Raw genomic sequence first — 55,887 nt, 5'->3', positions numbered from 1 at the left:
ATCTGGACCCGATGCGGCCCGTGCCGCGGGCGCTCGTCACCCACGGCCATTCCGACCACGCGCGCTCGGGCCACGACGCCGTGATGGCCACCGCGCAGACGCTCGACATCATGGCGCTGCGCTACGGCGAGGACTTCACGCTGTCCCGGCAGATGGCGCCGCTCGGCGAGTGGACGCGCGTCGGCGACGTGCGGGTGCGCTTCCACCCCGCCGGCCACGTGCTGGGCTCGGCGCAGATCGAGATCGAGCAGAACGGCTTCAACGTCGTCGTGTCGGGCGACTACAAGCGCGCCCTCGACCCCACCTGCCTGCCCTTCGAGCCCGTGCGCTGCCGCGCCTTCATCACGGAGGCGACCTTCGGCCTCCCCGTGTTCCGCCACCCCGACGCGGCGGACGAGATCGCCAAGCTCCTGGCCTCGCGCGCGCTGTTCCCGGAGCGCACCCACATCCTCGGCGCCTACGCGCTCGGCAAGGCGCAGCGGCTGATGGCGCTGCTGCGGCGCGCCGGCTACGAGCGCCCCATCTACGTCCACGGGGCGCTGGAGAAACTCACCGCCTATTACGGCCGGCAGGGCGTCGTGCTCGGCGAAGTCGTCAAGGTCGTCGCGGCGGAGCGGCCGAAGCTCGGCGGCGAGATCGTGATCTGCCCGCCCTCGGCCATCAAGGACCTGTGGGCCCGAAAGTTCCCCGACCCCGTCACGGCCGCGGCCTCGGGCTGGATGCGGGTGCGCGCCCGCGCCCGGCTGAAGGGCGTCGAGCTGCCGCTGATCGTGTCCGACCACGCCGACTGGGAGGCGCTCTGCACCACCGTGGTCGAGACGGGATGCGAGGAGCTGTGGGTCACCCACGGCGAGGCCGACGCGCTGGTGCACTGGGCGGGGGGGCAGGGCATCGCGGCCCGGCCGCTGCACCTCATCGGCTACGGCGAGGACCAGGAGGACGAGGTGCTGGAAGCGGCATGAGGGACTTCGCGCAGCTCCTCGACCGCCTCGCCTTCGAGCCCGGCCGCAACGGCAAGATCCGCATGCTGTCGGCCTATTTCGCCGCGACCCCGGACCCCGAGCGCGGCTACGCGCTGGCGGCCCTCACCGACTCGCTGGTGTTCCCGGACGCCAAGCCGGCGATGCTGCACGCGCTGGCGGCGGAGCGCACCGACCCGGTGCTGTTCCAGATGTCCTACCACTACGTCGGCGACCTCAGCGAGACGGTCGCCCTGATGTGGCCGGCGCGGGCGTCGGACCGCGCGCCGCCGCCGCTCTCGGAGGTCGTCACCACGCTCGCCACCACGGGCAAGGCCTCGCTGCCCGCCGTCATCGCGGGCTGGCTCGACAGCCTCGACGAGGTCGGCCGCTGGGCGCTCTTGAAGCTCATCACCGGGTCCCTGCGCATCGGCGTCTCGGCCCGCCTCGCCAAGACCGCGGTGGCGGCGCTCGGGCCCCACGCGCCCGACGACGTCGAGGAGGTGTGGCACGGGCTGCGCCCGCCCTACGTCGAGCTCTTCGCCTACGCGGCGGGGCAGGGCCCCAAGCCCGACGGGGTCGACCCGACGCCCTTCCGCACCCCCATGCTGGCTCACCCGATCGACGAGGCCAAGGACTTCGCGGCGCTCGACCCCGCCGCCTATTCGGCCGAATGGAAGTGGGACGGCATCCGCGTCCAGGCCGTGACGGGCTTCGAGCGCGACGGCCGCCACGCCGGGCGGCTCTATTCGCGCAGCGGCGACGACATCTCGAAGGCCTTCCCGGACCTCCTGGAAAGCCTCGGCTCGGAGCGCTGGGGCGCCGCGGCGGTCGACGGCGAGCTGCTGGTGGTGATCGACGGGCGCGTGCAGCCCTTCTCCAGCCTGCAGCAGCGGCTGAACCGCAAGACCGTCTCTGCGAAGACGATCCAGCAGTACCCGATCCACTGCCGCGCCTACGACATCCTGCTCGACGGGGGCGAGGACCTGCGAGCGCTGCCCTTCGCGGAGCGGCGGCGGCGGCTCGAGGCCTTCGTGGAGCGCGTCGACGACCCGCGCTTCGACCTGTCGCCCATCGTGCCCTTCGCGGACTGGGAGCAGCTCGGAGCGGTGCGCGCCGACCCCGCGGCGCACGGCGGGGGCGAGGACGCCGAGGCCATCGAGGGCCTGATGCTGAAGCGGCGCGACAGCGCCTACGTGCCGGGCCGGCCGCGCGGGCCCTGGTTCAAGTGGAAGCGCCAGCCGTTCAACATCGACGCCGTGATGATGTACGCCCAGCGCGGCTCGGGCAAGCGCGCCTCCTTCTACTCGGACTACACGTTCGGGGTGTGGAAGGACGGGCCGGACGGCGATGTGCTGGTGCCGGTCGGCAAGGCCTATTCGGGCTTCACCGACCAGGAGCTCGCCAAGCTCGACCGCTTCGTGCGCAACAACACGGTGAAGCGCTTCGGCCCCGTGCGCGAGGTGGTGCACAGCCGCGACGAGGGGCTGGTGCTGGAGATCTTGTTCGAGGGCCTGAACCGCTCGACGCGCCACAAGTCCGGCGTGGCGATGCGCTTCCCCCGCGTGGCGCGCATCCGCTGGGACAAGCCGACGGTCGAGGCGGACCGCTTCGACGTGCTGGAGCGGATGCTGGCCGCGGAGGGGTGAAAGATCGTTCCCCGGTTCCCCGAGGCCTTCCCTCCCCTGACAGGAGAGTAGGGCGTCGGTCCGTCGCGCGTCACCCCACCGCCGACACGAACCAGCACTGCGCGCCGAGCCGCACGCCCTCCGGCCCGTCCGCCTCCCTGAGCCGCGCCCGCACGGCGTCGAGCGCCGCGGCGCGCTGCTCCTCCGTGCCCGTCGCCAGCGCCCGCGCCACGGGGCCGACCTGCACGAGGAATTCCAGCGCGTCCTCGACTGCGCCGCTCGGCGCGAAGGTGAGCGTCGCGTCGAAGGGCTCGACCGCGACCTCGCCGAAGCCCGCGACGCCGAGGATGCGGCGCACCCGCTCGGGGTCGGCGAAGGCGAAGGGGCCGGGCGCCTCGGGGTCCACCTTGTCCTGCTCGGGCAGATGCGGCACCGCCGCCTTGTAGGGCGCGTGGAACCACGGGTTGCCCTTGAACGGCCGCCAGCAGGCGAAGAACAGACGGCCGCCCGGCTTCAGCGCGCGGCGGATGTTGATGAAGGCCTCCGTCGGCGCGTCGAAGAACATCACGCCGAAGCGCGAGAAGGCGAGGTCGACCGAGCCGGGCGCGAAGGGCTCCGTCGCGGCGTCGGCGCGCAGCACGGCGGCCTGGGTCAGCTCGCGCGCGGCGATGCGGTGCCCCGCCACGGCCAGCATGGGCGCCGAGATGTCGACGCCCGTGACGGCGCCGAGCGGGCCCACCGCCTCGGCCAGCGCCAGCACGGTGTCGCCGCAGCCGCAGCCGACGTCGAGCGCGTGGTCGCCGCGCCGCGCCGCCGCCGCCGCGATGGCGGCCGCGGTGATGGGCGCGAACAGCGCGTCGAGCCGCGCCTGCAGGCGAGCCCACTTGTCGCCGTTCTCGCCGTTCCAGTAGGCGACCTGGTCGGCGTTGGGGGCGGCTGCATTCTCATCGACCATCGAGGGACTCCGCGTCGGACTTCGGCCGGCCATCTATGGACCATGGGAGGCGATCGTGCCGCACCCTCTTTCGCGCCCCCGTTCGCCGACCCTCTCGACCGTCGCTGGACCCTGGCCCTCGGCGCCCCCCTGCGGGTCATCCCAAAATGGTTTCAGGGAAGCCGCTTCTCACGGTTCACGACGGCCCCCGAGGAGGACGGCCCGGCCGCGGCCGGCGGCACCGGTCGCGCCCCGGCCGGATCGATCACCCCCCGATCATCAGCTTCACGACCTCGTCGTGCGTGGTGTCCTCGATCCTCCGCTCGCCCGCGAGGGACCCGCGCCGCAGCACGACGATCCTGTCCGAGACCGCGAAAATGTCCTGGAGGTTGTGGGAGATGAAGATCACGCCGCGGCCCTGCGACTTCAGCATGCGGATCAGCGCCATGACCTTGCGCTGCTCCGGCACGCCGAGCGCGGCCGTGGGCTCGTCCATGAGGATCACGCGGGCGTTCCAGTAGGTCGCCCGGCCGATCGCGACCGCCTGGCGCTGGCCGCCGGAGAAGCGGCCGACAGGAGCGTCGAGTCGGTCGACGTGGAAGTCGAGCTCGGCCATCGTGGCCTTGGCGGCGGCCGCCATCTTCGGGCGGTCCAGCACCGGGAGGATGCCGAACAGGCGCCGCATCGGCTCGCGGCCGAGGAAGATGTTGGCGCCGATCGACAGGTTGTCGGCCAGGGCGAGGTCCTGGTAGATCGTCTCGATGCCCGCGGCGCGCGCGGCCTCGGGCGTCGCGAAGTCGACCGGCGCGCCGTCGAGGCGGATCTCCCCGCCGTCGGCGCGGTAGACCCCCGAGATCATCTTGGTGAGCGTGGATTTGCCCGCGCCGTTGTCGCCGGCGAGCGCCACGACCTCGCCGGGGCGTAGCACGAGCGAGACGCCCTTGAGGGCCTCGACCCCGCCGAACCGCTTGTAGACGTCGCGGATCTCGAGGATCGGCTTCGTGGTCACCGCGGCCTCCATCAGCGTTCTCCACCGAGCTTGCGCTGGGTCTGGTCGACCAGCACCGAGATGATGATGACGACGCCCACCGCGACGAACTGCCAGAAGGGCTCGACGTCGACGAAGACGAGGCCGTACTGGATGACCGCGATCACCAACGAGCCGGCGACCGTGCCGAGGATGGTGCCGGAGCCGCCGAACAGGCTCGCCCCGCCGATGACCACGGCCGCGATGGAGTCGAGCAGCAGGGGCTCGCCTGCCTGCGCGGCCCCGGCGGTGAACCGCGCCGCGTAGAGCACGCCGCCGATGCCGGCGCACAGCGCCGACAGGAGGTAGAGCCGCCGCGTCAGGCGGCCGACGCCGATGCCGGCCCTGAGCGCCGCCTGCTCGCTCGCACCGACCGCGTAGGTGTGCTGACCGAAGCGCGACTGGCTGAGCAGGTAGTGCATCACGAGCAGGAACAGCACGGTGACGATCACGACCGACGGCACCCCGAACAGGCGCCCGTTGCCCAGGGCCGCGAACCAGTCGTTGGAGACCGGCACGGTGGTGCCCTTCGCCAGGAGGAACGCCGCGCCGCGCGCGACGCCGAACATGCCGAGCGTGCCGATGAAGGGCGGCACCTTGAGCTTGGAGATGAGCCAGCCGTTGATGGCGCCCGGCACCAGCGAGACCAGCACGCCCGCCGCCACGCCGACCAGCATGGCCGGGAAGGACGGGAGCACGCCGCCCGCGCCGTTGGCCGCGTGGGCCGCCACGACCGCCGACAGGCCCATCACGAAGCCGACCGACAGGTCGATGCCGCCCGCGATGATGACGAAAGTCTCGCCGAGGGCGAGCAGCAGCGGCGCCACGGCGAAGATCGCGACGGACTGGAGGTTGTAGGTCGAGAGGACGAAGCTCGTGCCGTAGCTCAGGCGCGCCCAGGTCTCGAACACGACGAGCAGCAGGGCCAGGAACAGCCAGGCCCGCAGGGCGGCGAGCCGGACGAGCCAGGGATGCGGCATCTTCGCGTGGCGACGCGCGCGGAGCATCGGGGTGGTTTGAGCGGACATGCGCCGTTCCGGAAGGTGAGAAGGGGCTGGTTCGGGGCGGGGGCCGGCCACGGCGGGACTGCGCCCGCCGGCGGCCCCGACCGGAGGCCGGCTTCGCGCGGGCGCCGCGCGGGCGCCCGCTGCCGCGATGCGGCTCGCTGGCCGGATGTCCGCGTCAGTCCTTGTAGATGAACTTGGCGACGTTCGGATCGTCGATGTTGGCCTTGTCCATCACGGTGAAGCCGGTGCCGATCTTGGTCGGGATCGACTGCCCCGTCAGGTGCGCGTAGGCGCAGATGACGCCGAAGTAGCCGATCTCGGCCGGATGCTGGGCGATGACCGCGTCGATGGTGCCCGACTTGATGTCCGCCACGACCGAGGTCGGCGCGTCGAAGCCGATGACCTTGACCTTGCCCCCCTGGCCGGCCTGCTTGACGCCGTTGGCCGAGCCGAGCGCCGAGAACAGGTTGGCGCCGAACACGCCGGCGAGGTCCGGGTTGCGGGCGTAGACGGACTGGAGCTGGGACGCGGCCTTGTTGGCGTCGTCGTCGTTGAACTGCGTCGTCAGGACGGTGATCCCGGGATGGGACTTCATCTCCTCCTTGAAGCCTTCCTCGCGCTGGTCGGTCGTGGAGATGCCGGGCTTGACGTTGGACACGTAGACCTTGCCCTTGTCGCCGATCGCCTTGGCCAGCGTGCGGGCCGCGATCTTGCCGCCGAGCAGGTTGTCGGAGGCGATGTAGGAGAGCGGGAAGTCGGCCTCGCCCTTGCCGGTCCCGTAGTCGCCGGTGCCGATGAACGTGTCGACCGTGATGACCGGGATGCCCGCGTCGGCGGCCTTCTTCAGCGGCTGCACCATCTGGGCCTTGTCGGTCGGCGCGATCAGGATCGCGTCGGGATGGCGCGAGATCACCGCGTCGAGCACCGGGCTCTGCGTGACGGGGTTGAAGTCCGGCGCGCCCTGGAACGTCAGGTCGGCGCCGACCGCCTTGGCGGCCGCCTCCGCGCCCTTGCGCATCGTGATGTAGAAGGCATCCGTCGTGAGGCCCGGGACTAGCGCGATGGTGAGCGCCTTCGTCTGCGCCTCGGCGTTGCCGATCAGCGCCCCCATGCCGACGGCGGCGGCAGCCAGAATCGTGAGCGTCTTCCGCAATTCATCCTCCCCGAGCCTGCTGACCGGCCGTCCCTGCTTGCGGGGACCTCGTCGCCGATCCGGCGCCGCGTCCCGGCGCGAGGGCGATCCTAGATGGAAGCGCCGCGGATGCAATAAATTTCTGCACGGAATTGCCAAGCGCGCGGCGCGGGCGCTAGATCGCCCTCGGGCGCGGGGTGAGGGCCGGACAGGGGCGCCGGCCGTCCGTCACCACGGCGATCCGCCCGGAGGATCCATCATGTTCGGTTTGGACGGCAAAACGGTGCTGGTGACCGGCGCCAGCGGCGGCATCGGCGGGGCCACGGTCCGGCAACTCGTGGCGGCGGGGGCCGACGTCGTCGCCGGCGGCCGCTCGGTGGACGCGCTCGCGGCGCTCGCGGCCTCCACGGGCTGCCGGACGCTGCCCTTCGACCTCGAATCGGAGGACAGCATCCGCGGCGCGGTGGGCGACCTCGACCTCTACGGCCTCGTCAACTGCGGCGGCTTCGGCGGCGAGATCGCGACCCCGATGGAGACCGACATCTCCGTCTTCGACAAGGTGATCGCGGTCAACGCGCGCGGCGCGTTGCTCGTCACCAAATACGCGTCGCGCTCGATGATCCGGCTCGGCCGGGGCGGCTCCATCGTCAACGTGTCGAGCCAGGCCTCGCTGGTGGCCCTGTCCGGCCACATCTCCTACGGCTCCTCGAAGGCCGCGCTCGACAACATCACCCGCGTCTCGGCGCTGGAGCTCGGCCGCTACGACATCCGGGTCAACAGCGTGAACCCGACCGTGATCATGACACCCATGTCGGCCTGGTACTGGGGCAGGCCCGAGGTCGGCGACCCGCTGCTGTCGGCCATGCCGCTCGGGCGCTGGGCCACCGAGGACGAGATCGCCGCGCCGATCGTGTTCCTGCTCGGCGACGGCGCTTCCATGATCACGGGCGTGTCCCTGCCGATCGACGGCGGCTTCACGGCCTGCTGAGGGCCCCGCCGGATCGGGCCGGCGGGGGCACATCGAGGGCCCGCGCCACTAAATCCGCAGCCTCGTCGAGGCGGAAGGGTTCCGTGGTGTCGATGGCCAGGAGCGGGCCGCGCCCGATGGGCGCCGCGCGGGCGCTGAGCGCGACGAGTTCGGGCGCGTATTCGGGCCCCGGATGCCCCGGGGAGCGGGCGCCCGTCCGGGACAGGTAGCGCTCGGCCAGCACGGGGCCGGGGGCCGTGCACCAGAGCTCGACGGTGCGGCCGATGCCGGCCGTGAGCAGGTGGCGCTCCAGCACCTCCGGAGGCTGGAACCCGAACCAGGCGTCGACCACGACCAGCGCGTCGTCGGGCCATTCGCCGACGGCGGCGAAGATGATCTCGTAGCTGGCCCGCCCGAGCTTGCGGTTGTGCTCGCGGTCGCCGATGCCGACGTGGTGGAACAGCGGCTCCTTGACGGTGTCGAGCGTCATCAGGGGCGCGCCGAACCGCCGCGCGAGGGCGCGCGCCACCGTGCTCTTCCCGCTCGCCGGCACGCCGTTGACCAGGATGGCCTTCTTCATCGCCGTCCGTCTCCCCCCGTCCGGCCGCCGGCCGCGAGCCCCGCTCCGATGACCCCGGCCTCGTCGCCGAGGAGCGCCGCCCGGACCGCGCACTGGTACCAGGGCGACGCCGCGGGAGCCCGGACGAGCGCGGCGGCGGCGGCGGCGCCGAGCCCGCCCCCGAGCAGCACGAGGTCGGGGCAGACCGCCGCCACCATGCTGTCGATGGCCGATCGCAGCGGGGCGATCCAGCCGGAGAGGACCGCCTCCGCCCGCGCGTCGCCGCGGGCCGCGGCCGCCTCGAGGTCGTCGAGGCGGGTTTCCGGGGAAAACCCCGCCTCCGCGACGCGCCGGCCCAGCGCGGAGCCGGAACTCAGGGTCTCCACGCAGCCGCGACGGCCGCAGTTGCAGGGCGGCCCGTCCGCCTCCACCGTGAGGTGGCCGAGCTGCCCGGCGGTGCCCGCCCCGCGCGTGACGACGCCGTCGAGCGCGACCGCGCCGCCGATGCCCGTCCCGATCGTGAACATGACGACGTCGCGGGCGCCCCGCGCGGCGCCGACCGCCATCTCGGCCACGAGCGCCATGTTGCAGTCGTTGTCGATCGAGACCGGCACCCCGACCGCGTCCTCGATCCGCTCGACGAGCCGGGACGCCGCGAAGTCGATGTAGCCGCCGGACAGGACGCGCCGGCGGCGGCCGTCGACCCGGCCCGGGATGCCGATGCCGATGCCGGCGACGGGGGAGGAGCCCAGATCCCGGCACAGGTCCCGGATGCGCGACACCGCGGCGTCCGGGTCCCGGCTGATGCGCTCGGAGCGCCTGTCGTCGAGCGCGCCGTCCCGCCCCACGCGGGCGGCCCGCAGGTTGCTGCCGCCGACGTCGACGCCGATCGTCCAATCGCCGCTGGACATGGGCGGCTCAGGCGGCCCGCGTCGCGGCGCCCCGGTGCCGCGCGACGATCTCCTGGATCTGGCGCAGGCGCGGGACGGCGACGGAGGTCAGCCGCAGGCGCGTCACGTCGCGGTCGAGCGAGATGCAGTCCTTCCACAGGGCGCGCCCGGCGATGACGCCCGAAGCCCCGTTGGCCATCGCGGTCTCGACCTGGCCCAGGAAGGTCTCGTGGTCGACGCCCGCGGACAGCACCGCCCAGGGGATGTCGCCGCACAGCGCCGTCACGCGCGCGCAGGCCTCGGCGCTGCCCGGATAGGGCAGTTTCAGCACCTTGGAGCCGAGCTCCACGCAGATGCGCGTGCCCTCCTCGATGAGGCCGGGGAAGGCCGCCTGATAGTCCTCCCTGCTCTCGTCGGGCAGCCGGTAGGTCAGGAACTCGACGACGAGCAGCAGGTCCTCGCGGGCGAAGTCCTCGATGCAGCGGCGCAGGATCTCGACGTTGGCCGTGTTGGCCTCCGGACGGTCGGCCCGGAGGTAGACCATGATCTTGCCGCCGGTGCCGCCGAGCGCCCGCACCCTGCGGGCGTCCACCCCCGGCACGAGCCTCGACAGCTGGTAGCCTTCCGCCGTGACGTCGAAGCCCGACGCGTCGAGGCCGATCAGCAGCGCCGTGTCGCGCGCCAGGACCTTGCCGTCGACGATGCCGGGCACGGCGCAGACAGGGTCGAGCAGGATGCAGCCGGCCGCGCTCGCGAGATGCGTGGCGATGTCGGCCTTGGTTTCGCCGAGCATGGCCTCGGTGATGGCCGCCTCCTCCGAGGGCTGCGCGGCCATGATCTTCCGCATGCCGCCGCGCTGGTCCGCGGCGATGACCATCATGGCCCCGTCGCGCCCGCAGATCTGCTGGTACCCGCGGCTCTCGGCCGTCGTCATGGCTGGCATCGTCGTTGGTCCTGCTCTGGATCCGGTCGGGAAATCGCTGCCGCAGGCCCGGAGATGTCCTACACTGGACTCCGCGGCGGCCGCGCGCCGCGGAGGACCGGGGCATGGAACCCCTTCCCTCTCGGCCGCGGGTTCTGTAACATGTTGCAGGAAGGAATTTCAAGCTGTCCGTCGACGTGCCCCAGGACCTCGCCTCCCGTACGACTCTCCACACCGTGGCAAAGCTGCACTACGAGGCCGACCTGTCGCAGGTCGAGATCGCGCGGCGGCTGAACGTGTCGACCGCCACGGTGTCCCGCCTGCTGCGCCGCGCGCGGAGCGAGGGGATCGTGCACATCGAGGTGCGCGAGCTCGAGACGCCGAACGAGGTCAACGCCAAGCTCACGTCGCGGCTCGGGCTCAAGCGGGCCGCCGTGGTCGACGGCACCGACGCGGGCGGCCTCGCGGCCCTGGCCGGGCCCGTCGGCTCGTTCCTGAAGGACGCGTCGCTGTCGGCGGGGTCCGTCGTGGCGGTGGGGTGGGGGCGGGCGGTGCGCGAGATCATCGCGACCGGCCTGCCGCGCATGCCGGGCGTCGTCACGGTGCCGGCGACGGGCGGCATGCAGCAGCCCGCCCCGCACTTCCAGATCGGCGAGTTCGTGCGCCTCGCGGCCGAGCAGATGGGCGGCACCCCCCGCTTCATCCACGCGCCCTACCTGCCCTCGCTCGACGCCCGGGAGGTGCTGCTGAGCGACGCCGTCATCGCGGAACACGTCGCGCTGTGGGACCGGGTGGACGCGGCGATCGTGGGCATCGGCGTGCCGCACGCGGTCGACCCCGGACAGGGGCGCCTGCAGATCACGCGCGACGAGCAGGCGCTCGTCCACGCCGTGGGGGACGTGATCCGGCATTATTTCGACGCGCGGGGCGAGCTCATCCCGTGGGAGGGCGAGCGCCGGCTGATCGCCATGTCGCCCGCCCAGATCCGCTCCGTCCCGCTCGTCGTGGGCGTCGCCTCGTCGCCCGCCAAGGCCATGGCGATCAGGGCCGCCGTGCGGGCCAAGCTGGTCAACGCCCTCGTCACCGACGTCGCGACGGCGCGGGCGATCCTCGCCCTGCCGGACGACTGACGCGACCGCCGCGCGATCCCGTCACCTCCGTGGACGCCGCGGGGGACCGGATCCGGCGGGCCGCCCCTCAGCTTCGGAGCAGGCCGGCGTAATCGGAGACCAGCAGGCGGAACGGCGCCTCGTCCTCCTCGATGGAGGCGAAGCGCCCGACCGGTTCGAGGAACACGTTGTCCGCGACGTCGTCGTTGACGGTGGAGACCTCGCCGACCAGCACGTCGCCGTCCTCGCCCCAGAAGGCGTGCCAGTGGAGGCGCGGGAGCAGGGTCACGCTCTCGCCCGGCCGCAACCGCAGCACGTCGCCTCCCCGGAGCACGCGCGTCACGCCGTCCGTCATGACCTCGACGGCTCCCTCCTGGTCGACCGAGCCGTCCGGCCCGGCCCCGAACAGCCGCAGCGCGAGCACGCCCCCGCCGCGGTTGATGATGTCCTCGGCCTTGCGCTCGTGCCGGTGCGTGGGGGTGAACTGCCCCTCGCGGACGACCATGATCTTCTCGGCGTAGACGAGCCCTCGAGCCGCCGACCCGGCCGCGACCCCGTTGCGAGCGGTGAACAGCAGGAGCCCGGTGCGCGCGAAGTCGCCGCTCCCGAAGTCGGTCACGTCCCAGCCGAGCCCGCGGTCGATGACCGTGCCCAGCGCGTCGCGGCGGGCGCCCATGTCGTCCGGGGACAGGCCGGCGAAGGGGGGTAGGGCGTATCCGAAGGAGCGGATGAACTCTTCGCCGCGGCGAAGCACGCCGTTGATCTCGGATCGCCTCATGACTCTCGTCCTCCGCTCGGGCCCGTCGAGCCGGCCCGTCGCCGCTCGACGGGTCCGCTCCCGCCAGCGCGCTCCCCGCTCTATACCCGCGCGTGGGCGATCCGTGAGGCCCTCGGACCGGCCTGATGCCGTGGACAGCGCGGATGAGGCCGGGCCGCAGCCCGTCAGAGCGGCGCCACCGGCGCCCGCGCCACGCCCGCCGCCTCCAGCGCCGCCGCGACCCGGAGGGCGAGGTCCTCGCGCCAGGGCGGCGCGATGACCTGGACGCCGATCGGCAGGCCGCCGTCGAGCCAGACCGGCACGGCCGCCACGGGCAGCCCGATGCAGGAGATCGGCTGGGTGTAGAGGCCGAGGTTGGCCCGCACCGGCAGGTCCAGCGCGCCGACCCTCATGGTCGCCTGCCCGAGGCGCGGCGCGCGCGAGGGCGTCGCGGGCGCGAGGATGATGTCCACGCCGTCGAAGGCGCGGGCCGCCTCCTCGGCGAAGCGGCGGCGGGCCTTCTGGGCCTGCGCCACCCAGGCGGCCGGCACCATGGCGCCGGCCAGCAGGCGGTCGCGCACCGCGGGGTCGAAGTCCTGCGCGCGCGCCCGCAGGCGGTCGAGGTGCAGGGCGGCGCCCTCGGTGGCGGTGACGAGGAAGGCCGCCGCGCGGGCGCGCGCGGCGCCGGGCAGCTCCACGCGTCGGGTCGCGCCGAGGGCGGCGGCGCAGCGCGCCACCGCGTCGCGGGCGTCCGGCACGTCGTCGGCCGCGAAATAGCCGCCCGCCACGGCGACGCGCAGGCCGGCGGCCCCCCGCTCCAGGAGACCCAGGGTCGGCTCGGCGGCGCGGTTCGCGCAACCCGCGTCGTCGGGGTCGGGCCCCTGCAGGGCGTCGTAGCAGAGCGCGAGGTCCTCGGCCGAGCGGGCGAAGGGGCCGAGGTGGTCGAGGCTCGCCACGAACGGGAAGGTGCGGGCGCGGCCGAGCCGCCCGTAGGTGGGCTTCAGCCCGAAGGTCCCGCAGAGCGACGACGGCACCCGGATCGAGCCGTTGGTGTCCGAGCCCAGGGCCAGCGGCACGAAGCCCGCCGCCACCGCGGCCGCCGAGCCGCCGGACGAGCCGCCCGACATGCGGCCGAGGTCGTGCGGGTTGCGGGACGGGCCGTCGTGGGCGTTCTCGCCCGTGAAGTCGTAGGCGTATTCGCCCATGTTGAGCGCCCCGAGGCACACGGCGCCCGCCGCCTCCATCCGCTCGACCAGGGCGGCGTCGCGCCCCGCCGGCGCCGCGTCGCGCTCGATCCTGGAGCCCGCGAGGGTGGGCACGCCCGCGAGGTCGAACAGGTTCTTCACCGCGAAGGGCACGCCCGCCAGGGGGCCGAGCAGGTGGCCCGCGGCCCGCGCCGCGTCGAGCGCCCGCGCCGTCGCCAGGGCGCGCTCCGTCGCGACATGCGTGAAGGCGCCGACGCGCCCGTCGTGGGCCGCGATGCGACCCAGCGCCGCCCGCGCGACGGCCTCGGCGGGCAGGGACCCCGCCGCCACCCCGCGGGCGATCGCGGCCGCCGACAGGGCGCCGAGATCAGCCATGGGGGATCACCGGCGTGAAGACGGGCGCCGGCTCGGCGTGGTCGCCGACCGGCGGGTCGAGCACCAGGGCCGCCATGGCGGCGAGGGCGCGCAGGTTCGCGGCGATCCCGGCGCGGTGCTCGGGCGCGACCGCGAGGCCGAGCAGCGGCGCCATCGCGTCGATCACGGCCTCGGGGTCGAAGGCCGGGGCCGTCACGCCAGAGCCTCCCGCAAGGCCGCGAGCGGGGCCACCCAGCCGACGATGCCGTCCTGCGCCGCGATCATGCGCAGCGTCGCGGCCTTGAAGTCGGGGAAGTAGCTCTCGGTCGCGTCGGAGACGACCAGGCACTCGAAGCCGCGGTCGTTGGCCTCGCGCATCGAGGTCTGGACGCAGACCTCGGTGGTGACGCCGGCGAAGACGAGGTGCGTGACGCCGAGGCCCCGCAGCATCGCCTCGACGCCCGTCGCGTGGAACATGCCCTTGCCGGGCTTGTCGACCACGGGCTCGCCGGGCAGGGGCGCGCAGTCGGCCACGATCTCGGCGCCCGGCTCGCCCCGCACCAGGATGCGGCCCATCGGGCCGGGGTCGCCGATGCGCGCGGCGCCGCGCCCGCGCCCGCGCTTCGACGGCGGGAGGTCGCCGAGGTCGGGCGCGTGGCATTCGCGGGTGTGGACCACCGGCCAGCGCTTCGCGCGGAACAGCGCGATCAGCTCCGCCACGGCGGGGATCGCCGACTGGAGGCGCGTCACGTCGTTGCCGAGCGCCGCGCCGAAGCCGCCGGGCTCGACGAAGTCGCGCTGCATGTCGATGACGACGAGCGCCACGTGGTCGGGGTCGAGCGGGTAGGGGTAGGGGTCGGCGGGGACGGAGATCATGGGGCTGTCCTTCTCCCGCGTGCGGGAGAAGGTGGCCGGGCAAAGCCCGGTCGGATGAGGGGAGACGGCACCGCCCCCCATCCCCTCATCCGCCCCCACTGCGTGGGGGCCCCTTCTCCCGTGAACGGGAGAAGGGGCGCGCATGCCGCTCCGTGACGATGCAGGTCTTCCATCAATGCCCCGCCATGTGCCGGCCGATCGTCGTCCGGTCGGTCTCGTCGACGGGCGCCGAATAGGCGATGTGCCCTTCCGACATGACGGCGACGCGGTCGGCGAGCTCCAGGATCTCGTCGAGGTCCTCGGACACGAGCAGCACCGCCGCGCCGCGGTTGCGCTGGTCCATGATCTGGCCGCGGATCTCGGCCACGGACGCGAAGTCGAGCCCGAAGCAGGGGTTGGCGACGACCAGCACGTCGACCTCGCCGGACAGCTCGCGCGCCAGCACGGCGCGCTGCACGTTGCCGCCCGACAGGGTGGAGATGGGCGCGTCGAGCGAGGCGGTCTTGACGCCGTAGCGCGCGACGAGGTCGGCCGCCCGCGCCCGGATCGGGCTCGGCGACAGCCACCAGCCGAACTTGGCCGCGGGCGGCTTGTCGAAGGCCCGGAAGGCGATGTTCTCGGCCACGCTCATGCGCGGCACGGCGGCGTTCTTCAGCGGCTCCTCGGGCAGGCCGAAGACGCGGAACCGGTCGAAGTCGCGCCGCACCGGCTCGAAGGGCTCCTCGCGGATGAAGATGCGGCCGTCGCGCAAGCTGCGCTGGCCGTTCAGCACCTCGACCAGCGCGGCCTGCCCGTTGCCCGACACGCCCGCGATGCCGACGATCTCGCCGGCCCTGACCTTGAGGCTCACGCCGTCGACCGCGGTGCGGCCCGCGTCGTCGTCTGCCACGAGGCCGGCGAGGTCGAGCACCACGCCGGCGTCCTTCACGGCGGCGCGGGCCCCGCGCTCGCGCACGGCCGTGTCGCCGATCATCAGCCGCGCCATGCCGTCCGTGGTCAACTCGGCGACGCGGCCGCCGCCCGCCAACGCGCCGCGCCGCAGCACCGACACGGCGTCGGCGAAGGCCGTCACCTCGCGGAACTTGTGGCTGATCATCAGCACGGACAGCTCGCCCCGCTCCGTCATGCCGCGCAGCAGGCCGAGGATCTCGTCGGCTTCGCCGGGCGTGAGCACGGAGGTGGGCTCATCGAGGATCAGGAAGCGGCCGTCGAGGTAGAGGAGCTTGAGGATCTCCAGCTTCTGCTTCTCGCCCGCGGCGAGGCTCGCCACCGGGCGGTCGAGCGGCACGCGGAAGGGCATGCGTTCGGTGAAGGCCGCGAGGCGCTCGCGCTCGCGCCGCCAGTCGATCACGGCCGGCGCGTCGGCGCGGGAGATGACGAGGTTCTCGGCGCCGGTCAGCGACGGCACCAGCGTGAAGTGCTGGTACACCATGCCGATACCGAGCGCCCGCGCGTCGCGCGGGTTGCGCACGGCGGCGGGCTTCCCGTCGACGAGCAGCGAGCCGGCGTCGGGCTGGTAGAAGCCCATGATGCATTTGACGAGGGTGGACTTGCCGGCGCCGTTCTCGCCGAGCAGCACGTGGAAGGCGCCGGCCGGCACGTCGATCGACACGCCGTCGAGGGCCGTGAAGCCGCCGAAGCGCTTCGTCATGCCGACGGTGGAGACCGAGACGGCACCGGGGCGGGGCGTCGCGGCGACGGCGGGACCCCTCATGCGCGTTCTCCGGCTTCTTCGGCGATGACCGCCACGGGGCCGCCCCCGTCGGGCCCCTGATGCTCGGCGCCGCCCGAGACGTAGATCTCCGCGTGGCCGACGAGGCTCCCCAGCGCGCCGGCCGCGAAGGCGCGGGCATGGCGCGTGGCCGACAGGTCGGAGTCGGTCAGCATCGTGTGGCGGAAGCCGCGGAGCCGGCCGCCCGACGGCGCCTCGGCCTTGGCGAGCAGCGCGACGAGGCGCGCCGGGGCGGGCCGGCCCGCCGCGGGCAGGCCGAGCCGCGCCAGGGCGGCGCGCACGGGCTCGACGTCGAGCCCGTCGGCCATGACGGCGTGGTCGATCCGCAGGGGGCCCGACCAGCCCCGGCCGCGGCCCATCACCACCACCTCGTGCCCGGCGAGCTCGACGCCGGCCGAGGCGGAGGCGCGGGTCGAGAAGGCCGCGAAGTCGCGCCCGATCGCCGCCTCGGGCACGTGCTCCACCTCGCCGAGCGCGGCCGCGACGCCGAGCGACGCCGCGGCGCGCGACAGGCCCATGGACTTCAGCGTGTCGGAGGTGGCGCAGTGCTGGCCGCGCCCGCGCGCTTCCGCGATCCGCTCGCCCGTCAGCAGCGGGCATTTCACCTGGACGAAGTGGACGTCGTCGGGGTCGGGGATGCCGGCGTCGCGCATCGCGGCTTCGACCGCCCCGGCGACGGCCCTGACCTGGGCCTGCCGGCCGAGGTGCTCCGGGGGAAGGTCGGCCGTGCGCGCGCGGCCGATGGCGAGGGCGCCGGCCCGCTCCGGCCCGTCGTCGGGCCGCACCTCGAACACGGTGACGTGGGGCGCGAGGCCGCCCTCGGTGCCGCCCGACATGACGAGGCAGGCCTCGTCGGCGACCTCGGGGCCAGCGTGCCGCGCGAGGGCGTCGCGCAGCGCGCGCGCCGCGAGCGCCCGCGTCCAATCGTTGACGAGGCCGTTGCCCTCCGTCTTGCCGAGGATCGCCACGACCGAGCCGGCGTCGATGCGGCCGTCGGCGAAGGCGCGCTCCAGGCCCGAGGCGTCGTCGGGCGCCCCGGTCGAGATCCGGTGCACGAAGGCGCGGCGGCGCGGCATCAGCGCAGCCCCGCCAGCAGCGCGTCCGCGCTCGACACGGCGCCGAACACCCCGCCCTGCATCGTCACCATGCGCAGCGCCGCGTCGTGGTTCGAGCGGTCCGTCGCGCCGCAGCAGTCGCCGAGCACCACGCATTCGAAGCCGCGATCGTTGGCCTCGCGCATGGTGGTCGACACGCAGACGTCCGTGGTGATGCCGGTGAGCACGAGGTTGCGGATGCCCCGCGTGCGCAGGATCAGCTCGAGGTCGGTCGCGCAGAACGAGCCCTTGCCGGGCTTGTCGATCACCACCTCGCCGGGCAGCGGCGCGAGCTCCGGGATGATCTCCCAGCCGGGCTCGCCCCGCACCAGCACGCGCCCGCAGGGGCCGTCGTCGCCGATGCCGGCGCCGATGCGGCGCGAGCGCCAGCGCTTGTTGTCCGGCAGGTCGGAGAGGTCCGGCCGGTGCCCCTCGCGCGTGTGGATCACCGCGTAGCCGCCGGCCCGCATGGCGGCGAGCACGCGGCGGATCGGCTCGACCGGCGCGCGGGTGAGCGACAGGTCGTAGCCCATGCGGTCGACGTAGCCGCCGACGCCGCAGAAATCGACCTGCATGTCGATGATCACCAGCGCCGTGTTGGCGGGGCGCAGGTCCCCGTCGTAGGGCCAGGGGTAGGGTTCGGCCGCGACCGCGCTCATTCGGCGGCCTCCCTGATGTCGGATTCGCCGTAGCGGCGCGTCGGGGCGGGGAGGCCGCAGGAGGTGCCGTCCGTGACCTGCACGCTGCTTTCCCAGGGCAGGCGGTAGAGGCCGGCCGCGAGGTCGGTCATGTAGGTGTAGGGGCAGTCGCCCGCGCCGCCGCGCACGGCCGAGAAGCCGCGGTGGCCGAGCTGGTAGATGTTGTTCTCCGGCCCCCACACCGCGCGGGCCTCGCGCACGAGGTCGGGCCTGACCTCCGCGGTGATGATCTCGTCCGGCCGGCCGCTCGTGCCGTGGGCGATGACCGAGCCGTCGAAGTTGCAGACCATGCCCTCGCCCATCGAGTCGAAGGTGCCGTCCGAGCCCGACATGCACACGCTGGCCGTGACCATGAGGTTGCAGAAGCTGTTCGACTGGTTGGTGAAGCGCCAGGCGTCGCGCATCGGCGCCGTGTAGCCGGCCGTGCGCAGCATCACCTCGGCGCCCTTGTAGGCGCATTCGCGCGCCATCTCGGGGAACATGCCGTCGTGGCAGATGATGAGGCCGAGCCTGCAGCCGTTCGGCCCGTCGATCACGGGAATGCCGCCGTCCCCCGGCTCCCAGGGCTCGACCGGCACCCAGGGGTGCATCTTGCGATAGTACAGCTGCACCGCGCCGGCGTCGTCGATGACGAGGCCGACGTTGTAGGGGTTGCCGTGCGGGTTGAACTCCATGATGGAGAAGCAGCCCCAGATGCGGTGCTCCGCGCAGGCCGCGCTGAAGGCCGCGACCTCCGGGCCGTCCATCCGGCACATGATGGCCGGGTCGGTGTTCATCGACAGGCCGTGCAGGGCGTATTCGGGGAAGACCACGAGGTCCATCGTGGGCATGTTGGCCCGCGCCTTGGCGACCATGCCGACGATGCGGTCCGTCTGCGCGGCGAGCTCCGCCGGCGTCGCCACGGTGGGCAGCTGGAGCTGCACGAGGCCGATCACGACGCCGTTGGTGCTGCGGTTGAGGCCGCCGAGTCCGTTCATCTTGGATCCTGTCCGGGTTTCATCGCGTGATCGACAGCTCGCCGGGCGCGGCCCGGTGCGCGTCGACGGAGCCCGACGAGCCCACCATGATGAGCAGCGTCAGGACGTAGGGGGCGGCGTTGAACAGGTAGTAGCCCTGCGTGACGCCGACCGACTGCAGCGCCGGCCCGAGCGCGCCCGCGGCGCCGAACAGCAGCGCCGCGCCGACGCAGCGGACGGGGCTCCAGCGCGCGAAGATGACGAGCGCCACCGCCATCAGGCCCTGGCCCGACGAGAGCCCCTCGTTCCAGGAGCCCGGGTAGGACAGCGACAGAAACGAGCCGCCGACGCCGGCGAGGAATCCCCCCGCCGCGGTCGCGAGCACGCGGACGCGGTCGACCGGGATGCCCATGGCGAGCGCCGCCGCGGCGCTGTCGCCGGTGGTGCGGACCACGAGGCCGACCCGCGTGTTGCGGAACCCCCAGGCTATGACGAGCGCCGCCGCGATGCCGACGAAGAACAGCGGGTTGACGCGCAGCGCCTCGGCGAGGGCGTGGTCGCCCGTCCAGTCGGCGAGCGGCACGGAGGGGAGATGCGGCGCCTCGGGCTGGATGAAGGGCTTGCCGAAGAAGAAGGCGAGGCCGGTGCCGAGCGTCATCAGGGCGATGCCGACCGCGATGTCGTTGACGCGCGGCAGCGAGCACAGCACGCCGTGAAGCGCGCCGAGCAGCACGCCGGCCATGCCGCCGGCCAGCACGCCCAGCCAGGGCGAGCCCGTCTCGTAGGCGGTCGCGTAGCCCAGCATGGCGCCGAGCACGAGCGTGCCTTCGAGGCCGAGGTTGATGCGGCCCGACTTCTCCGTGAGCGTTTCGCCGAGCGCCACGAAGATGAAGGGCGTCGACACCCGGATGGCCCCGCCCAGCATGGCGGTGAGCACGATGGCGAGCGGCGCGCTCATGCCCGCCCCTGCCGGCCCGAGATCCGGAACACCGAGAAGCGGCCGTAGAGCGTCTCGGAGGCGAGCAGCACCACGAAGATGAAGCCCTGCAGCACCAGCACGGTGGCGTCGGGCAGGCCCATGCGGCGCTGCACGAGGCCGCCCGCCGCCGCGAGCCCGCCGAACAGCACCGCCACGGGGGGGATCGCGAACGGGTTGTGGCGCGCCAGGAACGACACGAGGATGCCGGTGAAGCCGTAGCCGGCCGCCAGCGACGCGTTCGCCCGGCCCTGCACGGCCGCGACCTCGAAGAAGCCGGCGAGGCCCGCCGCGGCGCCGGCGAGGGCGCAGCAGGCGAGCATGAGCTTGCCGACCGGCAGCCCCTGCGCCTGGGCGGCGCGGATGTTGCCGCCGGTGATGCGGGCCGCGAAGCCGAAGGTCGTGCGCGACATCAGCACGCCGAGGAGCGCCGCCACGACCACGCCGGCCGCGAAGCCCCAGTGCACGTTGAGGAAGGGCATCTTGCCCACCGCGTAGGCGGCGCCGATCGGCAGCGTCGAGGCCTTGGCGGTCGAGGCCGGGTCGCGCAGCGGCCCCTCCACGAAGAACAGCGTGACCGCGATGGCGACGTAGGACAGGAGGAGCGACGAGATCGTCTCGTTGACGCCGCGCTTCAAGCGGAGGAGGCCGGCGAGGCCGATCCAGGAGGCCCCGGCCGCCATGGCGGCCAGCGCCATCAGGGGCAGCACCGCGGCGGCGGGCGCGCCGGAGCCCACGAAGGGCACCGCGAGGGCGGCGGCCGCGAAGCCGCCGAGCACCAGCGCGCCCTCGCCCCCGATGATCGTGAGGCCGAGCTGGGCCGGGATCGCGACCGTCAGCGCGGTCAGGATCAGCGGCGCCGCGCGGCTCAGCGTGTTGCCCCAGGAGAAGGCCGAGCCGAAGCCGCCGATCCACAGGAGGTCGAGGAAGGCCGCGGGGGACTTGCCGAGCGCCAGGAGGAAGAGCGCGAAGATCAGCGAGGCGGCCACGACCGCGAGGACGGGGATGATGACGTATTCCGAGGCGGCGCGCAGCCGCAGCGCCGCCGCCGAGCCCCGCCGCGCGGGGGCCGCCGTGAGATGCGCCGCCGTGCCGACCGCGTCCGTCATCGTTCGACCCTGCTCATGGAAGTCTTCCTCCGTCGCACGCACCCTTCTCCCGCGAGGGGAGAAGGAAAGCTGCGTCAATGCGTCGAGCCGATCACGCCGTCGACGAGGTAGTCCATCTTGTTGAACACGTCGGCGTAGTTGTCGGGCGGCACGCTCGCCACGACGATGCGGCCGTTGTTGTCCTTGATGGCGGTGGCGAAGATCGGGGCACCCGCCTTCAGCTTGGCGATCGCGGCGTCGGCGGCCTTGCGGGCCGGCTCCGTGGCGCCGGCGCCGTAGGGCGAGTTCTGGACCATGTCCTTGTCGTAGCCGCCGAACGTGAAATTCGGCAACGGCTGGCCCTTGCCGATCAAACCGGCATATCCGGTGTAGATCGTGCCCCATTTATATTCAGCGCCGGTCACGAAGCCCTTCGGGGCCAGCGACGACTGGTCGGCGTTGTGGCCGCAGCACTTCACGCCGCGCGATTCCGCGGTCTGGATCACCACCTTGGGCCCGTCGACGTGGCAGGTGATGAGGTCGCAGCCGGCGTCCACGAGGGCGTTGGTGGCCTCGGCCTCGCGCACCGGCAGCGACCAGTCGCCGGTGAAGATCACCTGGACGGTGGCGTTAGGATTGGTGGTGCGGGCGCCCGTCAGGAAGGAGTTGATGTTGCGCAGCACGATGCCGACGGGCTTGGCCGCCACGAAGCCGAGCTTGCCGCTCTTCGAGGCGAGGCCCGCCGCGACGCCGTCGATGTAGTGGGCCTGATCCAGGAAGGGCCAGTAGGAGCCCGCGTTCGTCGGGTCCGACGGCTTCCACAGCGGCGCCGCGTGGCGGAACTGCACGTCGGCGTTGGCCTTGGCCTCGTCGAGCACGAAGGGCGACCAGTAGCCGAACGAGGTCGGCAGGATCAGCTTCGCGCCGTCGAGGTTGATCATGGATTCCATGGTCTTCGACACGGCGTCCGTCTCGGGGACGTTCTCCTCCTCGACCACCTTGACGTCGGGCAGCGCCTTCAGCGCCTTCACCCCCACGGCATGGGCCTGGTTCCAGCCGAAGTCGTCGCGGGCGCCGACGTAGATCACGCCGATCGTGAGCGGGTCCGCCGCGACGGCCGCGCGCGGGAACAGGCCGGCCGCGAGCGCGGCGGCGCCCGAACTCTGCAGAAAGCGTCGGCGGTCGAGGGCGATCGTCATCGAGGGCTCCGGAAGGGTCGTCTCCGGCCTGCATTGCATTCATCATGCCAGGAGCGGGGAGAACCCTCCGGCGCTCACCCGCCGGCCACGAAGGCCCGCCAGCCGCCGAGATGCGTGATGTCGCGCGCGCCCGCGAGGCCGGCCGGCTCGCACAGGAAACCCGCCGGCGCCGTGCCGTCGGCGAGCCGCACGCGGCCGATGCAGAGCGGCGGCGGCACCGTGTCGACGAACCGGCCGAAGCCGTCCGGCGGCAGGCTCCACACCTCGGCCGCGACCGCGCCCCCGCCATCGCCGACGCGCAGCAGGCCGGGCCGGGCCGGCGGCCCGCCCGGCAGGGCGTGGAGGCGGTATTCCGGCCGCGTGTCGACGGCGCGGCGGAAGGTGCCGCCGAGCGCCACGAGGTCGCGGTTGAGCGGCATGCCCGACAGGTGGGCACCGATGACCACGAGCTCGACCTCCCCGGCCGGCGCGCCGCCCGCGCCGGCCGCCGCGGGCCCGGGCGGCAGCGGGTGCCCGGTGGCGCCCATCGGCACGCCGGCCGCGCGGTGCAGCGCGGCGCCCACCGCGGCGAGAAGGCCGTCGCGGCCCGCGGGGGCGACCAGCGTGGTGCCGGACGGGAAGCCGTCGTCGCGGAACGGCCCCGGCACGGCGAGGGCGCAGAGGTCGAGCAGGTTGACGAAGTTGGTGTAGGTGCCGAGCGCCGCGTTGGGGCCGATCGGGTCCGCGTCGAGCTCCGCCACCCGGTAGGCGCGCGGCACGGTGGGGACGGCCAGCAGGTCGAGCCCGTCCCACAGCGGCTCGGCCTCGCGGCGCAGCTCCGCGAGGCGGTAGATCCCGGCGAAGGCGTCGGCGGCCGACAGCGATTCCGCGCCGAGGATGATCCGCGCCGTGGTGGGGTGCAGCGCGTCGCGGTGGGCCGCGATGAAGGGGCGGATCGCGGCGTAGCGCTCCGCCACCCAGGCGCCCTCGTAGAGCAGGGCCGCGACGGCGAAGAGCGGCGCGAAGTCGACCTCGACGAGGTCGATGCCGAGGCCGGTGTAGAGCTTCAGCGCCCGGTCGAAGGCGCGCTCGGCGTTCCCGTCGCCGAAGAAGCGGCGGCTGCGGGCGTCGGGCACGCCGGCGCGCAGGCGCGGCGGCACCGGGCCGGGCGCGCGAAGGGCCACGCGCTTCGACCAGGGATCCTCGGCGTCGTACCCGGCCATCGCAGAGGCCGCCGCCCAGGCGTCCTCGACCGTGAGGGCGAAGACCGACACGCAGTCGAGCGTCTGGCAGGCCGGGACGACCCCTCGCACCGGCACGGCGCCGAGCGTCGGCTTCAGGCCGACGAGGTTGTTCAGCCCCGCCGGCACCCGGCCCGAGCCGGCCGTGTCGGTGCCGAGCGCGAAGGTGGCGAGGCCCCGCGCCACCGCCACGGCCGAGCCCGACGACGAGCCGCCCGGCACGATCGCCGGGTCGAAGCTGTTCAGCGGCGGGGGATAGGGCGACCGCACGCCGACGAGGCCGGTGGCGAACTGGTCGAGGTTGGTCTTGCCGACCGGGACCGCACCCGCCGCGAGGAGCCGCGCCACCGCCGTGGCGGAGCGCTCGGGCGTGGAGGCGAAGGCCGGGCAGGCCGCCGTTGTGGGCAGGCCGGCGAGGTCGATGTTGTCCTTGACCGCGAAGGGCAGGCCCCAGAGCGGCTTGGCGACCGGGTCGAAGGGGCCGAGCGCCGCCACGGCCGCGCGCGCCGCCTCCGGCGCGAGCGCGATGAATGTGCCGCGCGCTTCCGGCGCCTCCGCCCCGGCGAGGCACCCCTCCGCGACGCGGGCGGGATCGAGGCCGTCGCGGTAGGCGGCGTGGAGCGCGCTGCGGTTCAAGGGCGGGGACACGGCACGACTCCTGCTGACATCAGGGCCGGCTGGCCTGCAACATGCGAGCCAGTCCGCCTTCCCGGAGCATCGCCATGGTGATCGACCACCCCGCCACACTCGCCGAGGTCGAGGCGGCCTTCGCGGCCTACGAGGCCGCGCTGGTGGGCAACGACGTCGCGGCGCTCGACGCCTTCTTCTGGCGCGACGCGCGGGCGATCCGCTACGGCGCGGGTGAGAACCTCTACGGCCACGCCGCCATCGCGGCGTTCCGGGCGGCCCGCCCGGCCGCCGGACTGGCGCGGACGCTGGAGCGCACCGTCGTGACGACGTTCGGCACCGACTTCGCCACCGCCTCGACCTTGTTCACGCGCGATTCCGCGCCCGACCGCGTCGGGCGCCAGATGCAGAGCTGGGCGCGGTTCCCCGAAGGCTGGCGCATCGTCGCGGCCCACGTCAGCCTCATCCCGGCGGACGGGGCAGGCTGACCGCGGCCGCCGAGGTGCACTGCGCCGCCGCCGCGGAGGCGGCGAACTCGGACACCGAAGCCTGTGCGATGACCGCGGACATCCATCGCCCAAGACCACGTCCAGGCAGGATTCCGCCCACTGGCACACGGATGGCAGCGCCTGCCGCTTCGGGTTCGGATGGGTGTCAGGGCCGGTCGGTCTCGCGTGGCGGCGTCGCGCCCGGCCCCGCGGCGACGCCCGGCACCGGTGCGGCCTCCGCCGCCTGCGCCTCTGCCGGGCAGGCCATCCTCAGAAGGGCTGCGGCCCCCAGGATTGACCGCGACAGGGGCACGAGCATTGGACACACCGTCGGCGATCTCTCGACGGCGGCCCTGTTCCGGCCCTCACGCCCGACGGGTCGAATCGCCCGCCTCCGTGAACCGAGATGCCTTCTCGGCGCGGCCGCCCCATCATGGCTCAGGCTTCAGCCTGCCCGATCCGTAAGTGAACCGCCCGCTGGGCGAAGCCCATCCGTCGTGCGGTGAGGTTGCAGACCCGGAGGCAGCACCGCTGATGCTCGGCTGCGAGAAGAATTCCGCAGCGTGCCGGCGGGGGAGACCCAGCCACGCCGGTCGAACGAGCGGGCCGCACGTCCCGGTGCCGGAGGCCCGGGATGGGCCGCGGACTCCCGCGGCCCGGCCGCATCACTCCGGCAGCACCCGCACCGCGCCCTTCGACGCGCTGGTGGTGAGCGCCGCGTAGGCCTTGAGGGCCGTCGTCACCTTGCGCTTGCGGGGCTCCGCCGGCTTGAAGCCGCGGCCGTCCGCCAGCGCGGCGCGGCGGCGGGCGAGTTCGGCGTCCGGCACGTCGAGGTGGATCGAGCGGTTCGGGATGTCGATCGAGATCCGGTCACCGTTCTCGACCAGCGCGATCGTGCCGCCCTCGGCGGCCTCGGGCGACGCGTGGCCGATCGACAGGCCCGAGGTCGCGCCCGAGAAGCGGCCGTCGGTGACGAGGGCGCAGAGCTTGCCGAGGCCCTTCGACTTCAGGTAGCTCGTCGGATACAGCATCTCCTGCATGCCGGGGCCGCCGCGCGGGCCCTCGTAGCGGATCACCACCACCTCGCCGGCGATGACGCGGTTGGTCAGGATCGCATCCACGGCCGCGTCCTGGCTCTCGAAGACGCGCGCCGGCCCCTCGAAGGTGAGGTTCGACGGGTCGACGCCCGCCGTCTTCACGATGGAGCCCTCCTCGGCGAGGTTTCCGTAAAGCACGGCGAGGCCGCCGTCCTGGCTGAAGGCGTGGGCCTTGTCGCGGATGACGCCGCCCGCGCGGTCGGTGTCGAGCTCCTCGTAGCGGCGGCTCTGGCTGAAGGCCACCTGGGTCGGCACGCCGCCCGGCGCCGCGCGGTAGAACTCGCGCACCGCCTCGTCCTCGGTCCGCATCACGTCCCACTTCGCGAGCGCCTCGCCCATCGAATCGGAATGGACCGTGCGGCAGTGGGCGTTGATCAGCCCGGCGCGGTCGAGCTCGCCGAGCAGCGCCATGATGCCGCCGGCGCGGTGCACGTCCTCCATGTGGACGTCCGACTTCGCGGGCGCGACCTTGGACAGGCAGGGCACGCGGCGGCTCAAGCGGTCGATGTCCGCCATGGAGAAGTTCACCTCGCCCTCGTGGGCGGCGGCGAGCAGGTGCAGCACCGTGTTGGTCGACCCGCCCATGGCGATGTCGAGCGTCATGGCGTTCTCGAAGGCCTCGAAGGTCGCGATCGAGCGCGGCAGCACGCCGGCCTCGTCCTTCTCGTAGTAGCGCTTGGCGAGGTCGACGATGCGGCGGCCGGCCTCCAGGAACAGCCGCTCGCGGTCCGCGTGGGTGGCGAGCGTCGAGCCGTTGCCCGGCAGGCCGAGGCCCAGCGCTTCCACGAGGCAGTTCATCGAGTTGGCGGTGAACATGCCCGAGCAGGAGCCGCAGGTCGGGCAGGCCGAGCGCTCGATGACCTTCACTTCCTCGTCGGTGTAGTCGTCGTCGGCCGCCGCGATCATGGCGTCGACGAGGTCGAGCGGCTTGATCTTGCCGCGGTGGTCGACCTTGCCGGCCTCCATCGGGCCGCCCGACACGAAGATGGCCGGGATGTTGAGGCGCAGCGCCGCCATCAGCATGCCGGGGGTGATCTTGTCGCAGTTGGAGATGCACACCACGGCGTCGGCGCAGTGGGCGTTGACCATGTATTCGACGCTGTCCGCGATGACCTCGCGGCTCGGCAGGCTGTACAGCATGCCGTCGTGGCCCATGGCGATGCCGTCGTCGACCGCGATGGTGTTGAACTCCTTGGCGACGCCGCCCGCGCGCTCGATCTCGCGCGCGACCAGCTGGCCGAGGTCCTTCAGGTGGACGTGGCCGGGCACGAACTGCGTGAAGCTGTTCGCCACCGCGATGATGGGCTTGCCGAAGTCGTTGTCCTTCATGCCCGTCGCACGCCAGAGGCCCCGGGCGCCGGCCATGTTGCGGCCGTGGGTCGTGGTGCGTGAGCGATAGGGAGGCATGGACGGGCTCCTGCGGGGGCGAGGCTGCGGGATCGGTGCGCGATCACTGGAAATTGGTGTCGTTCTAGTCCCGCGCAACCGCTCCGTCGAGGCGAAACGCCGGGCGCGAGGCTCCGGACCGCCTTCGGACCCGGCCGGCGGCGCACCGAGGAAAGATCCCTTTCGGTCCTTATCGGCGGCGAACGCCAAGATCAGGGATCGAAACGAGTGCGAATGTTCTCGGTTGCGTGGCCGCTCCTCAACAAGCCCCCGCCCCGCAGGCCGATCGATGAAAGGTTCCATCGCGAATGTTGCTGTGGGCGCGGCGCGCGGAACATCATCCGTTAAGTGCCGTCGCCTACGGGATCTGCACGTCCGGTGGGAGACTTGGGTTCTATGTTGCGCGTCTATGGATGCTTCGTCGATCGGCACGACATGCTTCTGGTCGCGCTGGCCGTGGTGGTCTGCTCGCTCGCCACCGTGGGGTCGGTGACGCTGGTCGACCACGCGCGCCGCAGCGAGGGCCGCATCCGCGCGCTGTGGCTGGGCGTCGCCGCCATGGCGGGCGGCGTCGGCATCTGGGCCACCCACTTCATCGCCATGCTGGCCTTCGAGCCGGGCCTGCCGAGCGGCTACGCGATCGGGCTCACGGCCTGCTCGCTCGTGGCCGCCGTGCTGTTCACGGGGGCGGGCTTCGCCCTGGCGCTCGACGGCCGCGGCCCGCGCGGCGTCGTGCTCGGCGGTGCCGTGCTGGGTCTCGGCATCGGCGCCATGCACTACGGCGGCATGGCGGCCTATCGCGTCGCGGGCCGCATCGACTGGGACGTCGGCCTCGTGGCGGTGTCGGTGGCGCTCGGCGTCGCCCTCGCGGCGGCGGCACTCGCCGTGGCGGAGACCGGCTGGCGCTGCCGCCAGGGCCTCGCCGCCCTGCTGCTCTCGGCGGCCATCTGCGCCCACCACTTCATCGGCATGGGCGCCGTCGGCATCCACCCCGACCCGGGCGTGGCGGTGCCGGCGAGCGTCCTCGACGGGCGCACGCTGGCCGTCGCCGTGGCGCTGGCCGGCGTGCTCGTGGTGCTCTTCGCGCTGCTCGGCCTCGCCGCCGACATCCGCGCCCGCAACCGCAGCGCCCTGGAGGGCGACCGCATGCGCTCGCTCGCCGACGCCGCCGTCGAGGGCCTGCTGATCTGCGAGGGGGGCGCCGTGGCCATCGTCAACGCCAGCTTCGCGGAGCTGTCGGGCTTCGCGCCGGACGATCTCGCGCTGGTGCCGCTGTCTCGCCTGTTCCCCGAGTCCGCCGCGCTCGCCCACGTCCTGGCGGAGCCGGACTGCGCGGAGGAGACGGAGCTCGTCACCGCTGGCGGTGCCCACGTGCCGGTCGAGGTCATCGCCCACCCCATCGTCTTCGCGGGGCGCCCCCACACGGCGATCGCGGTGCGCGACCTGCGCGCCCGCAAGCTCGCTGAGGAGCGCATCCGCTTCCTCGCCCACCACGACGCCCTGACGGGCCTGCCCAACCGCGCTTGGTTCGGCGCGGCGCTCGACGACGCGCTCGCCGCCGCCCAGCGGCGCGGCGGCACGCTGGCGGTGCTGTGCCTCGACCTCGACCGCTTCAAGGAGGTCAACGACATCTTCGGCCACGGGGCCGGCGACGAGATGCTGAAGGCGGTGGCCCGCAAGATCTCGGGCGTGCTCGACGGCGGTGAGATCGCGGCGCGCCTCGGCGGCGACGAGTTCGCGATGCTTCTGCCGGACGCCGGCGCGGCGGCGGCCGAGGCCAAGGTCAAGGCCCTGCTCGACGCGGTGGCCCGGCGCGCGGCCCGCACCGTTTCGGGCCCGGCGATCGGCATCAGCGTCGGCGTGGCCCTGTTCCCCGCCGACGGCGCCGACGCCCACGCCCTGCTCAGCGCCGCCGACACGGCCCTCTACCGCGCCAAGGCGGAGGGGCGCGGCACCGCCCGCTTCTACGAGCCGGGCATGGGCGACGCCGTCCGAGACCGCCGCCGCATCGAGCACGACCTGCGCTCCGCCGTCGCCCGCGGCGAGCTCGGCCTCGTCTACCAGCCCCAGATGGCCACCGGCACCGGCATGACGGTCGGCTTCGAGGCCCTGCTGCGCTGGCGCCACCCCGAGCGCGGCTTCGTGTCCCCCGCCCTGTTCGTGCCCATCGCCGAGGACAGCGGCGCCATCCTGCCCATCGGCGAATGGGTGCTCCGCACCGCCTGCGCCGAGGCCGCCAGCTGGGCCGCCCCCCTGCGCGTCGCCGTCAACGTGTCGGCCGTGCAGCTCCACGCGCCCGGCTTCGCCGAGCTCGTCGAGGCCGTGCTGCGCGACACCGGCATCGACCCGACCCGCCTGGAGCTGGAGATCACCGAAACGGCGCTGATCCGCGACATCGGCCGCGCGCTCGCGGCCCTGCGGCGCCTGAAGGCCCTCGGCGTCAAGGTCGCCATGGACGACTTCGGCACGGGCTACTCGTCGCTGTCGAACCTGCGGGCCTTCCCGTTCGACCGCATCAAGATCGACGGCTCCTTCGTGCAGTCGGTGGACACCAACCCGCAGGCGGCCGCCATCGTGCGCGCCATCCTGGAGCTCGGGCGCGGGCTCGACCTGTCGATCCTGGCCGAGGGCGTCGAGACCGCGGCCGAGCTGGGCTTCCTGGGCGCCGAACTGTGCCACGAGGTGCAGGGCTACCTGCTCGGCCGCCCGGCCCCCATCGCGCAGTTCGAGGCCGTCACGCGCGGCGACGAGATGGAGGCCGTCACCGCCGCAGCGTGACGGCGCGCGCGCCCGGTTGAAGGGGGCGGGGGCGCATCCCCATCTCGCATGCATCGGCGGGTCCCGGCCCGCCTCCCACGCGGGAGCCGCCATGATCCCCTTCTCCGTGCTCGACCTCGCCCCCGTGCCGGAGGGCTCCGACGCCGGCGACGCGCTGCGCAACGCCCGCTCCCTCGCGCAGCGCGCCGAGGCGCTCGGCTTCCACCGCTACTGGCTGGCCGAGCACCACAACATGGTGGGCATCGCCTCGGCGGCGACGGCGGTCGCGGCCATGCACGTGCTCGACGGCACCAGCACGATCCGCGTCGGCGCGGGCGGCGTGATGCTGCCCAACCACGCGCCGCTGGCCATCGCGGAGCAGTTCGGCACGCTGGCGGCCCTCCATCCGGGGCGCGTCGACCTCGGGCTCGGCCGCGCGCCGGGCTCGGACGGCGTCACGGCGCGCGCCATGCGCCGCACCCTGACCGACCCCGACGACTTCCCGCGCGACGTGATGGAGCTGCAGCACTATTTCGCCGACGCCCAGCCGGGCCAGCAGGTGCGGGCGGTGCCGGGGGAGGGGCTCGGCGTGCCGATCACCATCCTCGGCTCCAGCACCTACGGGGGCCAACTCGCCGCGGCGCTCGGCCTGCCGCACGCCTTCGCGGCGCATTTCGCGCCGGCGCAGATGCGCGAGTCGATCGCGCTGTACCGGGCTCATTTCCGCCCCTCGGCGCAGCTCGTGCGGCCGCACATGATGGTCTGCCTCAACGTGACGGCGGCCGACACCGACGAGGAGGCACGCCACCTGTTCACCTCGGTCGAGCAGCAGTTCATCGCGCTGAGGCTCGGCACGCCCGGCAAGCTGCCGCGCCCGCTGGCGGACCGCGCCCACGAGTGGGGCCCGCGCGAGCGGATGGTGCTCCAGAGCGCCCTGTCGCAGGCGATCGTGGGCTCGCGCGACACGGTGCGGCGCGGGCTCGAAGCCTTCGTGGCCGAGCACCGGCCCGACGAGATCCTGGTCACCGCCATGGTGCACGACCACGCGGCGCGGCTGCGCTCCTTCGAGATCGTGGCCGAGGTGCGCGACGCGATGGCGGCGGGGGCGAGCGCGCGGGTCGCGGCCGAGTAGCCGGCGTTTCGCGGGCGGACCGGGTGCGACCGACCCCGTCGCCCGCCCCGCGTCACGCCCCGTACAGGCGCATGAACAGCGCCGTGGCCTTCCCGGCCTGGGCTTCCACCTCGGCCCGCCCGGGCTCGGCGCGCAGCCCCAGCATCGCCTCGATGAACATGTGGCCCTTGCACAGGTCGAAGAAGTGCTGGGCCGCCTCTTCGGCGTCGTCGAGCTTGAGCCGGCCCGCCTCCGCCTGCCGGCCGAGGTAGCGTGCGAGGCGCCGCCGGCCCGTCTCCGGCCCGGCCTCGTAATAGGCGCGTCCGATCTCGGGGAATTTCGAGGCCACCGCCATCACGGTCCGCATGTGGGCCATCGAATCGGCGCGCAGGACGAGCGTTATGAAGGCCGTGCCGAAGCCGTGCAGGTTGGCGGCCACGTCGGGCCCGTCGTCGTCGAAGCGGCAGAGCTGCTCGGCCTGCTCGCTCTTCTCGTCGCGCAGCAGGGCCGCGAACAGCTCCTCCTTGCTGGCGAAATACACGTAGAGCGTGCCCTTCGACACGCCCGCCGCCCGCGCCACCTCGTTCATGCTGGCGCCGTCGAAGCCGGTCGACAGGAACACGCGCCGCGCGCCGTCGAGGATCTGGCGCCGCTTGGCGCCGTCCTCGCGGCTCGGCGCGGCGTCGAGACGCGTCTCGAAGGGGGCGGCCAAGGGATGCTCCATGTTGTCCGCGCGACAGCGCAACGTCCCGGCCGTCCTGTCAATCCCGCCGTCCATCTCGTCCTCGACCGTGATGACCGAACGGTTCGGTCGCCCCTTGATCTAGCCGCAAACCCGCGATAGATCGAGGCCTGACCGAACGGTTCAGTCACCTTTCTCGGTTATATCCGGCTCCGCCGGGCAGCGATGGGGGCGAGGATGGCCGAGACCGAGACGACGCGGACCGATCCCGCCGCCCCCGGCGCGGCGCCCGAGGGCGCGGTGGCGCTCCGATCCGGCTCGCCCCCGGCCGCCGCCGCGCGCGACGGCGAGATCCTGCCGCCCGCGGGCGTCATCGCGGCGCCGAAGCGCAGGAAGAAGCGCGTCGTCCTGCCGCTGCTCCTGGCTGCGGCGCTGGGCGGCGGCGGCTTCGAGGGATACCGCTACTTCGTCGAGGGCCGCTTCCTGGTCACGACCGACGACGCCTACGTGAAGGCCGACATGTCGACGATCGCCGCCAAGGTGGCGGGCTACGTCAGCGTCGTGCCGGTGGTGGACAACGCCGTCGTGAAGAAGGGGCAGGTGCTGGCCCGCATCGACGACGGCGACTACGTCAACGCGGTCGAGGCCGCCCGCGCCCGCATCGACACGCAGGACGCCACGGTGGCGCGCATCGGCCGCCAGGTCGCGGCCGGCGCCGCGACCGTGGACCAGGCCCGCGCCGCGCTCGCCTCCGCCAAGGCCGACGCGACGCGCGAGGCGGCCGAGTTCGACCGCGCCGACAGCCTGATGCGCTCGAGCTACGGCACGCAGCAGAGGCTCGACGCGGCCCGCGCCGACCGCGACCGTTCGGCCGCCTCCGTGGCCAGCGCGCAGGCCTCAGTCACCTCGGCCGAGGCGGCGATCGACGTGCTCAAGGCGCAGAAGGTCGAGGCCGAGAAGGTCCGCGCCGAGCTCGTGACCGCCCTGGCGCGCGCCGAGCGCGACCTCGCCTTCACGACCGTGAAGGCGCCCTTCGACGGCGTCGTCGGCAACAAGTCGGTGCAGCCCGGCCAGTACGTGCAGACGGGCGGCCGCCTCCTGTCGCTGGTGCCGCTGGACAGCGCCTACGTCGAGGCCAACTTCAAGGAAACGCAGGTGGCGCGGCTGAAGCCCGGCCAGCGCGTCGTCATCCAGCCGGACGCCTACGGCGAGCGCGCCGTCGAGGGGCGCGTCGAGAGCATCGCGCCGGCCTCCGGCGCCGAGTTCTCCATGCTGCCGCCCGAGAACGCCACCGGCAACTTCACCAAGGTGGTGCAGCGGCTGCCCGTGCGCATCGCGGTGCCGGCCGAGGTGGCGCGCGAGGGCATCCTGCGGCCGGGCCTGTCGGTCGAGGTCGAGGTGCACACCCGCGACGCGTCCGAGCCGGCCCCGACGGTCGCGGGCGCGATCGGGCCGATCGTCGACGGCGTGACGCGCCGCATGAAGGACGCGGCCGCCTCGCTCGGCCTCGGCCGCGCCGAGGCCGCCCAGCGCCACACCGCCGAGCGCTGAGGGAGGGAGCCGCCGTGGCCGCCGCCGCCCTCACCGCCGCGGCGCCGGCCGCCGCCCCCGCCACCGACACGCGCAAGCTGATCACCTTCATCGCGATGGTGTTCGGCATGTTCATGGCGATCCTTGACATCCAGATCGTGTCGGCCTCGCTGGCCGAGATCCAGGCCGGCCTGTCCGCCTCCTCGGACGAGGTCGCCTGGGTGCAGACCAGCTACCTCATCGCCGAGGTGATCATGATCCCGCTGAGCGGGATCCTGTCGCGCGCCTTCTCGACCCGCTACCTGTTCTTCGCGAGCTGCGCCGGCTTCACGGCCATGAGCTTCATGTGCTCGACCGCGACCGACATCGGCCAGATGATCGTCTACCGGGCGCTGCAGGGCTTCGTCGGCGGCGCCATGATCCCCACGGTCTTCGCCGCCGCCTACACGATCTTCCCGCGCGAGAAGCAGCCCGTCGTGGGCCCCATGATCGGCCTCGTGGCGACGCTGGCCCCCACCATCGGGCCGACGGTCGGCGGCTACCTCACCGACCTGTTCTCCTGGCACTGGCTGTTCCTGGTCAACGTCGGCCCCGGCATCGTCGTGTCGCTGCTGGCCTGGTTTCTGATCGACTTCGACGAGCCCGACCTGTCCCTGCTCGACCGCTTCGACTGGTGGGGGCTCGCCGGCATGGCCGCCTTCCTCGGCGGCGGCGAATACGTGCTGGAGGAGGGGCCGCAGCACGACTGGTTCGCCGAGCAGGCCGTGGCGGTCTGCGCCGTCGCCTCCGTGCTCGGCGCCGCGCTGTTCTTCTGGCGCGCCTTCACGGCGAAGCAGCCCATCGTCGACCTGTCGGCCTTCCAGAACCGCAACTTCATGTTCGGCTCGATCTTCTCCTTCGTGATGGGGATCGGGCTCTACGGCCTCACCTACGTGTATCCGATCTTCCTCGCCCGGGTGCGCGGCTACGATTCGCTGCAGATCGGCGAAACCATGTTCGTGTCGGGCCTGTGCATGTTCGTGGCGGCCCCGGTCGTCGGGCGGCTGATGGGCAAGGTCGACCCGCGCCTGCTCATCGCGGTGGGCTTCACCGGCTTCGCGGTGGGCACCTGGATGGCCTCCGCCATCACGAAGGACTGGGACTTCTGGGAGTTGCTCGTGCCGCAGATGCTGCGCGGCTTCTCGCTGATGACCGCGATGGTGCCGATCAACAACGTGGCGCTCGGCACGCTGCCGCCGGCGCGGCTGAAGAACGCCTCGGGCCTCTACAACCTCACCCGCAACCTCGGCGGCGCGGTGGGCCTGGCCATCATCAACACGCTGATCAACGACCGCTGGGACCTCCACCTGCAGCGCCTGCACGAGAGCGTGGCCTGGGGCCACGAGGCGGCCGAGCGCACCCTGTCGGCCCTCACCGGGGCCTATGCCGGCATGGGATCGGACGCCGCCGTCGCGGCCACGAAGAGGCTGGCGCTGATCGTGCGCGGGCAGGCGCTGGTGATGTCGCTCGCCGACGTGTTCCTCGCCCTGACGGTGCTGTTCGTCGCCCTGGCGGCCGTGACGCCGCTGATGAGCCGGCCCGGCCGGGCCGCGGGCGGCGGCGGGGCGCACTGACGGCCCGGTCTGCGTCCAGGGGTGGATCCGCGCGCGCGCGGGCTCTATCAGGGCCGCCCGGACGGCGGAGCAGACCCCGCACATGCAGCGCATCATCATCCTGGGCCCCTGCGGCAGCGGCAAGTCCACGCTGGCGCGGCGCCTCGGCGCGCGCCACGGCCTGCCGGTGTTCCACCTCGATCAGGCCTTCCACCGCCCTGGCTGGCGGCCCGCGCCGGAAGCGGAGTTCCACGCCGAGGTGGAGCGCATCGCGGCGCTGCCGGCCTGGGTGATCGACGGCAACTACAAGGGCGTGATCGCCTCCCGTCTGGCGCGGGCCGACACGCTCATCTATCTCGACCTCCCGCGCCGGGTGACGATGCCGCGCGTGATCCGTCGCATCATCGAAAGCTACGGCCGCGTCCGCGCGGATTCGGCGCCTGGATGCCCCGAGCGCGTCGACCTCGCGTTCCTGCGCTACGCCTGGAACTGGAACCGCCTGCAGCGGGCCAAGACCCGCGCGGTCGTCGCGGCGTTCCAGGGCCGCGTCGTCGTCCTGGGCAGCCGGCGGGAGCAGATGCGCTTCAACCGCGAGCAGTTCGCCGAGACGGGGTAGGGCGGTCCGCGCTCGCGCGGGATCACCCGATCGCGCGGGAGTGCCCCCGACGACGATGGGTTCGAGGCGCCGCAGTCCTGATGCGTGCGGCCTCACCGTCTACAGATCACATAGACTTCTTCGCGCGAGGGCTCGACAGCCCCCGGTGGCACGATCCATGCTGCATCTGGGCGCCGGCCGGAACCCGGCGCCGCACCGGAGGATGCCATGACGGTCGACCTGTTGGCTGCCACATTCTGGCCCGAGGGCGCCCTGTTCGGGGCCCGCCTTCCGCACCCGCACGAGACGGAACCGGCCCCCGCCGATCCCGAGCGCCCGGAGGCGGCCGACGCCGCGGCACGGGCCGAGGGCTTCTGGGCCGCGGTGGTCCGGAACCTGCGGCGCCCGCCGGACGCGCCCGCCCCGCCGTGAGGGGGCCGCCGGGCGCTTCCGCGCGCGGCATCGAATCTCTATATCATGGGTATGATCGTCGGCGCGGCGATGGTGCCCGGCCCGTCGTCGGCGCGGACCGCGCCGCGCGCCGCGGATCCCGATGCTGACCAACAAGGGCAAATACGGCCTCAAGGCCCTGGTGCACCTCGCCGGCCTCCAGCCCGACGCGACCGCGCAGTCGCTGGAGATCGCCACAGCGGAATCCATCCCGAAGAAGTTCCTCGACGCCATCCTGGGCGACCTGCGCAACGCCGGCCTCGTGGTGGCGCGCAAGGGCAAGAACGGCGGCTACCGCCTGTCGCGCCCGCCGTCCGAGATCATGGCGGGCGACGCCATCCGGGCGCTCGACGGGCCGCTGGCCCCCATCGGCTGCGCCAGCCGCACGCGCTACCGCCCCTGCGACGACTGCGGCGACGTCGAAAGCTGCTCGGTGCGCCTCTTGATGACGGAGGTGCGCGACCTGTCGGCCAAGCTGCTCGACGGCACCTCCATCGCCGAGATGCGCGGCCGCACCGCGGCGGTGGTCGAGCACTACACCTACCACATCTGAGGGCGGCGGGATGGCGGACGCGGATGCGGCGGGCGGCTACCCGGCGCTGTGGGACTGGCGGCGGCGCGTGTCCGACCTTTACGGCGCCGTGCGGGCCGAGCCCGACCCGCGCCGGGCCTGGACGCTGTGGCGCGAGGCGCGCGACCGGCTGTTCCGCGACCACCCGCAGTCGCCCCTGGAGCCGGGGGCGCGGGAGCGCTTCGCCGGCCTGCCCTTCTTCGACTACGACCCGGCGCTGCGCTTCGCCGTCGACCTCGACCCGCTCGCGGCCGCGCCCGTGGCGGCCGACGCGGGGCACGACGGCGCGCTGTCGCTTCGGCCCTTCGCGCGCACGCGGGGGCTCGCCGGGGCCTTGGGGGCCGAGCTGACGCTCTACTGGGTGGCGGGCTACGGCGGCGGCGCCTTCCTGCCCTTCGCCGACGCGACGGCCGGCCATGGCACCTACGGCGGCGGCCGCTACCTCGTCGACACGATCAAGAGCGCCGACCTCGGCACCGACGCCGCGGGCCGGACGGTGCTCGACTTCAACTTCAGCTACAACCCGTCCTGCTCCTATTCGCCGGCCTGGACCTGCCCCCTGTCGCCGCCCGCGAACCGCTTGGCCGTGCCCGTGCGGGCCGGGGAGCGGGCGCCCGAGTTCGGCTGACCGCTCCCCGGCGGGGCCCTTCGGTTTCGCCGACCCGGTGTCGAGCGGGGTGGTGATACGGTATCCGGCCGAACAGGCCGGGATGCCGTATCACCACCCCGCGCGGCGCATGAGCGAAGCCGAAATCCGCATCCCGAAGGGATCGGACGGATTTCATATGGCGGCCGAGCGGGTTCATCGGCGCCCGGACGACGATGCTTTGAACGATAGGGGCGCAAAGATGCGACGCCGTCCGCTCCCCCTCTCCCTCGACGACCGCGATTCAAGACATCTCGGAGCATCGGGATCAGCGCCTTTCTCCCTTCGCGGGGAGAAGGGCCCACCTCCTGGCCGAAGACAGGTGAGGCTACCGCGGCCGTCGTGGAGGAGGCGCCGCCCGCCTCACCCCACCGCGGCCCGCGGCGGCTGCTCCTCGGCCCGCTCGCGCACCATCCGCGCCACGGCCGGATGGTCGAGCTTGCCGGAGCCGAGCAGCGGCAGGGCGTCGACCACCACCACCTCGGACGGCATGGCGACGTCGGCGACGCCGTGCTCGCGCGCGTAGGCCGCGAAGCCCTGGCGCGTCGCGTCCTTGCGCTCCGTCACCAGCACGATGCGCTCGCCCTTGCGCGGGTCGGGCAGGGTGGTCATGGCCGTGCCGCTGTCGGGCCACAGGTCGGCCGCCACCGCTTCCAGCGCGGCGAGCGACACCATCTCGCCCGCGATCTTGGCGAAGCGCTTGGCGCGGCCCTTGATCGACACGAAGCCGTCCGCGTCGATCGCCACGATGTCGCCCGTGTCGTGCCAGCCGTCCGGCGGCGGCTCGAGCTGGCCGAGGTCGCCGCCGCGCACGTAGCCCAGCATCACGTTGGGCCCGCGCACGGAGAGCCGCCCCGCGCCCTCGACGCCCTCGACGGGGGCGAGCCGCGCCTCGACGTCCGGCAGCAGGCGCCCGACCGTGCCGAAGCGGTTGAACATCGGCGTGTTCACGGCTAGCACGGGGCCGGTCTCGGTGATGCCGTAGCCTTCGAGGATGCGCAGCCCGAACTTCTCGAGGTAGGTCTTGCGGGTCGATTCCTTCACGGCCTCGGCGCCGGCCACGACGAGGCGCAGCGAGCGGAAGTCGTAGGCGTTGGAGGAGCGCGCGTAGCCGGCCAGGAACGTGTCGGTGCCGAAGATGGCCGTGCAGTTGTTGCCGTAGACCAGCTCCGGCACGATCCGGTAGTGCAGCGGCGATGGGTACAGGAACACCGGCACGCCCGACACCAGCGGCAGCACGAGCCCCGCCATCAGCCCGAAGGCGTGGAACATCGGCAGCACCTGGAAGATCTTGTCGGCGCGGCCGAAGTCGATGCGCGCCGCCACCTGGGCCACGTTGGCGAGCAGGTTGCGGTGGCTCACCACCACGCCCTTCGGCGCTCCCTCGCTGCCCGAGGTGAACAGGATCGCGGCCGGGTCGTCCGGCCGGCGCGCCACCAGCGGCTCCTTGTAGTTCAGCAGGCCGCGGAGCTTGTCGGCCGCGGTGATCGTGGCCCGCACGTCCTCCAGCCAGACGATGCGCGCAAATTCCGACATGGCCGCGACGAGCTTGTCGAGCTTGGCCTTCTCGACGAAGGCGCGCGAGGTCAGCACCGTGCTGACGCCCGCCGCCGCGCAGGCGGCCCGCACGTTGGCGGGGCCGGCCGTGAAGTTGATCATGGCGGGCACGCGGCCCGCCGACTGCAGCGCCAGGACCGTGACGGCGGTGCCGGCCGCGGTGGGCAGCATCACGCCCACGGCCTTCCCCTGGGGCGCGAGCCCCATCAGCTTGGCGCCGAGCACCCGCAGCCCGATCGCGGTGCGCTTGTAGGTGAGGGCGCCCGCGACCGGGTCCTCCAGGGCCACGCGCTTCCAGCCGTGCTCGGCGCCGGCCGCCAGCGTGGCCTCCACGATCGTGCGGTCGATGCGCGAGGTGCGGAACGCGGCCTCCGACATGACGTCGTAGAGCGCCGCGCCCGCGGCCTGCCGCCGGCGCTTGCCGAACAGGTCCTCGGGCACGTGCACGGGCTTGGGCTCCAGCACGGTGGCGTGGACCTTGGGCAAGAGGCGCGGCCGGGTCTGGAACACGGTCAGGTAGGAGAAGGGCGTGCGCTCCAGCCCGTCGATGCGCACGGGCACCACCGGCGCGCCGGTCTTGTCGGCGATGAGGCCCGCGCCGTCGTAGACCTTCATCAGACTGCCGGTGCGGGTGATGCGGCCCTCGGGGAAGATCACCAGCGTCCGCCCGGCCCGCACGGCGTTGATCAGCGCGCGCGTCGCCAGCGGCTTCGCGGGGTCGATCGGCATGGCCTGGGTGAGCTTCAGGAAGGGCTTCACCCACCAGCGCGTGGCGATCGTGGCGTCGATGGCGAAGACCGGCTCCTCGTCCAGCAGCGACAGGGCGAGGCCGGCGTCGAGCAGGCTCACGTGGTTCAGCGCGATGATGGGGTTCGGCCCCGCCTTGGCGAAGTTGTCGAGGCCGCGCACGTCCATCCGGTAGAAGCAGCGCAGGATCACCGACAGGAGGTCCCGGAAGGCGCTGGTCGGCAGGCTGCGGAAGATCCACCAGGCGGCGAGGAGGTTGGCGACGCCCAGCACGGCGAAGATCTGCGGCGAGGTGAGCCCGGCGAACTGCAGGGCGAAGGTGGCGAGGCCGCCCGCCACCATGAAGGCGGCCGACAGGATGTTGACGGCCCCGATGTTGCGGGCGCGGTCCTCGGCGGTGCTCCACACCTGCACGGCGGTGAAGACGGGCACGATGAAGAGCCCGCCCGAGACGGCGATCATGAACAGGTCGACCGCGGCGTGGATCCCGTCGGGGCGCGCCAGGAGGTCCGCCGCGCCGAGCGTGCGGTCGGCGAAGAAGTGCGCGGCGCCCCAGCCGAGGTCGAGCGAGAACAGCCCGAGCAGCACGGCCGCCAGCGCGGTGGGCAGCAGGATGACGCGGCCCGCGGACAACCAGGAGGCGACGCCCGACCCCACCGCGATGCCGACCGAGAAGACGGCCAGCGCGGCCGTGGTGGTGCCCTCGCTGCCGTGCAGGTCCGTCTTGACCAGGATCGGCAGCAGGTTGAGCGCGACCGCGCCGGTCCCCCAGAACCAGCTCACGAAGAGCCCGCAGCACCACAGGCGCCGGTCCGCGTGGAGGTGGCGGACGAGCTGGCCCGTCGAGCGGAACAGGTTGGCGTCGACCGCGAGGTCGTGGTCGCCCTCCTCCGTGGCGGGGATCATCAGGCTCGCGCCCCAGCACAGCGCCGCGAAGGCCGACACCGCGGCCCCGTAGGCGAGCGCGTGGTCGTCGGCGGCCGCCCAGCCGCCCGCGATGGTGCCGAGCAGGATGGCGATGAAGGTGGCGCCCTCCACCAGCGCGTTGCCGGTGGGCAGCTCTTCGGGGCGGAGGTGGTCGGGCAGGATGCCGTATTTGACGGGCGAGAACAGCGCCGCGATGGCCGAGAACATCACGAGCGCGGTGAACAGCAGCGGCACCGACACCAGCACGAAGCCCAGCACCGAGAACAGCGCCGCGGCGATCTCGACGAGCTTGAGCTTCTGCGCCACCCAGGCCTTGTCGTAGCGGTCGGCCCACTGGCCGCCGAGGCCCGACAGGATCAGCGGGGGGGCGACGAACAGCGCGCCCGCCACCGTCACCAGCATGGCGGCCGTGGTCGGCGAGGTGCCGCCGACCTTGAACAGGATGACGAAGACGAGGGCGGTCTTGAGGACGTTGTCGTTGAAGGCCGAGAAGAACTGGCACCAGAACAGCGGCGCGAAGCGTCTCGACGTCATCAGCGATCGGAACATGACTGCTCATTCCTGTGGGCGATCCCGCGATCCCGCGCGGGGTCGGCCCCCGCGCGCCTGCACGCGTGGGTCGACGGCTGTCCGCCGTCTTAGCGTCGAAAGCGCTCCGTGACGACTGTGCAGATGGAGCGAGCCGCGGCGGCCCGCTCGCGCGTCCGTCGCGTGCGGGCGGGGCCGCACCCTTGACGCGCGGCGATTCGGCGTTCCAATGACCGGAGGCTTGCGAAAAAGCCGGCCCGTCGCGACCGTCTCGAAACAGAGCCCGGCGATCGGCTCTCGGGGGAGGTCAACAGGATGAGCCTGACGCGCGAAGACAGGAACCGCCGCATCGGCAACGTGTTCCGCGTCGCCACCGGCAACTTCCTCGAACAATACGACTTCTTCGTCTACGGCATCTACGCGGCCGCCATCGGCCGCACCTTCTTCCCGTCGGACAGCGAGTTCGCCTCGCTGATGGCCTCGCTCGCCACCTTCTCCATCTCGTTCCTGATGCGTCCGCTCGGCGCCATCGTGCTCGGCTCCTACATCGACCGCGTCGGGCGCCGGCAGGGCCTGCTGGTCACGCTGGGGCTGATGGCGCTCGGCACGCTGACGCTGGGGCTGACGCCCGGCTACGCGACGATCGGCGTCGCGGCGCCGGTCATCATCCTGATCGGCCGCCTCCTGCAGGGCTTCTCGGCCGGGGCCGAGCTCGGCGGCGTGTCGGTCTACCTCGCCGAGATCGCGACGCCGGGGCGCCGCGGCTTCTACACGTCGTGGCAGAGCGGCAGCCAGCAGGTGGCGGTGGTCTTCGCCGCGCTGCTCGGCGCCCTGCTCACCGCCTTTCTCCTGCCCGCCGACATGACGGCCTGGGGCTGGCGCGTGCCGGTGCTGATCGGCTGCGCCATCATCCCCCTGATCTTCTGGCTGCGCGGCTCGCTGGAGGAGACCGACGAGTTCAAGCGTATGCACAAGGCGCGCCGCACCAGCGAGGTGCTGCTGCTGCTCACGGCCAACTGGGCCGTGGTGCTGGTCGGGCTCGGCCTCGTCGCCACCACCACGACGCTATTCTACTTCGTCACCATCTACACGCCGACCTTCGGCGTGCAGGCCCTGAAGCTCGCGAGCGGCGACGTGCTGATCGTCACCGTCTGCGTGGGCCTGTCGAACCTGATCTGGCTGCCGATCGGCGGCACGATCTCGGACCGCGTCGGCCGCCTGCCGCTGCTGACGATCGTGCCGATCGCCGCCATCCTCACCGCCTATCCGGTCATGGCCTGGCTCGCCGCCGGGCCGAGCTTCGGCAAGCTGCTCGCCGTCGAGCTGCTGTTCTCGGCCTATTTCGGCCTCTACAACGGCTCCATGATCCCCTACTTGTCGGAGATCGTGCCGCAGCAGGTGCGCACGGCGGGCTTCTCGCTGGCCTACAGCCTGGCGACGGCGCTGTTCGGGGGCGTGACGCCCCTGATGTCCACCTACCTCATCAGCCTCAACAACAACCGCGCGCTGCCGGCCGTCTGGCTGTGCATCGCGGCCGCGATCAGCCTCGTCGCCGTGCTGGCGTCGCGCGGCGTCGCGCGGACCACAGCGGCGCGCGCCGCCGTCGGCGCGCCCGTGCCGGCGCGCCGCTGAGGCACGGGCCCGCGGCGCGACGCGCCGGCGGGCCGGCGCGTCTCAGGTGTGGAAGCGGAACACGTTGGGGTGGGTGATCAGGTCCGCCTTGGTGACGCCGTCGAGCTTGATCGAGTCGGTCGGGCTGAGGTGGATCACGGCATCGCCGTCGAGGGACGTCGTGGTGTGGCGCATCACCTGGGCCATCTTCGTGAAGGCTGACTGCGGCAGGCTGATCACGTCGTGCTCGATCCCGGCCGGGCTCTGGGTCGCGCTGAGGTAGTTGAAGTTGGTGATCTCGTCCTGGCCGAAGCCGCGGCGGAAGAAGAACGTCGTGTTGCCGCTGCCGTCGCCCGTCATCACGTCGTCCGAGGCGCTGCGGATCACCTCGGCGGTCGACGAGCCGCCGTTCACGGTCGGGCCGCCGTTGTTGCTGCGCGCCACGACGCTGCCGTCCGCCGCGTAGGACGTCGTGGCCGCGACCGCGCCCGACGCGCCGTGGTCGATCTCCTGGTAGACGTAGGGGCTGCCGACGACGCCGGCCTGGATCGAGAACGAGCTCTGCGCCGAGGCGACCGCTCCGCTCATGCCCGTCGCCACCGCCGTGAACACGTGGGGCCCCGGGCCGACGTGGGCGTCGAAGCTCCAGGTGCCGTCCGGGTTGATCGTGGCGTAGCCGAGCGCTCGCGCTCCCGACAGGACGGCGCCGGACTGCGGGTCGACGGTCGCGGCCGCCGCGCCGTCGAAGATCTCGATCGAGGACGCGCTGCCGTAGGCCGAGGTCGTCCCGGTGAGCTGGGCCGCCGTCGAGCTCTCGAAGGCCGCCGTCGGGTCGAAGGACACCGACAGGGGCGCCGCGGCGCTCCCGTTCACCGCGACCGCGGTCTGGCTCACGAGGTTGCCCGAGCCGTCATAATTGCTGATGCGGCTCACTACTCCGGCAGAGTTCTCGTCGAGTTCCTGGTAGACGTAGGGCTGGTTCTGGATGCCTGTCACGAGAATGTAGGGGGCGATCACGGAATAGGGCAGCATCCCCGACAGATCCGCTACCGTCGCGGTGATGACATGCCGGCCAGGCGCGAGCGTGGCATCGAACACCCACCTCGCGTTCGAGTTCTGGAACCCGGGAAGGGTGACGAGCGGGTTCCCATTGTCGTTGATCGTCAGGCCGGCGATGCTGGTCGCGTTGGTGGCCGAGCCGCTGATGAGCACCGCATTGGGGCCGACGGTCGGCTCGAAGACGGCCGTGCCATCGAAGCTGGTGCTCGACCTTGAAAACGGAGAGGAAGTCGCCCCGGACGAGGGGGTGGAGAGAAGGGATGGGTCGATCATCTCGAACTGTTCCGTGCCGCAAGCTTCGACCGGAACGGTAGGTCTTCAATGGTTAATGGCAGGATATGGACAAGCCGGAGTGCGTCCTTCAATCGATCATGTAGCGCACGCCGAACCGCACTTCCTGGGTGGACAGGTCGCGGGTCACGGCCGCGGAGGGGAACAGCGACACGGTCGTGCGCCCGAGGTCGAGGTAGCGGTAGCCGATGTCGAGCAGGGTGTGGGGCGCCAGGGCGTAGGACACGCCCGCCATGGCGGCCCAGGCGAAGCGGTAGTCGGTGCGGGACGGCAGGCCCGAGGTCACCGTCGTGCCGGTGCGCGGGTCGATCACGCCGCCCTGGAGCGGGGCGCCGTCGACGCGCAGGGAGCCGTCCGCCACCGAGCCGGCGACGCCCGCGCCCGCGCCGACGTAGGGCGTGAAGCCCGCGTAGGTGCCGAGGTCGACGTAGCCGTTCACCAGGCCGTCGAAGCGCTGCACCTCGGTGCGCTGGTTGATGGCGCAGTTCGCGCCGCAGGGGATGTTCGCCGCGTAGCGCAACGGGTCGAGGTAGTCGCCGGTGACGTCGACGCGGAACCAGTCGTCGATCTTGTAGCCCGCGCCGGCCCCGAAGGCGTAGCCGATGGCGCTGCCCCGGCGGTCGAAGCTCGGCGCGCCGCCGACGTTGCCCAGGACCAGCTTCGGCTTGTCCTCCGGCCCGAAGGCGGCGTCGCCGCGCAGGTACCAGCCGGAGCCGAACTCCACCGGTCCGGCCACGGGGGCCTCGGAGGCGGGCGGCATGTAGTAGGCCGGCATGTCGGCCGCCCGCGCCGGTCCCGTCGCCAGATGTGACGCCGCGGCCAGGGCCGCGACCGCCGTTGCCGTTCCGAGCCGCATGATCCGCCGATCCCGTTCCTGAAACGCCCGCGACCGCGCGCGTCAACCTGGCAGAAACCATAGGCGCGAGCCCTTAAAGCGGGCTTAACCATGCTGGAGCGGCGCGAGGCCGGCGGCGAAAAGAAAGAGCGGGCCGCGAGGCCCGCCCGGTCGCTTGTGGAGATGAAGGTGTCCCGCGGTCAGTACTTGCGCACCAGCGGGGCGGCGGGCGGCGGCGGCGGGTAGTAGGGCGCCGGGGCAGGGGCGACCTCCGGCACGTCGGCGAAGAGCCAGCGCATGCCGATCTTCACGTCCTGCGAGGCGAGGCCGATCTTCTGGACCTCGTGCGGGCAGGTCGAGGTGTTCTGGCAGTTGATCGCGCCCGAGCGCACGTCGCCCATGTCGAGGTAGCGGTAGGCGATTTCGAGCTTGGCGTTGGGCGTGATGTCGTAGGCGAGACCCACGGTGCCCTGGTAGGCGAGGCTGGCGTTGCTGCGCTCGCGGGCGTAGCCGAAGCCCTGGTTCGTGCCGCCGACGCCGACGTCGGTCAGGCCCGCCACCCGGTTGAACGACGCGCCGATGCCGCCGCCGAAGAACAGCGTCGCGCGGTGGAAGTGGAAGGCGTCGACGTAGACGTTGGCCAGGGCGACGGTGCTCTGCACCTGGCCCGTGTACAGGTCATAGGAGCGGGTGTTGTCCCGCGGGGTGTTGAAGTATCCGGAGTTGTAGCTTTCGGACGCGTTGTAGGACTGGGCGGTGCGGTATTCGCCGGTGGCGTCGAAGCGCAGGAAGTTGTTGAGCTGGTAGCCGACGCCGCCGCCCACGAAGGCGGAGTCGCCGAGCTGGCGCTCGTCGAAGCGCGGGTTCGGCACCGTGACGTTGGCGTCGAAGGAGGACCGGATGTCCGGGCGCAGCGAGGAGCCGACGCCGACGTCGCCGCGCAGGTACCAGCCGCCGAAGTCGACGGGCTCGGGCGCGATCGGCTCGATCGGGGGCGGATACGGCAGATCGGCCGCGTGGGCGGACCCGATGGCGCCGAAGGCCACCGCTCCCGCGAGAAGAAGGGCGTTCAGCTTGCCCATGAATGGAGTCCCCATGCTGTGGCGTCGGGGCGAAGGTCCCCGACGGCCGGCGGATGGGTCGACCATGTCATCCACTGTTTAAAGGGAGCTTAACCCTAACAATCGATCGATGAGGACATCGGGAACACGTCCGCGCGATGGGTCGGGAGCGCTGTCTCGCCCGCGCCACAGGTGGCGCGGAACTGAGCCGATCCTGATTCAGGTCATTGCGGCACCGGCGCGATTTCCATAACGACGTGAGATCGTGTGTCGGATTCGGACATGCCGCGAGCCCTTAGCCTTGGCGTTCGCACGGGACGGGGATGGGATGAACGGTGAGCCGACACAGCGGTCGATGAAGGTCCTCCTGGCGCAGCCGCGGGGCTTCTGCGCCGGCGTGGTGCGGGCGATCGAGATCGTCGAGCGCGCGCTGGAGAAGCACGGGGCCCCGGTCTACGTGCGCCACGAGATCGTCCACAACCGCCACGTCGTCGACACGCTGAAGTCCAAGGGCGCGGTCTTCGTCGAACACGTGTCGGAGGTGCCGCCCGGCGCCGTCACGGTGTTCTCCGCCCACGGCGTCGCCCGCTCGGTCGAGGACGAGGCGGCCGAGCGCGGGCTGCGCCTGCTCGACGCCACCTGCCCGATGGTCGCCAAGGTGCACGGGCAGGGCGCGCGCTATGTCGGTCAGGGCCGCACGGTGGTGCTGATCGGCCACGCCGGCCACCCCGAGGTGGTGGGCACGCTCGGCCGCGTCCCGGCGCCCGTGCATCTCGTCGGCAGCGTGGCCGACGTCGAGGCCCTGCCGGTGCCCGCCGACGCGCCCGTCGCCTACATCACCCAGACCACGCTGTCGGTCGACGACACGCGCGGCATCATCGCGGCCTTGCAGGCGCGCTATGCCGATATCGTGGGTCCCGAAACGCGGGACATCTGCTACGCGACGCAGAACCGGCAGACGTCGGTGCGCGACCTCGGTCGGATCGCGGACGTCATCCTCGTCGTGGGCGCCGCCAACTCGTCGAACTCCAACCGCCTTCGCGAGATCGGCGGCGAATGCGACGTCCCGAGCTACCTCGTGGCCGACGGCTCCATGCTGGACGCCGCCTGGGTGCGGGACGCGGACGTGGTCGGCGTGACGGCCGGCGCTTCGGCGCCGGAGGTCCTCGTCGAGGACGTCATCGACGCGCTCCGGCGCGTTCGGCCGGTCGAACTTTCGATCATGCCGGGCGTCCAAGAGACCATCTCGTTCCGCCTCCCGGCGGAACTCGCCGACCTTTGAACCCACCCCACGGCCGGCCGCCACGCCGGTCCGGCCTGAAGGAGTTTTGAACTTGGGCATCCCCTTCCACCAGACGGCGCGCATCGGCGCCTACGTGCTCAAGCAGCACCTCACCGGCCGCAAGCGCTACCCGCTGGTGCTCATGCTGGAGCCCCTGTTCCGCTGCAACCTCGCCTGCGCGGGCTGCGGCAAGATCGACTATCCGGACAAGATCCTGAACCAGCGCGTGTCCTACGCGGACGCCATGAAGGCCATCGACGAGTGCGGCGCGCCCGTCATCTCCATCGCGGGCGGCGAGCCGCTGCTGCACAAGGAGATGCCCGAGATCGTGCGCGGCGCCATCGCCAAGAAGAAGTTCGTCACGCTGTGCACCAACGCGCTGCTGATGGAGAAGAAGCTCGACCAGTACAAGCCGAGCCCCTATTTCAACTGGTCCGTCCACCTCGACGGCGACGAGTCGATGCACGACAAGTCGGTGTGCCAGAAGGGCGTCTACGACAAGGCCGTCGCGGCCATCAAGGCCGCCAAGGCCAAGGGCTTCCGCGTCAACATCAACACCACGCTGTTCAACGACGCCGACCCCGAGAAGGCGGCCCGCTTCTTCGACACCGTCACCGAGATGGGCATCGACGGCATCACGGTGTCGCCCGGCTACGCCTACGAGCGCGCGCCCGACCAGCAGCACTTCCTCAACCGCGCCAAGACCAAGGAGCTGTTCCGGGGCATCTTCGCCCGCGGCAAGGGCGGCAAGGCCTGGCCCTGGTTCCAGTCGCCGCTGTTCCTGGACTTCCTCGCCGGCAACCAGACCTACGAGTGCACCCCCTGGGGCAACCCGACCTACACGGTGTTCGGCTGGCAGAAGCCCTGCTACCTGCTCGGCGAAGGCTACGCCCAGAGCTTCAAGGAGCTGATGGACGGCACCGAGTGGCAAAAGTACGGCGTCGGCAACTACGAGAAATGCGCCGACTGCATGGTCCACTGCGGCTTCGAGGCCACCGCCGTGAAGGACGCCGTCAAGGCGCCCTGGAAGATGCTGACGCTCGGCCTCAAGGGCATCCGCACCGACGGCAAGATGGCGCCCGAGATCTCGCTGGCCAACCAGCGCCCGGCCGACTTCGTCTTCTCGCGCCACGTGCAGACCAAGATGGAGGAGATCGACGCCTTCGAGAAGAAGACCGGCAAGTCCTTCTCCAAGGTCGCCAACGACCGCGTGAAGCCGATGGAGGCGGCGGAGTAGGGCGGCCCCGCCGCCCGACATCGTCGAAGGTTCGAGCCCCCGGAAGCCGCCGCTTCCGGGGTTTTTCATTGATTTTGCCTCGAAGCTGCTCGGAGCGAAGAGGGACCTTCAGCCGTCTTCGTTTTCGACCGGGACGTCCTTGATTTCGTGGCCGTTGTAGCTGAACGACCCTGTTCCCTTCCATGAGCTATCGAGTACGAGAAAGGCCTCAAAATGAGCGAGATAGCTTCCGATGGCCGGCGGCGGCACGGACACGACGTAACTGCCCGATAAGGTAACCAGCAGTTTGTCAGGGCCAAAGCCGGTGTGACGGATCTGACCGGTCACGTTTGGGATGTCAGTCACCCCGTGTGGCGGCGGCAACGCTTGGGTGATCTCTGCAAATCCATTGATCTTCCCCGTGGGCGCGTTCACGACACCGGTGAAATGAAGCAAAGGGGCGCCTGGCGTCCCTTTGTTGCCGACGAGAATTTTGACGAGATACGCGCCTTCTTTCGCCATCGTTGCTCTCCTGCGACTGAGGTGGTTCACGAGCTCGCCGACGCCGTCGTCGAGCGCCGGCACGCTACCACGGAGAGTGATGAATGCAACCATATATCGATTTTATCCATCTACACAGAGGAAAATCTTCCAAAAGTTTTGTAGCCTGCGCCGGCCGGCGGCATTTCAGGCATTACGCAGGAGAAGCTGCCTAGAGCTGCTGCCGCTCAGGTTGGCTCGGGCGAGGTAGCGCAGGGGGCGGTGCTGTGATTCGGTGGTGGCCGGATCACGGAGAAGACCGATGCCCCGAGCTTTGTCGCTGGACCTGCGCGAGCGGGTGATTGCCGCCATCGAGGAGGGCGCGTCCTGCCGCGAGGCGGCGGAGCGCTTCAGCGTCGGGGTGGCGACGGCCATCCGGTGGCGCGCACGCTTCCGGGCCGAGGGCGAGATCGCGGCCAAGCCGATGGGTGGGGACCGGCACTCCCACCGAACTGAGGCCCATTCGGCCGCCATCCTGAAGGCCTACGAGGCGCGCCCGCAGATCTATCTGCGCGAGGTGAGGGACGTGCTGGGGGAAAGCGGCGCGACGGCAAGCCTGAGCGGGCTGTCCCGCTTCTTCCGGCGTCACGGCATCACCCGTAAAAAGGGGATCTGCACGCCGCCGAACAGGACAGGCCCGACGTGATGGAGGCACGCGAGGCCTGGTTCGAGGGCAACTCGACATCGACCCTGATCGCGTCGTGTTCCTGGACGAGACCGCCACCGCCACCAACATGGAGCGGCGTTACGGGCGGGCTCCGCGGGGCGAGCGCTGCCGCATCGCGGTGCCCCACGGCCACTACAAGACCACCACCGTCACGGCCGCCCTGCGGGCGAGCGGTCCCTTCGCGATCGACCTCATGGACGGGGCCACAAACGGGACGCGGTTCCTATGCTACGTCACCGGCACGCTCGTGCCCGCGCTCAAACCAGGTGACACGGTCGTCATGGACAACCTCGCGGCCCACAAGGTGACCGGCGTCCGGCAGGCCATCAAAGCGGCGGGGGCGAAGCTGCTCTACCTTCCGGCCTACAGCCCGGACTTCAACCCGATCGAGCAAGCCTTCGCAAAGCTGAAGGCCCTGCTGCGCACCGCGGCGGCCCGCACTGTCCCCGACCTGTGGGCTGCCATCCGCGACGCCTTCACGCGCTTCAGACCCGATGAGTGCCGAAACTATCTCGCTGCAGCAGGCTACGATGCCTATGACCCAACCTGAGCGGCAACAGCTCTAGCAGAATGGGATACATGCGGTGCGCCCGCTGGCGTAATGATCCCGAGCAGACCATCGACGCGGGTCAGCACACCACCGCACATTGACAACCGATATGCCGGTCTGACGGTGGTCCGCTTCGTGCTTCACCGATTTCCCGCTGATGGCGATGCTGCAAGGAGAACTGTCGAATGGACTTCAAGGTCGGCTGCAGCCTTTCCTACCGCGTGAAGACGCCGACGCCCTTCGTGTTCAACGTCGAGGCGGCCACCACCGGCGGGCAGACGGTGAAGTCCGAAACGTTGAAGCTGTCGCCGGACGTCGAGGTCGAGCGCTGGACCATGCCGGAATCCGGCAACCGCTACCTGCGCGTCATGGTGCAGCCGGGAGACTTCAAGCTCGACTACACGGCCGAGGTCGCCATCGCGCCCGTGCTGGAGGCGCCCGAATCCGTCACCGAGATCCTGGGCGGCGAGCTTCCGCTGTCGGTGCTGCCGCACCTGTGGCCGAGCCGCTACTGCCAGTCCGACCAGCTGAACCGCCTGGCGCAGCGCACCTTCGGGGGCGAGTTTCCCGGCTACGCCCGCGTCAACGCCGTGTGCAACTGGATCAACACCAACGTCGACTACATGGGCGGCATCTCGGACGCCATGACGTCGGCCTTCGACACGGCCACGCAGCGGGCAGGCGTGTGCCGCGATTTCGCGCATCTCGCCATCGCGCTGTGCCGCTCGCTCGGCATCCCGACGCGCTACGTCAGCGCCTACGCGCATCGCCTGTCGCCGCCCGACTTCCACGCCGTGATCGAGGCCTTCCTGCAGGGCCCGCAGGGGCCGGGCTGGTACCTGTTCGACCCCACGCGCAAGTCGGCGCCGGACGGCATCGTGCGGATCGGCATCGGCCGCGACGCCGCCGAGGTCGCCTTCGCCAGCCCCTTCGGCGACGTCGAATACGACCCGCCGAAGGTGTGGATCGAGGCCGACGGCGGCACTGATTCCGGCGTCACCACCCAGGCCGTGCGGGCCGAGCCGTGACCGGGGCGGAGATCGAGGCCGTCGCGGCCCGCCACGGCTTCAGCGCGGGCGCGGTCGCGGCGCTGTGGGACGCGATGCGGCGCGGTGGCGGGCGCATGGCGCAGTTCTCCCACCCGGAGCTCGGCGGCATGGGGCAGTGGTCGGGCGGCATGCTGCAGATCGGCGCGATGTTCGACCACGCGCTGAAGGCCCGCGTGGCCGCCGCCTGCGCCGACCTCGCGGAGCGGGCGGCGCCGGAGCCCGCGGTGCCGGCCGCCGTGTCCGCGGGTCAGCGGCAGGGCCAGGGGCCGGGGCCGGCACGCGAGGAGGGCGGCGAGCGATGGCCCGCCGCTCTGGGCTCGCCCTCGGCCTCGGGGTCGCAGAACGGGACGCGCTACGCCTATTTCGCGGAAGCGCGGCGCCTGGTGCTCGAGCGGGACGGCCGCGTCACGCTCTACGACACGGGCCGCCACCGCATCTTCGGCGTGTCGCAGTCCTCGAGCCGCGGCGGGCACCTCGCCTTCACGGCCGACGACGGCACGGTGGACCTCGACGGCCTCGCGGTGGTCGACCGTTAACTCAACTTTAACCGCGCAGGAGGGCGCGGGGACGGTCGGATGATAGGCGTCGGAGGTCCCGCACGCGGGAGCCGCCCCTCCACCCCGGATCGCCCGCATGCGCGCCCTCCTCGAACGGTCCCGCTCCGCCCGTGCCCTCTTCGTGCTGCTCGCGCTCGGCGCCGTCCTGGGCCTCGCCCGCGCCGCGGAGGCGGGGGGCGACCTCGGCCTGCGGCGCGACACGTTCTGGCCCGAGCCCCAGCCCGCCCTGCAAAGCTTGGACGTGCCGGCGGCCGCTCCGGTCCATCGCCACCGCCACGCGCGCCGCATCTGGGCCGCGTCGCACGCGCGGCCGCTCCGGATCAGGCTGGCGCCGCGGCCGCACCGCGTCCATGCCGTCCTCGCCGTGCGGCGGGCCCGCCCGCGCGTCGCCGTCGCCCGCGCGCGGCCCGCCGCCGAGCCGCAGGTGGTGTTCCCCGCGGTGATCGTGCTGCCGAAGCCGCCGCGGCCCGCCCTGGTGTCGATCTACCAGGACCGCACGCTGCGCGACGGCGACGCCGTCATGATGGCGGACGGCATCCACGTCTTCCACGGCTTCGGCGAATGGCCGCACCGCCCGCGCGACTTCGTGCGCCTGACCTTCGCGGCCGCGCTCGACTGGCACCTGCGCCAGACGCTCGACGTCCTCGACCGCAACCCGCCGACGCGCTGGACCTCGGTGGACACCACGGCCGGCTGACGGGGGTCCTGCGGCTTCCGGATGACTGGCGCGGTCGCGCCCCGTCGGCCTCCTCCACCATGCTTCGCATGGTCCCCCTCCTTTGGCTCCGCAGAGGAGGATCAGCGCTCAACGCCCGCCTCGATCCCCCTCCGTGCGACGGAGGAGGCGGACCGGCCGAAGGCCGGTGGAGGAGGCGGACCGGGTGCGACCGAGCGGTCGGAACCCGAGCTCATCGCTCGAAAATCATCACCCCTCGAAGGGCTCGTCGCCGTAGTCCGGCCCGCGCGACACGTGGGCGTCGTGGAAGCGGTCGCGGCAGTGCTGCAGCAGCGCCTGCAGCATGGCGCCGTGCAGCTCCGCGAAGCAGAAGCGGCGGTCGCAGCTCTTGTCGATGAAGTGCAGGTTGAGGCGCAGCCCGTCGCCGAGGATCACGGGGTTGAAGAAGGCCGCGTAGTGCCAGTGCGGCACGTCGTGGAAGTAGTTGCCGAAGCGGTCGACCGTCCAGGCCGAGATCTCGCGGGCGGCGATGAGGCCGTTGAACCGCGCCGCGAGCGCTTGCGGGTCTCCGGTGCGCAGGAAGATCGACATGGGGCCTCCACGGGGCGGGGTTCGCCGATGGCGTGACGCCGCGCCCGCGTGGAAGGTTGCAGTGGAACGGCGGCACCGGAAACCGCTTCCTGGCGTTGGAGGCCCGACGCCGCGCGGGGCGGCCCGGAGGAACGATCGCCATGGCACTCGACATCAAGCGCGTCGGCGGCACGAGCCTGCAGGTCGAGAACGCGACCGGGCATTGGGTCATCTTCACGCTGGACGAGCTGCGCTCGCATTCGGCGCTGCTCAGCGCCGGCAGCGTCGAGGGCACGCCCGCCCTGCCGGAGAAGGACGCGGAGCTGTTCGTCTGGTCCGCCTTCGCGGCCGCGCGCGGCTACGCCGTCGAGCACGGGCTGATCGCGGGAGGCTGAGCGAAGCCTTCCGTTAACCATCGTCGTGTTCCTTGAGCGCGGGCCCACGCGCCGGGACAAGTCGGCCGAGCTGATGTAAACCGCGGGATGCCGCGCCGCGCGCGCTGTCCCAAGGTCCTATTCGACGGCTGATGATGTTCAACGACCGCTACCACGCAGGCACATCCGAGGCCCATTGGCAGGCCGTGTGGGCGGAGCGCCGCTGCTTCGAGGCCTCGAACGCCGATCCCAGGCCGAAATACTACGTGCTGGAGATGTTCCCCTATCCGTCGGGGCGCATCCACATGGGCCACGTGCGCAACTACGCCATGGGCGACGCCGTGGCGCGCTACCGCCGCGCCAAGGGTTTCAACGTCATCCACCCGATGGGGTGGGACGCCTTCGGACTGCCGGCCGAGAACGCCGCGATGCAGAACAAGACGCATCCGGCGGAATGGACCTACAGGAACATCGCCACCATGCGGGCCCAGCTGAAGAGCATGGGCCTGTCGATCGACTGGGCGCGCGAGGTCGCGACCTGCGACCCCTCCTATTACGAACAGCAGCAGCGCATCTTCCTGGCCTTCCTGAAGGGCGGCCTCGCGCAGCGCAAGACGTCCAAGGTCAACTGGGACCCGGTCGACAACACCGTGCTGGCCAATGAGCAGGTGGTGGACGGGCGCGGCTGGCGCTCGGGCGCGCTCGTCGAGCAGCGCGAGCTGACCCAGTGGTTCCTCAAGATCACCGACTACGCCCAGGAGCTCCACGACGGGCTCGACACGCTGACCGAGTGGCCCGAGAAGGTGCGTCTGATGCAGCGCAACTGGATCGGCCGCTCGGAGGGGCTGACGATCCGCTGGCAGCTCGACCCCGCGACAGTGCCCGCCGGCGAGACGGAGCTGCGCGCCTACACGACGCGGCCCGACACGCTGTTCGGCGCGAGCTTCCTCGCGGTCTCGGCCGACCACCCGCTGGCCAGGGCGGCGGCGGCCAAGGACGCGGCGCTCAAAGCCTTCATCGACGACTGCCGGCGGCTCGGCACCTCGGTGGCGGCGCTGGAGACGGCCGAGAAGAAGGGCTACGACACCGGCATCCGCGCGCGCCACCCGTTCGACGCGTCCTGGGAGCTGCCCGTCTACGTCGCGAACTTCGTGCTGATGGACTACGGCACGGGCGCCATCTTCGGCTGCCCGGCCCACGACCAGCGCGACCTCGACTTCGCGCGCCTGAAGGGCCTGCCGGTGACGCCGGTCGTGTGCCCGCCCGGCACCGACCCCGCTGCGCTCACGATCGGCGACGTCGCCTTCACGGAGGACGGCCGCCTCGTCAACTCGCGCTTCCTCGACGGCATGACCGTGCCCGAGGCCAAGGAGGAGGTGGCGCGCCGCCTTGAAGCCGTCGCGGTCGGCGATGCCCCGCAGGCGAGCCGGCAGGTGAACTTCCGCCTGCGCGACTGGGGCATCTCGCGCCAGCGCTACTGGGGCTGCCCGATCCCGGTGATCCACTGCGACAGCTGCGGCACCGTGCCGGTGCCGGAGGCGGACCTGCCCGTTCACCTGCCCGAGGACGTCGACTTCGACGCGCCCGGCAACATGCTGGATCGCCACCCGACCTGGAATCACGTCGCCTGCCCGAGCTGCGGCGCCTCCGCCCGGCGCGAGACCGACACGATGGACACGTTCGTCGATTCGTCCTGGTACTTCGCGCGCTTCACCGACCCCTGGAACGCGGCCGCGCCGACGACCCCGGCCGTCGCCGACCGCCTGCTGCCCGTCGACCAGTATATCGGCGGCATCGAGCACGCGATCCTGCACCTCCTGTATTCGCGCTTCTTCACCCGCGCGATGAGCGAGGTGGGGATGCTGAGCCTCGCCGAGCCGTTCCGCGGGCTGTTCACCCAGGGCATGGTGGTGCACGAGACCTACCGCGGGCCCGAGGGCGCCTGGGTCAGCCCAGAGGAGATCCGCATCGAGGGGGCGGGCGCCGAGCGGCGCGCGACGCGGCTCGCCGACGGCGCGAGCGTCGCCATCGGCTCCATCGAGAAGATGTCGAAATCCAAGCGCAACGTCGTCGACCCCGACGACATCATCGGCTCCTATGGGGCCGACACGGCGCGCTGGTTCATGCTGTCGGACAGCCCGCCCGACCGCGACGTCATCTGGACCGAGGAGGGCGTGCAGGGCTCGGGCAAGTTCGTGCAGCGCCTGTGGCGCCTCGTCGGCGAGCTCAAGCGCGCGTCGGAGGGCGAGCCGGACGGCGTCGACGACGCGGCCCGCGCGCTCGAGGTGCGCAAGGCCGCCCACCGCGCGCTGATCCGCGTCGAGGAGGACATCGAGCGGCTGCGCTTCAACCGCTGCGTGGCCCACGTCTACGAGCTGTCGAACGCGCTGTCGGCCGCCATCGCCTCGACCGAGGCGCCGGTGGCGGCGGGCTCGGCGCTGGCCCGCGCCTACGGCGAGGCGGCGGGCATCCTGGCCCAGATCATCGCTCCCTTCATGCCGCACCTCGCGGAAAGCTGCTGGGCCGCGCTCGGCCACGACACGCCCGTCGCCGAGACGCCCTGGCCCGCGGCGGACCGGGCCATCACGGTCGAGAACACGATCGTGCTGCCGGTGCAGATCAACGGCAAGCGCCGCGCCGAGGTGACGGTGCCGCGCGACGCGGACGCCAAGGCGGTCGAGGCCGCGGCGCTCGGCTTCGACGCGGTCGTGCAGGCGCTCGACGGGCGGGTGCCCAAGAAGGTCATCGTGGTCCCCGGAAGGATCGTCAATGTCGTGGTCTGAGAGCCTGCCGTCCCGCCTGCTCGCCGCCGTCCTGCTCGCCGGCACGGCGGGGGGGCTCGGGGGCTGCTTCGCGCCGCTTTACGCGGCCCGCGGGGGCACGATGGGCGAGGACCTGCGCGCCATCGCGGTCGACCCCGTGCCGGACAGGCTCGGCCACTACCTGCGCGACGAGCTGATCACCGACCT

At 72.2% G+C, this 55,887-nt stretch carries 49 protein-coding genes and 1 pseudogene (2 of these 50 only partly in view); 23 read left to right on the top strand and 27 right to left on the bottom strand.

Annotated features, from left to right (window positions below; translation table 11 throughout):
* Window positions 1-962, top strand: the 3' portion of a protein-coding gene (locus L7N97_RS08075; RefSeq protein ID WP_237477804.1) for a ligase-associated DNA damage response exonuclease. It extends 64 nt beyond the left edge of the window; 962 of the gene's 1,026 nt are visible here — the last part of the coding sequence; its start codon lies off the left edge, out of view; it ends in the stop codon at window positions 960-962.
* Complete coding sequence (locus L7N97_RS08070) at window positions 959-2,608, top strand: cisplatin damage response ATP-dependent DNA ligase (RefSeq protein WP_237477803.1); 1,650 nt, start codon at window positions 959-961, stop codon at window positions 2,606-2,608. The genes L7N97_RS08075 and L7N97_RS08070 overlap by 4 nt, the downstream gene beginning before the upstream one ends.
* A gap of 70 nt (window positions 2,609-2,678) precedes the next feature.
* Here the strand turns inward: L7N97_RS08070 and L7N97_RS08065 are convergent, their stop codons facing one another.
* From L7N97_RS08065 to L7N97_RS08050, 4 genes are all read right to left on the bottom strand, one after another.
* Complete coding sequence (locus L7N97_RS08065) at window positions 2,679-3,542, bottom strand: class I SAM-dependent methyltransferase (RefSeq protein ID WP_237477802.1); 864 nt, start codon at window positions 3,540-3,542, stop codon at window positions 2,679-2,681.
* A gap of 244 nt (window positions 3,543-3,786) precedes the next feature.
* Window positions 3,787-4,542: an ATP-binding cassette domain-containing protein gene (locus L7N97_RS08060; protein ID WP_237477801.1), complete on the bottom strand. Its 756-nt coding sequence runs from the start codon at window positions 4,540-4,542 to the stop codon at window positions 3,787-3,789.
* Window positions 4,542-5,555 (bottom strand): ABC transporter permease subunit, encoded by a 1,014-nt coding sequence (locus L7N97_RS08055; protein ID WP_237482109.1) that lies wholly within the window; start codon window positions 5,553-5,555, stop codon window positions 4,542-4,544. The genes L7N97_RS08060 and L7N97_RS08055 overlap by 1 nt, the downstream gene beginning before the upstream one ends.
* Window positions 5,556-5,730: 175 nt before the next feature.
* Window positions 5,731-6,666, bottom strand: a complete 936-nt coding sequence (locus tag L7N97_RS08050; RefSeq protein WP_237482107.1) for an ABC transporter substrate-binding protein — start codon at window positions 6,664-6,666, stop codon at window positions 5,731-5,733.
* Window positions 6,667-6,946: 280 nt separating this feature from the next.
* On the opposite strand from L7N97_RS08050, the gene L7N97_RS08045 reads away from it, so the two are divergent.
* The gene (locus tag L7N97_RS08045; RefSeq protein ID WP_237477800.1) at window positions 6,947-7,675 is read left to right on the top strand and encodes an SDR family oxidoreductase; all 729 of its coding nucleotides are present in this window, start codon (window positions 6,947-6,949) and stop codon (window positions 7,673-7,675) included.
* Here the strand turns inward: L7N97_RS08045 and L7N97_RS08040 are convergent.
* From L7N97_RS08040 to L7N97_RS08030, 3 genes are read right to left on the bottom strand one after another with little or no spacing between them, the layout of a single operon-like run.
* The gene (locus tag L7N97_RS08040; protein ID WP_237477799.1) at window positions 7,662-8,234 is read right to left on the bottom strand and encodes a P-loop nucleotide/nucleoside kinase family protein; all 573 of its coding nucleotides are present in this window, start codon (window positions 8,232-8,234) and stop codon (window positions 7,662-7,664) included. The two genes, L7N97_RS08045 and L7N97_RS08040, sit on opposite strands and share 14 nt — an antisense overlap.
* Complete coding sequence (locus L7N97_RS08035; RefSeq protein ID WP_237477798.1) at window positions 8,231-9,124, bottom strand: ROK family protein; 894 nt, start codon at window positions 9,122-9,124, stop codon at window positions 8,231-8,233. The genes L7N97_RS08040 and L7N97_RS08035 overlap by 4 nt, the downstream gene beginning before the upstream one ends.
* A gap of 7 nt (window positions 9,125-9,131) precedes the next feature.
* Window positions 9,132-10,046, bottom strand: coding sequence for a tagatose-bisphosphate aldolase (locus L7N97_RS08030; RefSeq protein WP_237477797.1), 915 nt, complete (start codon window positions 10,044-10,046; stop codon window positions 9,132-9,134).
* A gap of 176 nt (window positions 10,047-10,222) precedes the next feature.
* On the opposite strand from L7N97_RS08030, the gene L7N97_RS08025 reads away from it, so the two are divergent.
* Window positions 10,223-11,155, top strand: a complete 933-nt coding sequence (locus tag L7N97_RS08025; RefSeq protein ID WP_309242768.1) for a sugar-binding transcriptional regulator — start codon at window positions 10,223-10,225, stop codon at window positions 11,153-11,155.
* Window positions 11,156-11,222: 67 nt separating this feature from the next.
* Here L7N97_RS08025 and L7N97_RS08020 read toward each other — a convergent pair whose 3' ends face one another.
* From L7N97_RS08020 to atzF, 12 genes are all read right to left on the bottom strand, one after another.
* Window positions 11,223-11,912: a D-lyxose/D-mannose family sugar isomerase gene (locus tag L7N97_RS08020; protein ID WP_237477795.1), complete on the bottom strand. Its 690-nt coding sequence runs from the start codon at window positions 11,910-11,912 to the stop codon at window positions 11,223-11,225.
* Between the two features lie 164 nt (window positions 11,913-12,076).
* Complete coding sequence (locus L7N97_RS08015; RefSeq protein ID WP_237477794.1) at window positions 12,077-13,471, bottom strand: AtzE family amidohydrolase; 1,395 nt, start codon at window positions 13,469-13,471, stop codon at window positions 12,077-12,079.
* A complete protein-coding gene (locus tag L7N97_RS08010; RefSeq protein ID WP_237477793.1) occupies window positions 13,464-13,667 on the bottom strand; it encodes an AtzG-like protein in 204 nt (67 codons plus the stop codon). Before L7N97_RS08010 ends, L7N97_RS08015 begins: the two co-directional genes overlap by 8 nt.
* A complete protein-coding gene (locus L7N97_RS08005) occupies window positions 13,664-14,326 on the bottom strand; it encodes a cysteine hydrolase family protein (protein ID WP_237477792.1) in 663 nt (220 codons plus the stop codon). The genes L7N97_RS08010 and L7N97_RS08005 overlap by 4 nt, the downstream gene beginning before the upstream one ends.
* Window positions 14,327-14,498: 172 nt before the next feature.
* The gene (locus L7N97_RS08000; protein WP_237477791.1) at window positions 14,499-16,040 is read right to left on the bottom strand and encodes an ABC transporter ATP-binding protein; all 1,542 of its coding nucleotides are present in this window, start codon (window positions 16,038-16,040) and stop codon (window positions 14,499-14,501) included.
* Window positions 16,037-17,134: a cyanuric acid amidohydrolase gene (gene atzD, locus L7N97_RS07995; protein WP_237477790.1), complete on the bottom strand. Its 1,098-nt coding sequence runs from the start codon at window positions 17,132-17,134 to the stop codon at window positions 16,037-16,039. Before atzD ends, L7N97_RS08000 begins: the two co-directional genes overlap by 4 nt.
* Window positions 17,134-17,811: a biuret amidohydrolase gene (biuH, locus tag L7N97_RS07990; protein WP_237477789.1), complete on the bottom strand. Its 678-nt coding sequence runs from the start codon at window positions 17,809-17,811 to the stop codon at window positions 17,134-17,136. The genes atzD and biuH overlap by 1 nt, the downstream gene beginning before the upstream one ends.
* Complete coding sequence (locus L7N97_RS07985; protein ID WP_237477788.1) at window positions 17,808-18,827, bottom strand: formamidase; 1,020 nt, start codon at window positions 18,825-18,827, stop codon at window positions 17,808-17,810. The genes biuH and L7N97_RS07985 overlap by 4 nt, the downstream gene beginning before the upstream one ends.
* A 19-nt stretch (window positions 18,828-18,846) precedes the next feature.
* Window positions 18,847-19,764: an ABC transporter permease gene (locus L7N97_RS07980; RefSeq protein ID WP_237477787.1), complete on the bottom strand. Its 918-nt coding sequence runs from the start codon at window positions 19,762-19,764 to the stop codon at window positions 18,847-18,849.
* Window positions 19,761-20,891, bottom strand: coding sequence for an ABC transporter permease (locus L7N97_RS07975; protein WP_237477786.1), 1,131 nt, complete (start codon window positions 20,889-20,891; stop codon window positions 19,761-19,763). Before L7N97_RS07975 ends, L7N97_RS07980 begins: the two co-directional genes overlap by 4 nt.
* Before the next feature lie 74 nt (window positions 20,892-20,965).
* Window positions 20,966-22,069 carry a BMP family ABC transporter substrate-binding protein gene (locus L7N97_RS07970; RefSeq protein ID WP_237477785.1) on the bottom strand — a complete coding sequence of 368 codons (1,104 nt, stop codon included), beginning with the start codon at window positions 22,067-22,069 and terminating at the stop codon, window positions 20,966-20,968.
* A 74-nt stretch (window positions 22,070-22,143) separates the two neighbouring features.
* Window positions 22,144-23,937: an allophanate hydrolase gene (gene atzF, locus L7N97_RS07965; protein ID WP_237477784.1), complete on the bottom strand. Its 1,794-nt coding sequence runs from the start codon at window positions 23,935-23,937 to the stop codon at window positions 22,144-22,146.
* 74 nt (window positions 23,938-24,011) lie between these two features.
* On the opposite strand from atzF, the gene hpxZ reads away from it, so the two are divergent.
* Window positions 24,012-24,404, top strand: coding sequence for an oxalurate catabolism protein HpxZ (gene hpxZ, locus L7N97_RS07960; RefSeq protein WP_237477783.1), 393 nt, complete (start codon window positions 24,012-24,014; stop codon window positions 24,402-24,404).
* Window positions 24,405-25,069: 665 nt separating this feature from the next.
* On the opposite strand, the gene ilvD is transcribed toward hpxZ, so the two are convergent.
* Window positions 25,070-26,908 (bottom strand): dihydroxy-acid dehydratase, encoded by a 1,839-nt coding sequence (gene ilvD / locus L7N97_RS07955; protein ID WP_237477782.1) that lies wholly within the window; start codon window positions 26,906-26,908, stop codon window positions 25,070-25,072.
* 375 nt (window positions 26,909-27,283) lie between these two features.
* Here ilvD and L7N97_RS07950 point away from each other — a divergent pair, with 375 nt between their 5' ends.
* Both L7N97_RS07950 and L7N97_RS07945 read left to right on the top strand, forming a co-directional pair.
* The gene (locus tag L7N97_RS07950; RefSeq protein WP_237477781.1) at window positions 27,284-29,665 is read left to right on the top strand and encodes a bifunctional diguanylate cyclase/phosphodiesterase; all 2,382 of its coding nucleotides are present in this window, start codon (window positions 27,284-27,286) and stop codon (window positions 29,663-29,665) included.
* 91 nt (window positions 29,666-29,756) lie between these two features.
* Window positions 29,757-30,776, top strand: coding sequence for an LLM class flavin-dependent oxidoreductase (locus L7N97_RS07945; protein WP_237477780.1), 1,020 nt, complete (start codon window positions 29,757-29,759; stop codon window positions 30,774-30,776).
* Window positions 30,777-30,828: 52 nt separating this feature from the next.
* Here the strand turns inward: L7N97_RS07945 and L7N97_RS07940 are convergent, their stop codons facing one another.
* On the bottom strand, window positions 30,829-31,467 hold the full coding sequence (locus tag L7N97_RS07940; RefSeq protein WP_237477779.1) for a TetR/AcrR family transcriptional regulator: 639 nt from the start codon (window positions 31,465-31,467) through the stop codon (window positions 30,829-30,831).
* 207 nt (window positions 31,468-31,674) lie between these two features.
* On the opposite strand from L7N97_RS07940, the gene L7N97_RS07935 reads away from it, so the two are divergent.
* The 6 genes from L7N97_RS07935 to L7N97_RS07910 all read left to right on the top strand — a co-directional run bounded on the left by L7N97_RS07935 (window position 31,675) and on the right by L7N97_RS07910 (window position 36,803).
* Window positions 31,675-32,988 carry an HlyD family secretion protein gene (locus L7N97_RS07935; protein WP_237477778.1) on the top strand — a complete coding sequence of 438 codons (1,314 nt, stop codon included), beginning with the start codon at window positions 31,675-31,677 and terminating at the stop codon, window positions 32,986-32,988.
* Between the two features lie 14 nt (window positions 32,989-33,002).
* A complete protein-coding gene (locus tag L7N97_RS07930; protein WP_237477777.1) occupies window positions 33,003-34,580 on the top strand; it encodes a DHA2 family efflux MFS transporter permease subunit in 1,578 nt (525 codons plus the stop codon).
* Window positions 34,581-34,662: 82 nt separating this feature from the next.
* Window positions 34,663-35,175: a P-loop NTPase family protein gene (locus L7N97_RS07925; RefSeq protein WP_237477776.1), complete on the top strand. Its 513-nt coding sequence runs from the start codon at window positions 34,663-34,665 to the stop codon at window positions 35,173-35,175.
* 207 nt (window positions 35,176-35,382) lie between these two features.
* Window positions 35,383-35,586 carry a hypothetical protein gene (locus L7N97_RS07920; protein WP_237477775.1) on the top strand — a complete coding sequence of 68 codons (204 nt, stop codon included), beginning with the start codon at window positions 35,383-35,385 and terminating at the stop codon, window positions 35,584-35,586.
* Between the two features lie 121 nt (window positions 35,587-35,707).
* Complete coding sequence (locus L7N97_RS07915) at window positions 35,708-36,157, top strand: RrF2 family transcriptional regulator (RefSeq protein ID WP_237477774.1); 450 nt, start codon at window positions 35,708-35,710, stop codon at window positions 36,155-36,157.
* A 10-nt stretch (window positions 36,158-36,167) separates the two neighbouring features.
* Entirely contained in the window at window positions 36,168-36,803 is a 636-nt protein-coding gene (locus L7N97_RS07910; RefSeq protein WP_237477773.1) for a DUF1684 domain-containing protein, read from the top strand.
* A gap of 381 nt (window positions 36,804-37,184) precedes the next feature.
* Here the strand turns inward: L7N97_RS07910 and L7N97_RS07905 are convergent, their stop codons facing one another.
* The gene (locus L7N97_RS07905; protein ID WP_237477772.1) at window positions 37,185-40,601 is read right to left on the bottom strand and encodes an acyl-[ACP]--phospholipid O-acyltransferase; all 3,417 of its coding nucleotides are present in this window, start codon (window positions 40,599-40,601) and stop codon (window positions 37,185-37,187) included.
* A gap of 294 nt (window positions 40,602-40,895) precedes the next feature.
* Here L7N97_RS07905 and tcuC point away from each other — a divergent pair, with 294 nt between their 5' ends.
* Window positions 40,896-42,212: an MFS transporter gene (gene tcuC / locus L7N97_RS07900; RefSeq protein ID WP_237477771.1), complete on the top strand. Its 1,317-nt coding sequence runs from the start codon at window positions 40,896-40,898 to the stop codon at window positions 42,210-42,212.
* Window positions 42,213-42,254: 42 nt separating this feature from the next.
* Here tcuC and L7N97_RS07895 read toward each other — a convergent pair whose 3' ends face one another.
* The 3 genes from L7N97_RS07895 to L7N97_RS07885 all read right to left on the bottom strand — a co-directional run bounded on the left by L7N97_RS07895 (window position 42,255) and on the right by L7N97_RS07885 (window position 45,473).
* A complete protein-coding gene (locus tag L7N97_RS07895; RefSeq protein ID WP_237477770.1) occupies window positions 42,255-43,223 on the bottom strand; it encodes a hypothetical protein in 969 nt (322 codons plus the stop codon).
* A 388-nt stretch (window positions 43,224-43,611) separates the two neighbouring features.
* Complete coding sequence (locus tag L7N97_RS07890; protein WP_237477769.1) at window positions 43,612-44,397, bottom strand: outer membrane protein; 786 nt, start codon at window positions 44,395-44,397, stop codon at window positions 43,612-43,614.
* A gap of 179 nt (window positions 44,398-44,576) precedes the next feature.
* On the bottom strand, window positions 44,577-45,473 hold the full coding sequence (locus L7N97_RS07885) for an outer membrane protein (RefSeq protein ID WP_237477768.1): 897 nt from the start codon (window positions 45,471-45,473) through the stop codon (window positions 44,577-44,579).
* Window positions 45,474-45,792: 319 nt separating this feature from the next.
* On the opposite strand from L7N97_RS07885, the gene ispH reads away from it, so the two are divergent.
* Together ispH and hpnH are read left to right on the top strand one after the other, a co-directional pair.
* Window positions 45,793-46,719, top strand: a complete 927-nt coding sequence (ispH, locus tag L7N97_RS07880) for a 4-hydroxy-3-methylbut-2-enyl diphosphate reductase (protein ID WP_237477767.1) — start codon at window positions 45,793-45,795, stop codon at window positions 46,717-46,719.
* Between the two features lie 52 nt (window positions 46,720-46,771).
* The gene (hpnH, locus tag L7N97_RS07875; RefSeq protein WP_237477766.1) at window positions 46,772-47,956 is read left to right on the top strand and encodes an adenosyl-hopene transferase HpnH; all 1,185 of its coding nucleotides are present in this window, start codon (window positions 46,772-46,774) and stop codon (window positions 47,954-47,956) included.
* A 108-nt stretch (window positions 47,957-48,064) separates the two neighbouring features.
* On the opposite strand, the gene L7N97_RS07870 is transcribed toward hpnH, so the two are convergent.
* A complete protein-coding gene (locus tag L7N97_RS07870; protein ID WP_237477765.1) occupies window positions 48,065-48,550 on the bottom strand; it encodes a DUF1842 domain-containing protein in 486 nt (161 codons plus the stop codon).
* Between the two features lie 187 nt (window positions 48,551-48,737).
* On the opposite strand from L7N97_RS07870, the pseudogene L7N97_RS07865 reads away from it, so the two are divergent.
* The 4 genes and pseudogenes from L7N97_RS07865 to L7N97_RS07850 all read left to right on the top strand — a co-directional run bounded on the left by L7N97_RS07865 (window position 48,738) and on the right by L7N97_RS07850 (window position 51,995).
* Window positions 48,738-49,692, top strand: a pseudogene (locus L7N97_RS07865) (IS630 family transposase).
* 185 nt (window positions 49,693-49,877) lie between these two features.
* Window positions 49,878-50,720 (top strand): transglutaminase-like domain-containing protein, encoded by an 843-nt coding sequence (locus tag L7N97_RS07860; RefSeq protein ID WP_237477764.1) that lies wholly within the window; start codon window positions 49,878-49,880, stop codon window positions 50,718-50,720.
* Window positions 50,717-51,277: an SHOCT domain-containing protein gene (locus L7N97_RS07855; protein WP_237477763.1), complete on the top strand. Its 561-nt coding sequence runs from the start codon at window positions 50,717-50,719 to the stop codon at window positions 51,275-51,277. Before L7N97_RS07860 ends, L7N97_RS07855 begins: the two co-directional genes overlap by 4 nt.
* 97 nt (window positions 51,278-51,374) lie before the next feature.
* A complete protein-coding gene (locus L7N97_RS07850) occupies window positions 51,375-51,995 on the top strand; it encodes a hypothetical protein (RefSeq protein WP_237477762.1) in 621 nt (206 codons plus the stop codon).
* Between the two features lie 228 nt (window positions 51,996-52,223).
* On the opposite strand, the gene L7N97_RS07845 is transcribed toward L7N97_RS07850, so the two are convergent.
* Window positions 52,224-52,565: a hypothetical protein gene (locus L7N97_RS07845; protein ID WP_237477761.1), complete on the bottom strand. Its 342-nt coding sequence runs from the start codon at window positions 52,563-52,565 to the stop codon at window positions 52,224-52,226.
* Between the two features lie 140 nt (window positions 52,566-52,705).
* Between L7N97_RS07845 and L7N97_RS07840 the strand changes: the two genes are divergently transcribed.
* From L7N97_RS07840 to L7N97_RS07830, 3 genes are all read left to right on the top strand, one after another.
* Complete coding sequence (locus L7N97_RS07840; protein ID WP_237477760.1) at window positions 52,706-52,939, top strand: hypothetical protein; 234 nt, start codon at window positions 52,706-52,708, stop codon at window positions 52,937-52,939.
* 134 nt (window positions 52,940-53,073) lie between these two features.
* A complete protein-coding gene (gene leuS / locus L7N97_RS07835) occupies window positions 53,074-55,701 on the top strand; it encodes a leucine--tRNA ligase (RefSeq protein WP_237482106.1) in 2,628 nt (875 codons plus the stop codon).
* Window positions 55,688-55,887, top strand: the 5' portion of a protein-coding gene (locus L7N97_RS07830) for an LPS assembly lipoprotein LptE (protein WP_237477759.1). It continues 331 nt past the right edge of the window; the window shows 200 of its 531 coding nt (coding positions 1-200); it begins with the start codon at window positions 55,688-55,690; its stop codon lies off the right edge, out of view. The genes leuS and L7N97_RS07830 overlap by 14 nt, the downstream gene beginning before the upstream one ends.

Origin of the sequence: Lichenibacterium dinghuense, assembly GCF_021730615.1 — a bacterium.
In the GTDB taxonomy this organism is placed as follows: Bacteria; Pseudomonadota; Alphaproteobacteria; order Rhizobiales; family Beijerinckiaceae; genus Lichenihabitans; species Lichenihabitans dinghuensis.
This window is presented reverse-complemented; position numbering and strand designations above follow the sequence as displayed.

Bases quoted from the DNA above. Each gene is read 5' to 3' on its own strand.
- L7N97_RS08070 (WP_237477803.1), top strand. From the start codon at position 959: ATGAGGGACTTCGCGCAGCTCCTCGACCGCCTCGCCTTCGAGCCCGGC.
- L7N97_RS08065 (WP_237477802.1), bottom strand. From the start codon at position 3,542: ATGGTCGATGAGAATGCAGCCGCCCCCAACGCCGACCAGGTCGCCTAC.
- L7N97_RS08060 (WP_237477801.1), bottom strand. From the start codon at position 4,542: ATGGAGGCCGCGGTGACCACGAAGCCGATCCTCGAGATCCGCGACGTC.
- L7N97_RS08055 (WP_237482109.1), bottom strand. From the start codon at position 5,555: ATGCTCCGCGCGCGTCGCCACGCGAAGATGCCGCATCCCTGGCTCGTC.
- L7N97_RS08050 (WP_237482107.1), bottom strand. From the start codon at position 6,666: ATGGGGGCGCTGATCGGCAACGCCGAGGCGCAGACGAAGGCGCTCACC.
- L7N97_RS08045 (WP_237477800.1), top strand. From the start codon at position 6,947: ATGTTCGGTTTGGACGGCAAAACGGTGCTGGTGACCGGCGCCAGCGGC.
- L7N97_RS08040 (WP_237477799.1), bottom strand. From the start codon at position 8,234: ATGAAGAAGGCCATCCTGGTCAACGGCGTGCCGGCGAGCGGGAAGAGC.
- L7N97_RS08035 (WP_237477798.1), bottom strand. From the start codon at position 9,124: ATGTCCAGCGGCGATTGGACGATCGGCGTCGACGTCGGCGGCAGCAAC.
- L7N97_RS08030 (WP_237477797.1), bottom strand. From the start codon at position 10,046: ATGCCAGCCATGACGACGGCCGAGAGCCGCGGGTACCAGCAGATCTGC.
- L7N97_RS08020 (WP_237477795.1), bottom strand. From the start codon at position 11,912: ATGAGGCGATCCGAGATCAACGGCGTGCTTCGCCGCGGCGAAGAGTTC.
- L7N97_RS08015 (WP_237477794.1), bottom strand. From the start codon at position 13,471: ATGGCTGATCTCGGCGCCCTGTCGGCGGCCGCGATCGCCCGCGGGGTG.
- L7N97_RS08005 (WP_237477792.1), bottom strand. From the start codon at position 14,326: ATGATCTCCGTCCCCGCCGACCCCTACCCCTACCCGCTCGACCCCGAC.
- L7N97_RS08000 (WP_237477791.1), bottom strand. From the start codon at position 16,040: ATGAGGGGTCCCGCCGTCGCCGCGACGCCCCGCCCCGGTGCCGTCTCG.
- atzD (WP_237477790.1), bottom strand. From the start codon at position 17,134: ATGCCGCGCCGCCGCGCCTTCGTGCACCGGATCTCGACCGGGGCGCCC.
- biuH (WP_237477789.1), bottom strand. From the start codon at position 17,811: ATGAGCGCGGTCGCGGCCGAACCCTACCCCTGGCCCTACGACGGGGAC.
- L7N97_RS07985 (WP_237477788.1), bottom strand. From the start codon at position 18,827: ATGAACGGACTCGGCGGCCTCAACCGCAGCACCAACGGCGTCGTGATC.
- L7N97_RS07980 (WP_237477787.1), bottom strand. From the start codon at position 19,764: ATGAGCGCGCCGCTCGCCATCGTGCTCACCGCCATGCTGGGCGGGGCC.
- L7N97_RS07975 (WP_237477786.1), bottom strand. From the start codon at position 20,891: ATGACGGACGCGGTCGGCACGGCGGCGCATCTCACGGCGGCCCCCGCG.
- L7N97_RS07970 (WP_237477785.1), bottom strand. From the start codon at position 22,069: ATGACGATCGCCCTCGACCGCCGACGCTTTCTGCAGAGTTCGGGCGCC.
- hpxZ (WP_237477783.1), top strand. From the start codon at position 24,012: ATGGTGATCGACCACCCCGCCACACTCGCCGAGGTCGAGGCGGCCTTC.
- ilvD (WP_237477782.1), bottom strand. From the start codon at position 26,908: ATGCCTCCCTATCGCTCACGCACCACGACCCACGGCCGCAACATGGCC.
- L7N97_RS07950 (WP_237477781.1), top strand. From the start codon at position 27,284: ATGTTGCGCGTCTATGGATGCTTCGTCGATCGGCACGACATGCTTCTG.
- L7N97_RS07945 (WP_237477780.1), top strand. From the start codon at position 29,757: ATGATCCCCTTCTCCGTGCTCGACCTCGCCCCCGTGCCGGAGGGCTCC.
- L7N97_RS07935 (WP_237477778.1), top strand. From the start codon at position 31,675: ATGGCCGAGACCGAGACGACGCGGACCGATCCCGCCGCCCCCGGCGCG.
- L7N97_RS07925 (WP_237477776.1), top strand. From the start codon at position 34,663: ATGCAGCGCATCATCATCCTGGGCCCCTGCGGCAGCGGCAAGTCCACG.
- L7N97_RS07920 (WP_237477775.1), top strand. From the start codon at position 35,383: ATGACGGTCGACCTGTTGGCTGCCACATTCTGGCCCGAGGGCGCCCTG.
- L7N97_RS07915 (WP_237477774.1), top strand. From the start codon at position 35,708: ATGCTGACCAACAAGGGCAAATACGGCCTCAAGGCCCTGGTGCACCTC.
- L7N97_RS07910 (WP_237477773.1), top strand. From the start codon at position 36,168: ATGGCGGACGCGGATGCGGCGGGCGGCTACCCGGCGCTGTGGGACTGG.
- L7N97_RS07905 (WP_237477772.1), bottom strand. From the start codon at position 40,601: ATGTTCCGATCGCTGATGACGTCGAGACGCTTCGCGCCGCTGTTCTGG.
- tcuC (WP_237477771.1), top strand. From the start codon at position 40,896: ATGAGCCTGACGCGCGAAGACAGGAACCGCCGCATCGGCAACGTGTTC.
- L7N97_RS07895 (WP_237477770.1), bottom strand. From the start codon at position 43,223: ATGCTGCCCTATTCCGTGATCGCCCCCTACATTCTCGTGACAGGCATC.
- L7N97_RS07890 (WP_237477769.1), bottom strand. From the start codon at position 44,397: ATGCGGCTCGGAACGGCAACGGCGGTCGCGGCCCTGGCCGCGGCGTCA.
- L7N97_RS07885 (WP_237477768.1), bottom strand. From the start codon at position 45,473: ATGGGGACTCCATTCATGGGCAAGCTGAACGCCCTTCTTCTCGCGGGA.
- ispH (WP_237477767.1), top strand. From the start codon at position 45,793: ATGAAGGTCCTCCTGGCGCAGCCGCGGGGCTTCTGCGCCGGCGTGGTG.
- L7N97_RS07870 (WP_237477765.1), bottom strand. From the start codon at position 48,550: ATGGTTGCATTCATCACTCTCCGTGGTAGCGTGCCGGCGCTCGACGAC.
- L7N97_RS07860 (WP_237477764.1), top strand. From the start codon at position 49,878: ATGGACTTCAAGGTCGGCTGCAGCCTTTCCTACCGCGTGAAGACGCCG.
- L7N97_RS07850 (WP_237477762.1), top strand. From the start codon at position 51,375: ATGCGCGCCCTCCTCGAACGGTCCCGCTCCGCCCGTGCCCTCTTCGTG.
- L7N97_RS07845 (WP_237477761.1), bottom strand. From the start codon at position 52,565: ATGTCGATCTTCCTGCGCACCGGAGACCCGCAAGCGCTCGCGGCGCGG.
- L7N97_RS07840 (WP_237477760.1), top strand. From the start codon at position 52,706: ATGGCACTCGACATCAAGCGCGTCGGCGGCACGAGCCTGCAGGTCGAG.
- leuS (WP_237482106.1), top strand. From the start codon at position 53,074: ATGTTCAACGACCGCTACCACGCAGGCACATCCGAGGCCCATTGGCAG.